This is a genomic window from Leptospira brenneri, from assembly GCF_002812125.1.
Taxonomy (GTDB): Bacteria; Spirochaetota; Leptospiria; order Leptospirales; family Leptospiraceae; genus Leptospira_A; species Leptospira_A brenneri.
Map to the genome: position 1 here is coordinate 230,686 of NZ_NPDQ01000005.1, position 57,671 is coordinate 288,356.

The following is a 57,671-nucleotide window of genomic DNA, read 5'->3' on the forward strand; positions in this document are numbered from 1 at the left end:
GCTCTCGTTCGTTCTTCTCGAAAGTCAAAAATTCAAAAACTTTTGTTTGAGGCTTTGGATTCTCACGAAAGATTTTTTACTTCTTCTGTATCTGTTTATTTATTGTTTCAACTTTTGGGAGACATTGAAGTTTCTAAGAAAAAACAAATCCTTTCTCTCATTGAAGATTTAACGGATTCAATTTTTGATTTGGATACAGAAAGTATCCGAACTCAACTTTTTGTTTCCGAATCTTGTGATCTAGAAATGGCAATTGCACTCAAAGAAGGAATGGATATGGTTTTTGTGGATTCGGAAAGGGAGGTGACCTCCCTTCCTTTACTTAAGGTTCGAAACTTCTTTGGGGAAACTAAATGAAATCGGAGGGGAAAGTTGACTTTTTTGATCCTTTGAGTCCCATTCATTCAGATAACGATTGTAAGCTGAAATTCTAAAGTAATAAGTTAAACCTGGTTGGAAAAGAAGACCTCTTTTTTCTTTTCTTGAGATATCTACTTGGTCGGCAATTGGCCTGAATTCTTCTGTTCCTAACTCTCCTTCTGGAATATAAATATTGTTCACGAGAGTTTCTTCGTTTATACAAAAACGTTTGTTTCTAAAACTACTGTTTTCTTCTGTTCCATCAATTTTTCCGAAACTACCTGCTTTGTCCTTTTTAATAAAAACAGAACCTAACATTCTGCTAGGAGTGAGTCCATAATGGATGATATAACCACCACCATTTTGAACTTCTTTTTCGTGATTGGAATTCCATAAAAAACAAATGGGCCCTTCTTGGGTTGGACTCGTTTCCAAACGAAAACGAGTAGGGACATCGGGTGGAGTTTGTTCTGTATATTCGAAAGATAAGGATTGAATGTTGGGTACGGATTTTCCCAAGGGATCTGGCCGAAACCATAATTTCCATTGGTAATATTTGAATTTGTTTTTAGGAAGTTCTTTGTCTAGTGATTTGATCCTGGTCCAAGGTAGATTCTGGTTGGCATCTACAAACTTCTCGTTTTTCCCTCGGAAGTATAGTTCGAGCATTGTATCTTTTGGTTGTTCTATATTCCAGTGAATACGAGTCAGTGAGGAGTTACTGAAATTTGTTTCTAAAACAGGAGAGAGGGCCGTGCTCCCTTCCATATATCCTATTTTAGTTTCATCATCATAACGAACTGATTCGAACTTAGTGTATTCCACTTCTGGTTCCCCTTTGTGGATATGAAATCCATCTAAGTTTCCATAAAATGATTTTCCGAGTATTAGAGGGGTGGAGTCGTTTTCAGGAAATCCAAATCCGATGGTATCTTCTTTTTGGTTTTCATACTCCGCGGTTTCGATTCCATTTTGGTACATGATGTATTTATGGTTGAGTGTATCAAAATAAAGTGAGATCACTTCCCAGGTTTTTCTTTTGATTTTTACGGATGACTCCAAAACAAAACTTGTGGTGCGGCCTTCTGTTTTTTGAAGAAGGTTGTTTACATATAGCGTTGGTTTACTTTCGTTTAACTCGAGTACGATGCCATATTTTTTTCCTTTCACAAATACGGTTCGGTCCAAAATCACGGAACCCGCCCCTTGTTCTCCTAATCGTACTGGAATGGAGATGGTAAAGGGATCGGGATGGGTTCCGAAAAGAGAATTTCCCGATACAGAAAGATGGATTTGATTTCTACGACCGGAAAAATAGGCGGATCTTTTTCCAAAAAAATAAGTTTGGTCATCAGTTAAATAGGAAGAGGAAACAACAGAGATGGATTTGGATTTGAATGGGAATCCAGCTTCCGTGATTTGGGGTTCTCTCACTTCTCCTTCAAAGTCAAAGAAGAGTTCGCCGTGTTTGGGGGTATTTTCTTTCGGTTTTAAATAGTTCTTTTTACCTGGTTCCGAATTTTGAACCACACCTGTTTTTTTCCAGAGGCTGAGGTTTAGAATTTCCTTTTTTGGGACTTCCCATCCGAGTAAGGGTAGGCCCCAAAAAAAGAGTAAGATTACGACTGTTCTTCGATCAGTCCCAATCGTTTTTGGTGCCGTCCACCTTCGAATTCTGTTTCTATCCATTTTTTTACGATTCTCTGCGCTAAATCTGTTCCGAGAACCCTTCCCCCTAAAACGAGTACATTGGCATTGTTATGGCGTTTGGACATCTCCGCCGTAAACTCATCATGGCAAAGGGCCGCTCGAATGCCTTTGAAACGGTTGGCAGCAATGGAGGCTCCAATGCCTGTTCCGCAAAGGGCGATGAGTCTGGGAACTTCACCGGAAAGGACCTTTCGGCAGGCATCTCCAATGATGGTGGGATAGTCGACGGACTCTTCGCTCTTAGTACCGTAATCGACAATTTCGTAAGTTTCCTCGAGACTTTTCCTGAGGAATTCTTTGAGGGCGAACCCTCCGTGGTCAGAAGCGATTCCAATTTTTTCTTTCATTCTGCATTCTCCTTTCTCTGTTTTAGGGCATCGGTGTATGACTTGTAGGACTCTATGGAGATCGAAAGTAAAAACTTATCTCGTTCTCTCAGTAAACTTCCATAATATCCGGTGAATAAATCCAAATAACGATCATATTTGTTTTTTGGATTTTTTTCTGAAAGGTATTCTATGGAAAGGTTTGTAATTTCTTTTTTGATTTCTGTATATGATTCAAACCATTGTTTGGCGGTATTTATTTCGGCGGGTGTGAGTGGGTACTGTCTTGAATCGGAAAGTAGAATTCTCCATTCGTAAGAGAAAAATGTTTCTTCCCATTGTTTTTCGGAAAGTAGGGAAGGTGTGAAATACTCACCTAAATTTTCTGTTCCTGTATTTTCTAAAGATAAGTTTCCCACTTTATCTCTAAAACAATCAAGGGAGTTTAGGCGGAGCATTGCCGATTCCTTAGCATATTCTCCCATTTTGATCCGATCCAAATTGAGTAAATTCGGACTAATCGCACCCGGAGGAATTTCTTTTTTTAAAGGCAAATAACAGTCTTTAGCTTCCTTCCAACCTAAATTTCCTTCTGGGATCCAAAGTGAATGCGCAGAAAGAGAATAGGAAAAAACAAGAAGGAAAACTAAATAGAGTTTCTGAATTTTACCCATTGGTCCTTTCGAATTCTTTGATAAAGGAAATGAGTGCATCCACACCTTCCTCTGGCATTGCATTGTAGATACTGGCTCTAAATCCACCCATATCACGATATCCTTTTAATCCAGCAAACCCTTGTTCTTCGGCAAGAGTGAGGAATTTGGAATCGATACTTTCGTCATGGCTTCTGAATACAACATTCATGGCAGAACGAAACTCTTCTGGGACTGGTGCATAAAATAGAGAAGAAGCATCTAAGGCGTCATAGAGTTTTTTTGCTTTTCTTTCGTTTATGGTTTCCATCACTTCCAAACCACCGTGTCGTTTTAAGTATTTAAAAACAAGACCGGCAATATAGATGGAATACGTGGGTGGAGTGTTGTACAAAGACCCATTTTTTTCCATTAATGCAAAATTCATTAGATTGGGAATTGGATGGTCAACTGTGGGTAATTTCTCTTTGTCGTAAATGACAAGTGTGAGTCCGGATGGCCCAATGTTTTTTTGAGCACCTGCAAAGATCACAGAGAAGTCTTCTATGGGAAGTTTTCGGCTAAGAAGTTCGCTTGTCATATCTGCGAATAGCGGCGCTTTTTTTAGCTTAGGGAAAGTTTTGTACCGTGTTCCATAGATGGTATTATTAGAAGTGATATAAACATATTTGGCTCCCTCATTTACGATACTATCTGTAATGGTGGGGAGTTCCATATATTTGGAATCTGCTCCATTAAAAATAGATTTCACATTGGGATAAAATTTCTTTGCTTCTTCATAGGCTTTTTTGGCCCAAACACCAGTTTGTGCGAAATCAGCCGATTCTCCCGCTTTTAGATAATTAAAAGGAATGGCAGAAAATTGTAAAGTCGCGCCACCGGGGAAATACACAACCGCATAACGTGAAGGTAAGTCCAAAAGATCACGTAAATCAGAGATGGATTCATCTAAAACGGATTGGAAAATTTTGCCTCTGTGGCTCATTTCCATAATGGACATTCCTGTTCCTTTGTAATTTAGGAACTCTACTTGCGCCTCTTCCATGACTTCCGTAGGCAACATGGCGGGGCCGGCATTAAAATTGAAGACTCTCTGTGTAAACGTTGGCATTCTCCCACAGAATTTTGAAGAACCACCCGCCGGTAAATAGATTTTTATTCTAAAACTTGCTTTGCAGAATCGGAAAGGTTGTTAATCTTGTGGGCATCCCAGAACCCATTTTTCGTGAGGAAACAATGAGAATTTCTCGTTACTTGATCATTTGTCTAACTATCGTCAGTCTTTCGCTGACAGCCCAGTCCAAAGCCCCACTCGGTGAGTCCGAAATCAAGGGATCCAAAAAAATAGAATTCATCAACCGCTCCTTACGTAAGGCATCTGATGACATTATCCAAGAAAATACCGAAATCGGCCGTAAACTTGCCGAAACCTTGGCAAAAGAAAATACAGCCACTGTGGATGGAGTGAAAATTCAAAGAGTGCTTCCTGGTGCTGATGGAAAACTCGGAGCTGACATCCTTTCTCTTTCTGATTCGCAAAGTTTTGATCATATCAATTCGATTGCGAGGATCATTGCCGCTTATGTGGAAAACTCTTTCCAATACAGAGCAGGAAATGCAGAGACCTTGGCGCAGTACATCCTCTATTACAACGCAACCCATAGAAAAGATTCTAAATTTTTTACTAAAAAATATACAGAAGGGGTCATTACTGCTACATCCGGTGACAAATTAGGAATTGATACTGTTTATAGAAATTGGCCAGGCAAAACCCAGATCATCATTCCAATCGAAGGAAATATCTTAAAAGATAATGGCAAAGACCTGACAACAGATGAGTTAGAAAAAGACGTCAACAAAACGGTAAAGGATAAAGAAAAAGATCCTGCTACCAAACAGAAGATGGAAGACGAAGCCAAAAAAATGGATAAACTGCAAACTGACAAACTCAAAGAAGAGAAAAAAGTTCTGCAAGATAAAAAACAAGAAGTGGCTGACGAACAAAAACAAATTCAAGACAAAAAAGACGCACTGAAAAAACAAGAACAGGAAACTGTTGCGAGTCTGAATGAGTTAAAAAAAGATCCTGTTAAAAATAAAGCAGAGATTGAAAAGAAAACCGAAGACATCAAAAAAATCGAACAAGAGAAAAAAGACACTGATAAAAAGTCTGAAGCGGTAGAAGCTAAAAAAGAAGAACTCAGTAAAAAAGAAGAACAGATCGCCAAAAAAGAAGAAGCACGTACTGGTAATACTTCTGGAGATACCGCAAAAAAAGAGGATACTGTTCAAAAAGTAGAAGCTAAGGTCGAAGAGTTAAAAACAGAACTCGCGCAAACCAAAGAAGAACTGAAGAAAAAAGAAGAACAAAGTGACAATGTTGTGAACAACAAAATTCTTTTTATGAAGTTTATCAAATACGATACGGATGGACATTATTCGAACGAACTTTGGGCGATTGATCCTGCAAAAGATGATGCTCTTTTTAAGAGTCCATACAATAATATCTGTTCCAAAGAATTTAAAGAAATCGCAAACCAGGGTGTTCTTGTTCTCGGGTATGACGGCGAAAAAGTAGAAACAAGAAAACACAAACTAGTATTACTTGACCCAGATAAACTTGGTGTGAAAAAAACAAGTGAGTCTGCGGATATTTTCTGGCGAACTCCTATGATCAATCGCGAAGACAAAATCTACGTCATTGAAAAGGTAAAAGACAAATACCATGTATCCAGATTCAAATCAGATCTAACTTTTGAAAAAAGGACAGAAGAACCTGTAGAAGAAAACTCCGAACTTACTTTTTTTGGAGATAAAATCTATGTGACTGGAAAACCAAAAGAAGGTGATAAAACAACCATCAAGGTCTTTAAAAAAGAAGATTTGAGCCTACTCAAAACCATCGCTCCGTAAGGAGGATGGGTTTTTCATAGAAAACAAATGAATGCCAACCTTGGCCTGGGCGGGGGTTGGCATTTTTTTTAATCTTTTAAGTATTCGATTCTTTCTCTGATGGCTTCGTTAGAAGGATTTTTCTTTGCCAAATCTTCTAGTAGTTTGATGGCCTGTGGTTTTTTCCCCATAATGTCCCAAAGATCAGAAAGTTCGAGGGCAGGTCTTGGGTCACTCGGAGACTTAGAAAGAAGACCTAAGTAAATTTCTTCTGCTTTTTCTAAATCACCAATCAGACGTAATGCGGCAGCTTTTCCCAGTAAGGCAAAGTAGTCATCACCACTTGCTAGGATTTTATTAAAACATTCCAGTGCTTTGTCATAATTTCCGAGTCCGCGAAGAGAGTCTGCATACCGGTTGATGATGAGTTTATTCTCAGGATCGGATTCGAGAATTTTTTCCCAATAGGTGATGGCAGTTTTGAAATCTTTTTTACCACGGTAAGATTCAGCAAGGCCGTAGAGGGCAAAGAAGTTTTTAGGATCGAGTTCTTTGGCGCGATCGTAGTAAAGAACGGCTTTATCAAAGTCTTTGATTTTACGGTAACTGTTTCCGATTTCTGTTAATATTTTAATATTGTTGGGTTGGCTAGAAAGTAGTTTTTCCCACCATTGGATGGCATCCACATATCTCTGGCAGGCAAAAAACAAATGACCAAGGCCAACAATGACATATTGGTCACTCGGATTGATTTGAAGTGCTTCCATATAATACACTTCTGATTCTTTGAAATTTTTTAGTTTTCTATGTGCGTCTGCTACTCTCGAGAGGATACTTGCATCTGTGATTGTTATGTGATGGAATTCTTCTGCTACTTCGATAATTCGTTTGAGGCTGTTTAAATCTCTGTAAGCATTCATAAGTCCCATCAGAGAAAATTTATTAGTAGTATCACCTGCGAGGCATTTACGGTAATACTGGATTGCCTGTTCAGGTTGTTTGGTTTTTGCGTAATAATCACCAAGGCCAACGAGTCCGTATGTATTGGACGGGTCTTCCTCAAGTAATATGTCTAATCGTTCTTTGGCTTCTTTAAACCGGCCTTGATCAAGAAAACGATAGGCCTCTTTTGCAAGGGCTTTTATTTTTGTGAATTTTTCATCTTCTTGTGGTTTTTCAATCTCAGCATTTTCCATAATCTCAGTCCAATTTTCAGCATTCCTTTTTAGACAGTAAAAATCGACTCAAAAACGTGAGAACATTGACAGCAGGCTCTTTTTTGCAGAAATGACAAGGAGGGGGGAAACGTATGTCATCTACAACCGAAGCAATCACTGGCGGTCGGCTTATGGTCGAATTATTGGAAGAAGCGGGTGTGGAAATCGTCTTTGGATACCCTGGTGGTGCCATCCTCCCATTCTACGACGAACTCTATCATAGTAAAAAAATTAAACATATCCTTGTGCGTCACGAACAAGGTGCCATCCATATGGCAGAAGGATATGCTCGTTCTACAGGCAAGTTAGGTGTTTGTATTGCGACTTCAGGGCCAGGTGCTACTAATTTAATCACAGGGCTTACTGATGCCAAATTAGATTCCATACCCATTCTAGCCATCACAGGCCAAGTTTCCACAGATGCGATTGGAACGGATGCTTTCCAAGAAGCTGATATTTTTGGAATCACGATTCCTATTACCAAATACAATGCTCTCATCAAAAAGGCAGATGATCTTTCTCGTCACTTTGAAGAAGCAATTAAGATTGCAATGGGCGGAAGGCCAGGTCCTGTATTACTTGATTTTCCGAAAGATGTCCAATTGGAAAAAACTTCCGTCAGAAAAGCCTCTTCCTTAAAAATTGCTCCTCATCATTATGAAAGACCAAAAGTCAAAGGGGACCCGCAAGAATTTGCAGAAGCTTTAAACCAAGCCAAACGCCCGTTACTCTATGTGGGTGGTGGTGCGATCAACTCTTTTGCTTCTGCAGAAATCAAAGCTTTGGCTGAAAAAGCAAATGCCCCTGTAACCACAACCCTTATGGGTCTTGGAGCATTCCCTGGAACACATCCACTTTCTGTGGGAATGCTTGGAATGCATGGAACAGCTTATGCCAACAAAGCGGTATTAGAATGTGATTATATTTTGAATTTAGGTGCTCGGTTTGATGACCGCGTGGCCAAATACCAGGACTTTGCCCCAAATGCAGTTCGTGCTCATGTGGACATTGATGCGGCAGAGTTTAATAAACGGATCAATGTAGATTATATTTTACATGGTGATTTAAAAGATGCCATCCGTGAAATCCTTCCTTTTGTCAAAGGGGGAGACAGGACTTCTTGGATCGAAAACATCCAGTCTTTAAAGAAAAACCATCCTCTTGATTTTGATAACAGCGGTGATAGCATCAAACCACAAGACTTCTTACAGCGAGTGTATGCCAAAACTAAGGGTGAAGCCATTGTTTCAACAGATGTAGGCCAACACCAAATGTGGGCAGCCCAGTATTACCTTTTTGATAAACCAAATACTTGGCTTACTTCTGGTGGGCTTGGAACCATGGGATATGGACTTCCTGCTGCCATTGGTGCAAAATTCGGAAACCCGGACAAAACTGTCATTTGTGTGACAGGAGATGGTTCGTTCCAAATGTGTATTCAGGAACTCGCAACTATCGCACAATCAAAGTTAGGTGTAAAAATTTTACTTTTTAATAATAACTTCCTGGGAATGGTGCGCCAGTGGCAGGAACTATTTTACGAAGAAAGGTTTAGTGAGTCTCAATGGACTTACAATCCTAACTTTGTGAAACTTGCAGAAGCTTATGGAATTCCTGGAATGCGGATTGAACATAAATCTGAAATTGAAAAAGGTGTGGAATTTTTCTTAAAAGATAGTGGATCTGCTCTTATTGAAGTAATGATCCCTGCAGAAGAAAAAGTATTCCCAATGATCCCTGCTGGAAAATCACAACAAGATCTAATTGAATTCAAAGACTTGGGGAAATTAAAAAAATGAAACACACTCTAAGTATTTTAGTAAATAACCATCCAGGTGTGATGAGCCATGTTTCCGGTCTTTTCACTCGTCGCGGTTATAATATTGATTCGATTGCGGTTGGTGTGACTGACAATGTTGATGTTTCGTCTATGACCATTGTTCTGAACGGGGATGATTTTATCGTGGGGCAGGTGAAAAACCAACTCCTCAAATTGCCTGATGTATTAAAAGTCCAAGATATGGCTTATGCAAGTTCTGTCCAAAGAGAACTTGTCCTCATTTCCTTTTCGATTACAGAAACCAATCGAAGTGAAGCTCTCACCATTTGTAATGGATTTGATGTGAAAATTTTAGAAATGACGGAAGATTCTCTCCTCATTGAATTTTCAGGGAATTCTAGACAAGTCACGAATGTAATTTCGGTGATTAAACCTTTTGGAATTCGTGAGATCTCTCGTACGGGCCAAATTGCCATAGCGTATCGGAACCAAAACTCCGTTTAATCCACTTGACAGCAGAAAAATTTTAGGGGAACATTGGGGCCTTAAGTGAGCTTCGTTTGTTCCTATGGTTCGTAAATTTACATTTTTTTGCCTCTTTCTCCTAACTACTGTTATCTATACCGAAACTGAACGGAATACGGTTCCTCTGAAACGAGGTCCAAGTTCTGATGTTTTGTATTTTGATTTTGGAGAAACTGCCCCCACTTCTTTTTTCTCTGTAGAAAGACTTCAGGAACCTAAATTAGAAGATTTAAAATTAGGATTCTTAGAACCAAGTCCAGGTTATTACAATGGGCCAGATGGTGGGGAAGTTTACCAATGGGCTAAAAACCATTACCAATGGAAAAGGGCTGATGGTAGCGTATATACCGAATGGGCAAATGGAACTTTTAAATTAGACTTTCCATCAGGAATTGGTTTTGTTTCTTCGCCGGTCACTTGTAACGGATGTTTGCCGACTGCGGTTTGGAACTATCCTGATTTAACTAAGATCACAAAGTATTGGAATGCCAATCGAAAAGAATACGACTATACCTTCCAAAAACCCTTAAACTTTGAAAACTACCTACTTGTCAAAGAAACCGAATTTGGAAAACCAAAACTAGAAATTGGAAACTATGTACTATATGGTTCTGAGAAATGGTCGGAATACCTTCGCGTATTTAGTGGCAATTTCAAACTCAAACCCTTTCTTCAATACATGAAATCGGAATTTCAATTAGAGAATCGTGGAAAGATTCCTGTTTTGTTATTTGATAAATATGAAGATATCACAGAATATATTGGTGCTGATATCCCCGGTGGATCAGAAGAAGGTGGGTTTGGTGGTCGAGATTCTGTCACTCTCTGTTGTGGGGAAAAGATGCCACAAGCTACGGGAAATCCTGAATTTGATGCGGATGCCTTACGACGTTTTCATTTTGGAGTATTTTATCATGAAGCCGTCCATAATTTAGAACAAATCTCTTGTTTAAAAATTCAAACGGAAACTGGAAAGTTTCCACAAACTGACATTCAGGATCCATGGTTTGACGAAGGTTTAGCAAATTATGTAGAATCAAAATTCTACGAACGAAGACTATTCTATATCTATAATGATGCAGAAAAGTTAATTCGGGAAAATAAAGTTCCAAAAACCTTCAAAGCATTGTTAGATGCCAAGTATAAAGATTTACTTCCTTATTCCATTGGCCCACTTCTCATCAAACATATCCATGAAACCTTTGGAAAAGAAGCTATAATTTCTTACCAAAAGGATACTTGTGTGGGAACGGCATCTGCACTTGCATTACAAAATGCGACTGGTGTCTCTCCTGATCAAATTTTAAAAGACAGTTTACAAAGGTTTGAAAAGGATCGGGATCTAATTCTTCGAGATGGCAAAAAACTTCAGTTAGCTGGTTTTACTGTTATGAATGCAAAGTCTCCAGCAGATTATCAATCCTTTTTAGAAAAAGGATTTTCTCTTCCCGAATCAGCCTTGGAAATTAAGACTTATGCGCAGTTGCCTAGTTTACAAAAAATCTTTCTGGCTTCTGTAGATTCATTTTCTGGAAAAATGGAAGGGGAGTTTTTGGGAGTTGGTTCTAGTTATTTTTACCTTTGGAAAAAAGGAAATTACCGTTGGTCTGGAGATTCCTTTGAAGCCAATGTATTTCCAGGAAACCAAATCCTTTTTAGAGGATCTAATTACACATTGATTGAGTGGGAAGATGGGAAAAAACAATACATATCACCGAAGGGAGATTCGGTGATGTTTTTTAATTTGGAATCAAAATCTTACAAAGACGCAGATGGGAAACCGGTCACTCCTTAGTGACCTTCTAACCAACGTTCTGCTTCGAGTGCTGCCATACAACCACTACCAGCCGCTGTGATGGCTTGGCGGTACACTTTGTCCTGTACATCTCCTGCAGCAAAAACGCCTTCCACATTGGTTTGTGTGGTTCCTGGTTTTGTTAGAATATAACCTGTTTCATCTAAATTCAATTGGCCTTGGAACACTTGTGTGTTAGGGACGTGTCCAATTGCATAAAAAAGTCCACCCACTTCTAAATCTTTTTTTGATTTGTCTTTTGTGCTTTCGAGTACAATGGAACTAAGACCACCAGCTCCACCTTTGGCTTCCACAACCGTTTGGTTCCAAAGGATTTCAATTTTAGGGTGTTCCATTGCACGTTTTTGCATGATTTGGGAAGCACGGAGTTGGTCACGACGCACCACTAAATACACTTTGGACGCAAACTTGGTCAGGTGATTTGCCTCTTCGACAGCAGAGTCACCCCCGCCAACCACAGCCAGGGCCTTGTTGCGATAAATAGGGAGGGCACCGTCACAAACAGCACAGGCGGAGATCCCGCGTTGCCAGAAAGTTTCTTCGCCAGGAACATGCATTCTCTTCGCTGTTGCTCCTGTGGCAATGATGATGGAATCGGCTTTGATTTCCTCGTCGTCAGACCAAATGGTAAAAGGGCGTTTGGAAAAATCCACCTTGGTGATGGTTTGGGTGTGGATGGTCGTTCCGTATTTAGAAGATTGCTCGCGGAAAAGTTGGGTGAGTTTGGTTCCATCAATTCCTTCTGGGAACCCTGGGAAGTTTTCTACTTCTGTGGTGGTGGTGAGCTGTCCACCTGCGGCCACTCCTCCTGCCATAAATCCTTCATACATCACCGGGTTTAGATTGGCTCTTGCGGCGTAAATGGCTGCTGTGTGTCCTGCGGGACCGGATCCGATGATGACAACTTTATGGTTCATAATTTCTCCTATTCTGTATCTTGTTCTTTATTGTTTAGACGGGATTTTCAGGATTCCTGTCTATTTTGTTTCGCAAGCCCGAACCCATGGAGCATAGTAGGGATCCCCTGAAAGAGGGCTTTTTTCTAAGGTCAGTAGGTAATCCTTTTGTTTGAACCCTCTGGTAAGGCAAAGGTACGTAGTTTCGAAAAATTCCAAAGTTTCTTTTTTTCCCTGGAACCGAATTTCTTCTAAAATTTCCAATGCTTCTTTTTCGTACCCTGTGGTAAGATAGAGGCGGAAGAGTTCACGTTGTACTTCTGTGTCGTCTTTTTTTTGTTTGTGATATTTTTCCAAATAAAAAATGGCGGTGGCAATGGATTCGTTACTTTCGGCGAGGAGGAGTCCCATTCGTTTGAGAACAGGATCGTAGTCAGGGTTTTCACGGAGAGAAAGTTCGTAATAATAAAGAGCTTTTGTTTTTTCTCCCGCCATTTCCCATTTTTTTCCATCTTCAAAAAGGGATCTTTCCTTTCGGCCGCAATTAACGACTAACAAGGCAGTAAACGTGAGTAAAAAAATAAGGGAGTTTCTATGAACCACATCTCCTTTTTTCCTGACATAGCCATTTGTGGCAAAAAAAATAATAAGTCTCTTTAAGCTTTTTGTCCGACTCTTTAAGTAACATAAGAGAGTAAAGATGGGTTCCAAATTGCCAGTTTCTCAAAATCAGCTTTTACAAACATTCCAAGAGTACCTGTCCGTAGAAAAAGGACTGAGCGATAATTCGATATATTCCTACGGATACGATCTCAATAAGTTTGCGATCTTCTTGGAAAAGGAACATATTAACTTCCTTGAAGTAAAAGCAAACGATATCATGCGTTTTCTGGAAGAAGAAAGAGAACGAAAAATCTCTGCAAAAACACTCGCGCGTGAAGTGGTTGCCATTCGTCAATTTTACAAATACCTTCGCGATGAGAAAAGGTTGGATTCCAATCCAACTGAAAAAATTGAAACTCCTGAAGTTGCAAGAACCATTCCTGATTATTTAACACAAACTGAGATTGATGAATTATTTCGTAATATCAAAGAGGACAATTTGTACGAACTTCGTGACAAATGTATCTTTGAATTACTTTACTCTTCTGGTCTTCGTATCTCTGAGGCATGTAACTTAAAGATGACAGATATCGACATGGAAAACATGACGATTATGGTCGAAGGGAAAGGGGGACGCCAACGCCTTGTTCCTTTTGGTGAAAAGTCTTTGGAGATTCTAAAAAGATATTTAACAGAAAGTCGCACAGAAATTTTGAAAAAAAGAACTTGTGAGTTTGTTTTTGTTTCTAAAAAAGGATCATATATCAACCGTAAGTCGGTATGGAGACTCCTCAATCATTATATCAAACGTACAAAAATAAAGAAAAAAGTAACACCACACACACTTCGCCATTCATTTGCTACGCATCTACTAGAGAACCATGCAGATCTCAAATCGGTTCAAGAACTTTTGGGTCATATCGATATTTCGACGACTCAAATTTACACTCATATGGCAAATAAAACTCTGAAGGAAGTTCATAAGAAATTCCATCCGAGAGGATAATGTCGAACCAAAAGAAATCTACGGACTACTCCAAAGTAGTCCGTATCCAAATTCCTTCCAACCCCCGTTTCGTTTCCCACACTCGTAATTACTTTTTTAATCTTTGTTTAGAACATGGATTTTCTTTATTTGATTCCATGGATTTAAAACTTGTGATTGGCGAAGCTGTCGTGAATATCATTCGTCATGCGTATTCGGGACAATCAGACAAACCGATCTTTATTGAATTTCAATTTGATAAAGACCGCGTGGAAATTAAACTCAGAGACTACGGAAAAAAAGTAGAGCCGAAAGACCTTCGTAGTTTTGATTTGAGTGACTACCGGGAACATGGGATCGGGCTTTTTATGATCAAAGAACTTACTGACTATTATTTTTTAGACCAATCTTTTGAAGTTGGGAACCAAATGGTTCTAATCAAAAGAAAGTAACCCTCCATTTTTCTCGACAACCTTCCCTGATCTGTAAATTTATCCGTATGGAAACAATTCATGCAACGACCATCCTCTCTGTTCGAAAAAACGGTAAAATTGCCGTCGGGGGAGACGGTCAGGTATCTATGGGAAATACCGTGATGAAACATACGGCAAAAAAAGTCCGAAGACTTTACAATGGTAAGGTGATCGCCGGATTTGCAGGAAGTGCCGCCGATGCCTTTACTCTATTTGAGCTTTTTGAAAAAAAATTAATCGAACATGGTGGGTCTGTATCTCGTGCCGCTGTCGAACTTGCTCGTGAATGGAGAATGGACCGGATGCTTCGTCGCCTGGAAGCTCTCCTAATTGTTTGTGATGTGAATGAATCCTTTTTAATTTCAGGAACGGGAGATGTTATTTCCCCTGACGATGGAGTTCTTGCCATTGGTTCTGGTGGGAACTTTGCATTGTCTGCTGCTCGTGCTTTGGTGCAAAACACCGATATGGATCCAAAAGAAATCATTACAAAATCGATGCAAATTACAGCAGACATTTGTATTTATACGAACCATAATTTGGTGATTGAGGAATTATAATATGACATATCCAACTATTCTTGCTGAAGTTGCTGATACTTCGAATCTAACAGAGGAATTAACTCCACGCCAAATTGTTGAAAAATTAGATGAACATATCATCGGGCAAACCAAGGCAAAACGAGCTGTAGCAGTTGCACTCCGAAATCGTTCGAGGCGCCGTAAACTAGACGAATCACTCCGAGAAGAAATTTACCCCAAAAATATCATTATGATTGGACCAACCGGTGTTGGAAAAACTGAAATTGCGCGCCGTCTGTCAAAGTTATGTGGTGCTCCTTTTTTAAAAGTAGAGGCAACAAAATATACTGAAGTAGGTTATGTGGGTCGTGATGTTGAGTCCATGATTCGAGACCTAGCTATGGGAGCACTTAACTTAGTAAAAGCAGAGTTTCGTGACCGGGTGAAAGACAAGGCCATTGAAAAGGCTGAAGAGATTGTTCTCGATGCTATTTTGCCACCGATCTTTCACAAAAAAGAAGAAGACTTAAATCCAGAAGAAAAAGAAAGATTCGTTAGTTACAAAGAATCCAGAGAGAAGTTTAGAGAAAAACTTCGAAAGGGAATTCTAAACGAACAAGAAATCGAAATTGATATTCCAAAGCCGACTGCCCCAGCAGGTATGCCCATGTTACAAGTATTTGGTGCTGGGAATATGGAAGATATGGATAACCAACTTTCCAGTTTACTCGGTGATTTAATGCCGAAAAAAACTGGCAAACGAAAGGTGAAGGTATCCGATGCTTGGAAACTACTCACTGAATCGGAAGCTGAAAAATTAATCGATTCCGATAAAATTCAATCCGAAGCAGTTCGCCGTGTGGAAGAGATGGGAATTATCTTTTTAGACGAGATTGATAAAATTGCCGGTCGTGAAGGAAGGCAAGGGGCCGATGTTTCTAGGGAAGGGGTACAAAGAGACTTACTTCCGATTGTAGAAGGCTCCACTGTAAACACAAAGATTGGTCCCATCAAAACCGACCATATTCTTTTTATTGCTGCGGGTGCGTTTCACATGACAAAACCATCTGATTTAATTCCTGAATTACAAGGAAGGTTTCCAATCCGTGTGGAGTTAGAAACATTAACAGAATCAGATTTTATCAAAATCCTTACCACTCCGAAGTCTTCTCTTACCAAACAGTACGAGGCTCTTCTGGCAACAGAAGGAGTCAAAATTGAATATACAACAGATGGGATTGCCGAGATTGCAAAGTTAGCATTTCAGATGAACGAAAAAAATGAAAACATTGGGGCAAGAAGGTTAAATACCATTATGGAAAAACTTCTGGAGGATACAAGTTTTGATGCTCCAGATCTTACCCCAGATCAGAAACAAGTCGTGATTAACGAAAGTTATGTGTCATCTAAATTGAAAGGAATTGTAGAAGATAAAGACTTAAGTCGATTTATTTTATAAAAACCATAGGTTTAAATCTTATTCCCAGGTTATCCTTCTTAAGGATTTGGGATGAGATTTGCCCTTTCGAATCCGCGTAAAGAATTTCCAAGAAGGATTTCGTCTGCGGTTTCCAAATCGGATTTGTAAAGTTTTGTTTCTTTGACTCTGTTTCTCTTTAGTAAGGCTTCCCTGAAAACACCAGGAAGGCCCCCTCTTTCAAGAGAGGGAGTGAACCACTCGTTTTTTTTACGAATGAAAAGATTCCGAATGTTAGTTTCTAGGATTTCTCCATTTGTATCAAACAAAATGCAATCCTCAATCCCTTTCTTTTTGTTTTCTTCTTGTTGTTCGTTGTAATAAGTTCTATTTGTTGTTTTGTGGTATAAAAAAAGATCGTCTGAATTTACCGGTTGGTTCGCAAAACTAAGGGTTACTGTTGCTCTGTGTTTTGGTTTTGTGAAAGGAAAAGTTTCTCCACGAAACTCACCCTTTGCATTCAAAAGAAAACGTACCCTAAGGAGCTCAGTGGAGGAGTTCACCAAAGTTTTTAAAGCGGCTTCTGCTTTTTCTCTGGAAAATGGATATCCAAAACGATTGGCGGTTCGTTCCATTCTTTCTAAATGTAGGTTTTTTAAAAAAATACGACTGTGGAAGGAACGTAATGTTTCGAGGATTTCAAACTCTGGAAGATTGGGATTGGTGATGAATTTTAATTTAGATAGGCATTCCTCATATTCGGCATCAACATCCGAAAGGACTGTAATTCCACTCCCCACTCCATAATTTCCTTTCCAAACCTGGTGATTCTTTTTTAATTCCATTGTGCGGATGGTAACACTGGAACGAATCCAAGGTTTTCCGTCTAACATTTCTGATACGAAAAGAGATCCTGTATAAAGCCCTCTATCAAATCCTTCTATGTTTCTTAATAGTTCGAATGACCTTCGTTTGGGGGCACCGACCACTGAGCCAGAAGGGAAGAGGGCTTGTAAGATGGTAAACCATGCAAAGGGTGATTTTAGTTTGGCTTCTACTTTCGAAACCATTTGCCAAACAGTTTCTAGGCCTTTGACTAAAAAAAGATCGGTAACTTGTACGGTTCCTTGTTTGGCAATTCTCCCTAAATCATTCCGATAGAGATCGGTGATCATTACATTTTCGGCTCTTTCTTTTGTCGAGGATTGGAGAGTGATTTTGTTTTCTTCGTCTTGTTTTGAAGTGTTCCCTCGTAGGTTTGTCCCTTTCATCGGTTCTGTTTGGATAAAATCTCCATTCACTTCAAAGAAGAGTTCTGGAGAAAAAGAAAGAATTTTCGAATCTTGGAATGGATAATAAACAGAATACTTAGTTTTTTGTTTTGATTTTAACGACTGGTAGTATAAAAACAAATCACCTTCGATAGAGATCGAAACAGGAAAACAAAGATTGAGTTCATAACTTTCACCGAGGACTAAAGCATCTCTTGTTTTTTCCCATTTTTGGGTGTAGGTTTCCCGGTTCCATTCTACGTTTACTGTTTGTAAGTTTGTTTCTTTGGGGTTGTTAAGAGTTGGATTGGGGTATTGGATTCTTTTTTTTTGTTTATAGATGGAATATTGGAATAGGGGAGTTCCTTCCTTCAGTCCTGATGATTCGAGGTTTAACCCTTCTATAAAAAAGTATCCCAATTCAAAAAATAATGCCCCACAAGGAAAATAACCATTTTCCCGAAATTCATCTAACTTTGATAAGTTGGTTTTTATTTTTTCAGAGATTGGTTCCTGTTTTGAGTAAAGAACCTGAACTTCTTCAATGGAATCAAAATACCAGTCACAAATGGTGTAACCAGGAAGAGAAAGAGAATCTTCGAAGAGAAAACCACCGGTCTTTCGGTAGTCTTCTTCAAAAGATTCCCATGTCATGGAAAGGGTGGGTATCAAAACTCCATCTTTTGGAGAGCTTCTAACGGGTAGTTGAGGTACACAGTAGTTGTTTTTTTACTCGTTTGAATATCGAAACATTCCAATGGATCAAGACCTAAGTTATAAAAACCTTCGTCAATCATCGCAATCCCAAAACCCGCACTTTCTTTTTCATCTAAAAAGTCTGGGCGAAAGAAATCAGCAGAATTTCCTTGTTTAGCAAGTTCTGCATGTCGTTCTCTACTTTTTCGAATTCGACTTAAATCCATCCCCATGATCGGAGAATCATTCCTAATCCTGATATATACAGAGTTAGGCCTGATTTCAATTTTCATTGAAATTTTGAGATCATATTTTTTAACCTTTTCTCTTACAATGACTAAAAAATCTTTTTCGTCGATCGATAGATTATGTTTTTTTGATCTTCTTTTGTCAGACAAAGTTAAAATCTTTTGAACTACTTTTTTAATTTTGTCAGGAACAATGTAGCGCTGCATTGCATCGCGAAGAGGTTCTGTTTCCAAAATAATGTCGAGTAACTCTTCTGCTTCTTCCTCTGGAGTTTGTCCTTGTGAAGTAAGTTTATTTAAGAGTTCGTCTTGAAATATCACAAAACGCGTGTTTGCTTTCACTGCATTTAAAAGAGCCTCCATGAGACCACTAAATAAATGAAAAGAAGTGAGAGGGTTTGCCCCCACTCGATTTAAGATGCCTTGTACGACTTCATTGACAATATCTCTTGTGGACTTGGTGAGCCCTTTTAATTCAAAATGGAAATAATCCTTCTGAATCAACTGATCCAAGTTTTCGATGATTTCGGTGCCTTTGTATTTGATTTTCTCGTTTCCCATTGAGGTTTGCTAAACTTTTATGTTAAAAAAACGGGAAAACAGGGTTTTGTAAACCAGTTTTCATTTCCGTGGCAGAGGATTGTGTCCATGAAAGAATTCCTTTTAAAAACTCCTGATTTGGGTGATACAGAAAAGATCGAATTGGTTCGTTGGCTCCGAAAGGTGGGTGATTCCGTGACAGAAGGGGACGAATTGATCGAACTCGTAACCGATAAAGCGGCTTTCCCCGTGGAATCTCCCTATGCTGGGACCTTAAAAAAAATCATAACTCCGGAAGGATCTGTAGTGAAAAAAGGAGATATCCTCGGAATCATGGATATTAACGAATGAAAATCCTCCATATTTCCGACTTACATTTCCCGAAGAAACTTTCTTTGTTTTCTCTTCGTGGAAAGGCAATTGTCGGTTATCTTAGCTATAGGCTGAGACGTAAATCAAAACACCCACTTGTATTGATTGCGGCAATGGTAAATGCCATTAGCAAATTAGAATATGATGCATTAATTATTTCTGGCGATTTGACAAACGTTTCCCATCCTGGTGAGTTTGAAAATGCCAAAGAAATTCTAAAACCACTACTTACGGACAAAACGTTCTTAATTCCAGGTAACCATGATCGATACCAAAAACGAGCCATTGGTCCTAGTCCCTTATTTGAAAAAACATTTGGTGAGTGGATAGGGACGAGCCTTGATCCAAATTCTTATATACGTTCCAAAAAAATTGGTGGCAAACTTTTTATTGGTTGGGATTCTAATTTCGCCGTCCCACGGATCACTGCCAACGGTTATGTTGCTCCAGAAATCATAGAAAAAACAACGAGTTCTGTAAAAGAACCTTATATTCTTGTTTGTCACCATCCTCTTTGGAATCCAAAAACAGAAATTGAATCCAGAGGGCATCGGATGTTAAACCGATCTGAAGTTGTAAATAAACTAAAAGCCAATCCTCCAGAATTGTATTTACATGGGCATACACATACAAACTGGATCAAACTTCCAGGCCCTAAGGCTCCCTTTGCGATTGTCAATTCCGCATCGAGTACTAGGCTTTCTGATCGGAGCCATGAATGTGGATTTCATATGATTGAAATAGGAAAGTCTACCAGTTACCGTCGTTTTATTTATTCAGAAGACAAATTCATTGAGACGAATCCGATTTTTTATGAAGAATCGGAAGGGGTCATTTAAAGGAAAAAATATGGCTAATGCAAAAGTAGATCTAACAACCATCCAAAGACAACTCATGCAGGTGAAACATCCTGAATTAAAAAAAGATATCGTAAGTTTGGGAATGGTTGGTGCAGTCACTCCTAACGAAGAAGGAATCGAAATTTTAATCAAAACTCCAAACGCAGATCGAAGATTGCAAATTGGTTTGGAAGCACAAACGAGACAGCTCATTTCCAAAATTGATGGTGCCGGTAAGGTCAAAATCAAATTTGAAGTAGACCAAAACTTAAAGATGGAAGATGGAAACCGAATCATCGGTGTTAAAAAAGTCATCGCTGTTGGTTCTGGAAAGGGCGGTGTGGGTAAGTCAACGGTCACTGCTAACTTAGCCTCCACTTTGGCACTTAACGGAAAGAAGGTGGGAATCATGGATGCAGATATCTATGGACCGTCTCTCGGTAAGATGTTTGGAATCAATGGTCGTGTCGCATTAAAATCGGAAGAAGATAAAATTTATCCGATTGAAAAACATGGAATCAAACTCATTTCTTTTTCCTTCCTGGTAACGGAAGACCAACCTGTTGTCTGGCGTGGACCAATGCTTGGAAAAGCGATCGAACAGTTTTTATATGATGTCGTCTGGGGAGAGTTAGACTATCTTTTTATTGATTTACCTCCAGGAACAGGTGATGTCCAACTTTCTCTCGCCCAACTCATTGATTTGGATGGAGCAGTGATTGTGACCACTCCACAAGAAGTGGCGGTTCTTGATGCGGGTCGAGCTGCTGCCATGTTCAAACAGGTAAAAGTACCAATCCTTGGAATTGTGGAAAATATGTCAGGTTTTGCTTGCCCTAAGTGTGGACATGTAACAGATGTTTTTTCGAAAGGGGGAGGAGAAAAACTCTCCAAACAAGTAGGAGTTCCTGAGCTTGGATCGGTCCCACTCACCTTGGATGTGATGAGTTCCGGGGAAACAGGGAAACCGGCCCTACTTGACGCGAAGGACTCTCCTTTAAAAGAAGCTTATTTCCGCATTGCAAAAAATTTGGAAAACCAAATCGCAGAGTGGGAAGATTAAAAATCACTTGTTTCTTCTTAAGGTTTTTCTAGTCTAAAGAATACACTATGAATTTTGAACGCGGTTCCAAACCTAATCCTACCGGTAACTTAATCGCATACTGCCATGTATTCGGTGAAAATCCGATTGCTCCTGGTGGCAAAATCATAGCCTCGAATGTTGTCGTGAGTTTTCTAAAAATTGGGGACAACTACCCAGTGGTTACCTTTCCTCCTGTGGGTTTACCTTCCAAAGAGGAACTGATGAAGATCCTTGCTGACAACATTCATCTTTATGATGTAGTACAACTCCCAGACTTTCAGATGCCTGAGAACAAGGAATTAGCAAACCAGTACATCCAAGAGCGGATGGAACAATTCAATTCCATGGTGATGCGCTATGTCGAGTTTTGTAAGGTTAAAGAAAAGAAAACACAAACCACTAGCCTTACTGAACATTTAGAACAAGTCAGCGAACCTTTGGAAACCCTAGCCAGCCTTTCCTTAGAATTCCGAAATACCTCTGGAATTGCTCGTGAAGCTACTAGGCTTAAGATGGAACGCATCGTTGATTACTTCCATAACAACCATCCAACTCTTGATATTGATAATTTTAAGAAAGCTTTGTCTGTTCCAGGTAAGATGGGAGATGAACTCGTGGGATTGTACATCCAAAAGTTTAACGCCATTCAAATTGAAAACTACGAAACAGCATCCGATCTTAGAAAACGTATATTAGAAATTGAGTCCTCTTCTCCTTAACTCTTAGTAAAAAATTTCTTGACCAAATCTATCTAAGGTCTATTGTAAATGCCCTTAACTTTTCCTGTTTCTGTCGAAAAGAATTTATCACTACAGAAACGGATGGAAGTACTAGGAATTTCTGAAAAAGACCTAAGCGAACGATTCATCAAGTCCGGCGGCAAAGGCGGACAAAACGTAAATAAAGTTTCCACTGCGGTGCATTTGGTTCATAAACCCACCGGGAAACAAATCAAATGTTCCGTCTATCGAACGCAAGGACTCAACCGCTACAAAGCAAGAGACTTGTTGTGTCTTGAATTAGAAAGAGATTTGAATTTTACAGAGTCGAATGCTTTCGTCCAAAAAATTCGGAAGAAAAAACAGGACAAGTATCGCAAGTCTTTGAAGAAGAGATTGGAGAAAGAAAAACCAGAATGGAACGATCCTATGTAAAACTATTTTTTATTTTTATATTCTCATTATTTCATTTTGTATCTTGTTTTGACTCACTCCTTCCTTATAAATCTGTTAAATGGTCTTATGGTTGGGAATTTCGATTTCTCACAGAAGATGAGTTAACGTATTTCCAACCAGCAATTGAAGACCTTTCTTTAGAATACCAACCTTATCATATTCCTTATGTGAATTTAGAAAAACCTATGCACCAATATTTGTCTGCGCGCATTCGTTTTCGGGATCCCATTGGTTATAAGGAACCATCTTTGCTTTTAAGAGGGCTTGTTACTTATTTTGATGCTTATTGTGGTAATGTTAAACTACAATCTCAGTTCTTTTATTCACAAACCTCTGATTCTTCAAAAGAGAATACAAGTATCACTTACAATCGAAATTTTATCCCTATTTTAAACCTACCCAAAGAATGTTTGGGAAACTATGTATATATCGTATTTTTTTCTGATGGTATTTTGCCTCTGGGTTTTTCGGAACCTCCTTTGTATGGGGATCCAACAGATCATTACAAAGCAATTGCAAACAGAACTCAGTCTTTTGCTTCTCTTGGTTTTTTATTTTTGATTTTAGGGCTTTTTTCTTTTTATCTATTTGAGAGAAGGAAGAAAAAACAACTCCTTGCGTTTACTTGGTTTTCTTGTATTTCCGGGATTCATTTTTTATCTCAGTCTGGATTTTTTGGATTATTTTATTACGATTCCATTTTTCCTAGTTTTATCATTTTTATTTTCACATTGTTTTTGATTCCCATTAGTTGTTTGTATTTTTTTGATCAATTGGTCGGAGTGGGTAGGTGGAATGTCATTCGTATGATGTGGCAATTCCATGTATTATTTTCTGTTGTTATTTTAACATTAGCATTTACTGGAACGATTTCAATGTCTGTTGGGATTGTTACATTTATCTGGTTGTGTTTACCAACACTTGTGATTCAAATCATCGTGGCTTGGGGGCAAGTAGTCGCTAAAAAACCTAAAGCCGTTTTACTTGTGATAGGATCTTCTGCACTTTTTATTCTCAATGCTCACGATATTCTTTCTTCTCTTGGAATTTTAGATTCGGTGCCTAGGTCTTCTCATTGGGGATTTTTTGTTTTTGTGATTTGTCTCAGTCTTTATGGTGAAAACCTATTTCGAAATTCTGAAATCAAGTTTGGTACTTTACAAAAAGAAATTGTAACAGCAGCCCGAATTCAAAGTGCCATCCTTCCTCCTTCACCACCTCGTTGGGAACCGATCGACATCCAAGTTTATTACCAGCCCTCGCATGAAGTAGGGGGAGATTTTTACGACTTCCAAGCGTTAGGTGGTAGGAAGTTTGGGATTTTGATTGCCGATGTGGTAGGGCATGGCCTTGGAGCGTCTATCATTGCCTCTCTTTCTAAGTTTGCTTTTTTTCAAGCATACAAACATTGGTCCAACCCATCTTTTTTACTTTCCGCAATGAATGACGATTTAGTAAAAAAATCTTTTGGTCGTTTCACAACAGCTACATACTTTCATATCGATTTGGAATCTAGAAAATTTATGGTTTCTAGTGCTGGGCATCCTTCTTTTTTTCATTGGAAAGCGGAATCCAAAGAACTTGTTGAAATTAAACCCAAAGGAAAACCACTTGGGATTTTACCCGGACTCACTTATGGGGAGGAGGAATATTCATTTAAGATTGGGGATCAATTTTTGTTTTATACGGATGGTTTAACTGAAGAAGAAAATGAAGATAGATTGGAATACGGCGAAAAAAGGCTTGCTCGGTCCTTTCTCGAAACCATCAACAAACAATCATTAGATCCAATGGCAAACTTACTTGAAAATTTTCATTATTTTACAGGGCTCTCTGGTTCTCCGCATGATGACATCACCATCATTCACTTACATGTGAAGGCATAAAAAAAGCCTTGGATTCAAAATCCAAGGCTTTGGGCTCTGCGATAAAATTTGATGATCTTATCGCAAAAGATGAACGAGGATGATTTACATCATACCACCCATTCCTCCCATACCACCCATTCCTCCCATACCGCCTGGCATTCCGCCACCAGCATCTTTCGGTTCTGGTTTGTCAGTAATGGTTACTTCAGTAGTAAGGATCATGGCACCAATGGAAGCTGCGTTTTGAAGAGCAGAACGAACCACTTTTGCAGGGTCAACCACACCAGCTTTGATTAGGTCTTCCCAAACCATAGTGAGTGCGTTAAATCCTTCGTTTCCTTTTTTAGCACGAGCTTGTTCTACGATTACAGATCCTTCGAGACCAGCATTGGAAGTGATCATACGAATCGGTTCTTCTAATGCACGTAAGATGATATTCGCACCAGTTTGTTCGTCACCGGCAAGTTTAAGACCTTTTACTGCGTCTTGTGCACGAAGTAGAGTGAGTCCACCACCAGGAACGATTCCTTCTTCAACAGCAGCTCGAGTTGCAGAAAGAGCATCTTCTACACGAGCTTTTTTCTCTTTCATTTCTACTTCAGTAGCAGCACCTACGTGAACCACAGCCACACCACCAGCAAGTTTCGCAAGGCGTTCTTGGAGTTTTTCACGATCGTAATCAGAAGTTGTGTCTTCGATTTGTTTATTGATTTGGTTTACTCGGCCTTGGATGTCTTTAGATGCACCAGCACCTTCGATGATGGTTGTGTTTTCTTTGTCCACTACCACTTTTTTAGCACGGCCAAGCATCTTCACATCAGCGTTTTCCAACTTCATTCCGAGGTCTTCAGAAATCACTTGGCCACCAGTGAGGATTGCGATGTCTTCAAGCATAGCTTTTCTTCTATCACCAAAACCAGGAGCTTTGACTGCCACACATTGAATGGTTTTACGAAGAGTGTTTACTACGATAGTAGCAAGAGCTTCTCCTTCCACTTCTTCTGCGATGATCATAAGTGGTCTTCCTGCTTGTGCAATTTTTTCTAGCACAGGAAGTAGGTCTTTCATAGAAGCAATTTTTTTGTCGTAAATTAAAATGAATGGATCATTGAAAGTTGCGATCATTGATTCTGGATCAGTTACCATATAAGGTGAAATGTATCCACGATCAAATTGCATACCTTCTACGATATCAAGTGTTGTTTCAATTGATTTTGCTTCATCAACAGTGATCACACCTTCTTTTCCTACTTTGTCAAAAGCTTGAGCAATTAGGTTACCGATTTCTGGATCGTTGTTTGCAGAGATTGTCGCAACGTTTGCGTATTCTGCTTTGCTATTGATTTTAATAGCATGTTTTTTGATTTCTTCCACAGCTGCAGCAACTGCTTTGTCAATCCCGTGTTTGAGTGCCATTGGGTTTGCACCAGCAGTTACGTTTTTCAAACCTTCGTTGATGATGGCTTGTGCAAGGATTGTTGCAGTAGTTGTTCCGTCTCCAGCGATGTCGTTAGTTTTTGTAGAAACTTCCTTCACCATTTGAGCGCCCATGTTTTCGATTGCGTCTTCTAGTTCGATTTCTTTAGCAACAGTTACACCATCTTTTGTGATCGTAGGGGATCCAAATTTTTTATCGATGACTACGTTACGACCTTTTGGCCCAAGAGTTACCTTTACTGCGTTAGCTAGTTTGTTAACGCCGACAAGAAGTTTTCTACGTGCGGTTTCTTCAAATTCAATTGTTTTAGCCATGATTGATTATTTCCTTTTTATGATTAGTTAGTAACAACACCGAGGATGTCGCTTTCACGGATGATGAGTAGGTCACGTCCGCCTTGTTTGATTTCAGTTCCAGAATACTTTCCGTAAAGAACTGTATCACCCACCTTTACTTCTAAAGGAACGAGTTTTCCGTCTTCATAACGGCCTTGTCCTACAGCGATCACTTTCCCTTCTTGTGGTTTTTCTTTTGCTGTGTCAGGGACGATGATGGATCCGATTTTTTCTTCCGACTCATTCTTTGGCTCTACGACCACACGGTCGCCTAAAGGTTTGATTGATGCCATGAGTAACTCCTTGTATGCAATCTAGTAATGATTCCGAGTTTAGCAACATTCCAAAAAGAGTGCTAAACTCAAGTACCATAAAATGATCGGACCAAAGAACGGTCAAGCACTTTGAGCCAAAGAGTGCTAATTTGGGCTTAGAACCCAAAAAGGCCGGTTTTCTTGCGTTTTGACCCACGTTTCGGTGTGACCCCAAGCATTCCGAGTAGTCCCCGAGTGACTTCTTTTGCCACCGTACGGCCAACTTCCCTTGCGAGTGGATTTTTGGACAGGGTTTCTACAAAACTAGGATCTTCCTTTTCTTTGGCTCGTTTGCCCTTGGTTTTTTTCTCACCTGATTCTTCTTCGGCGGCCTCTGTTTCGTCGGCGATGGTTTCCATTTTTTTGGAAAGCATTTCATGGGCGCTTTCTCTATCGAGGGTGGTTTCGTATTTTTTAACTAAGTCCGATTTTTTAATTTTTGCCTCTAGTTCGTCTGGACTCAAAATTCCCATCCGTGAGGAGGGTGGGGCAAGGAGGGTATGGACAAGAGGAGTTGGGGATCCTTTCGGACTAAGTGCTGTAATGAAGGCCTCACCAATGCCGAGAGTGGTGATCACTTCTTTGGTATCGTAAAACTCCGTTTCGGGATAGTTTTCGGATGCAGTTTTGATCGCCTTGCGATCGTTTGCGGTAAAGGCGCGAAGTGCATGTTGGATTTTAAGGCCGAGTTGACCTAAAATTTCTTTTGGTAAGTCTGTCGGAGATTGGGTACAAAAGATAATTCCTACCCCCTTGGAACGAATGAGTCTCACCATGGTTTCTAATTGTTTGAGTAGGTCGTTGGAAGCTTCATCAAACACTAAATGTGCTTCATCAATGAATAAAACCAGTTTTGGTTTTTCCAAATCTCCTTCTTCTGGAAAGGTTGCATAAATTTCCGTTAAGAGAGACAACATAAAAGTAGAAAAAAGGCGAGGTTTGGTTTGGATGTCTGTCAGACGAATGATGGATACGTTTCCTTTTTTGGATTCTGTTTCAAGGAGGTCGTTCACATCAAAAGATGGTTCGCCAAAAAAATCTTCTCCCCCTTGGCCTTCGAGTTCAATGAGTTTTCTTAAGATGATAGAAATACTTTGCGAAGAAACAGTTCCGTATTCTTTTTCCAATTCTGCTTTTCCTGCATCATTGATGTATTGGAGGGCTTTTTTAAAATCTTTGGTATCTAAAATGGGAAGGCCTAAATCGTCGCAGTATTTAAAAACTAAAGAAACCACACTGGCTTGTGTATCATTCAATTCTAAAATCCGAGAGATGAGAACTGGGCCAAATTCAGCAATGGTCGCACGGAGACGAACCCCAGGTTCTTTGGAGAGGGATAAAAATTCCACAGGGTAGGAGGATGGTTTCCAATCGATTCCAAGGGCTTTGGTTCTTTCTTTGATTTTATCGTTTTCTTCTCCTGACTCTGCCAATCCAGAAAGATCTCCTTTGATGTCCATAAGGACTACAGGAACACCTGCCTCCGATAAGGACTCTGTTAATAGTTGTAAGGTTTTTGTTTTACCGGTTCCAGTAGCACCTGCGATGAGGCCGTGGCGGTTGAGAGTGGAGAGGGGGATCGAAACTTTTGCTTCTTTGAATGTTTCTCCATCAAAGACCCCAGAACCGAGATAGAGTGATCCTTTGGATGGGTATCCTTCTTGGATTTTGGAAACAAATGCGTCTGATTTTTTTGCCATACAGCCCTCTTAAATCATCTACTTCTTTTGGTTTTGGATCCTTCGTCAATGTTTTCTGGGGAAGGAAAACAATCGTTATGAATTGATTCCAGGCAGAGAAAGAATAAATTTCTCGTACTCTTACTAATATGGTTTGAGTTTTTGGAAATTCTTTCTAAGTTTTGGCTGTGGCACGTTTCCAGGTTTTGTCCATTTCAAAAATTTTCTTATTTTTCCTCCTAATCTCCGTTTTGGTCCAATGCAACAGGTCCATTCCTACTTTGGCCCCGGCGAAATCCATTAAGGCTGGTGTCCTTGATCTCTCGAAGGAAGATCCTAAAACTTTAGATCCCTTTCCTTTGGCCGGTGAGTGGGAAGCCTTCCCTGGAGAACTTCCCGAAACAGAGGAAGAGTTTAAGGCTTTGGACAAAAAGGAACCAGTCCCACTCGCGGTCCCTGCTTATTGGGTGAACCAGAATTTACCGGCTCATGGATTTGTTACTTATCGTTTGAAACTAAAAGTGACTAGTCCCCTGAATTTGATGTTCTATTTAAGGGAAACTTCTTCCGCATATCGAGCTTATTATCACAATACGGAACGTGGCCTTGTTCTTCTTGGTTCGGCCGGAAAGGTTTCCAAAACGAAAGAAGGGTCTATTGGTTACTATTTGGAAACGGCCCGTTCTTTTCGTGCCACACCAACCACAGTTCTTTATTTACAAATCTCAAATTATCTTTATTCACGTGGTGGTCCGTATTATTCACCTGTGCTTGGTGAAGTGGGCAAAACTCTTTTATACCTTCGCTTCAAAGAACGAAAAAAAGCATTTTTCTTTGCTACCTTTCTTGTCCTAGCACTTTCTCATTTGTTTCTTTATATTCATCGAAAGAAAGATAAGTCTCCTCTTTGGTTTTCCTTACTTTGTATTTCTTGGCTTGTTCGGATTTTGCTTTTTGATCGAGTTTCGAGGGATTGGTTTGTGGCCTCTGATTGGCTCGAAATGCTCCAAATCCGAATTGAATACATTGCCTTTTGTGGGATTCAAGTTTTTAGTCTTTTGTTTTTCTTTCAAAACCAAAAAAACTTTTTTCCAGACAAATATAAAAGATATCTATTGATTCCTATTCTTTTGGAATTTTTGATAATCGCTACCACGCCGTACGAAGTGTACACAAAACTTCTTATTTTTAGTCAGGCGTATATGGCGTTCATTCTTGTCATTGCTTTGGTAGCCGGTGTCCGCTCTTGTTTACAAAAAGAATTTAGATACATTGGTTCTATTATTTTGTTTGGAACTATTGTGATTCTTTCCGCCACCATTTACGATTCCGTTGTCTTTTTTAAACGATGGGATTTACCCATGCTTACGGAACTCGGATTTGCCATTTTTTGTATGTGCCTTGCAATTGTGATATCCAAACAAAATGCACATACTTGGGAAACTGCCGAATACTTAACACTGAATTTACGAAAAGAAGTGGAATGGAAAACCATAGAACTTCGAAAAGAGAAGGAAAAGGCTGAAAAAACAGGGGAACTGAAAGATAAGTTTATTTCCATTGTTTCCCATGATATTCGTTCTCCCCTTTTTGGGATTTCTTCTGTATTTAACTTACTGACAGAGTCTCCACCTTCTCTCTCTCCAGAAAGAGCGAAGCAGGTGTTAGGTGATGCATCTACGGGACTTAAAAATATTTTAAGTATGGTAGAGGAACTAATCAAATATTCAAGGTTCCAAAATGCTTCCGTGTTTCCTGATTACCAACTATTTGATTTTCGCCAAATCACCGACCAACTCATCGAACGAGTTCAGGAAATGGCAAATCCTAAAAATATATCCATCATCACTCATATCGAAGAATCTTCCATAGGGATTGGTGATCCAAACTTAATTGAACATTTGATTTGGAATTTACTCACGAATGCTGTGAAGTTCACAAAAGAAGCAGGAACCGTAGAAATCTCTCTGACAGAAAAGGACAAACATTGGAGCCTTAAGGTTGTGGATACGGGAATTGGAATGCCTCTCTACTGGACCGAAAATATTTTGGAACAAGGTTTTCTTTTTGTGAGAAAGGGAACGGCCGATGAAATGGGGGCAGGAGTTGGGCTTGCTTTTTGTAAAGAAGTTGCCGAACGTCATGGGGCAGAACTCATCGTTCAATCAGAAGAAGAGAAGGGAAGTTCTGTAGAGTTTTTACTTCCTAATTTTGAGAAAATTGTTCTCGTGTTAGATGACAATCCGGGATACAGAAAACAAATCCGCAAAGTTTTAAAAGACCTACCTTGTATTCTTTGGGAAGAAGAGTATCCTGATCACGCACTTCTCTCTGTCGGTAGGTTGAAACCTGATCTGATCATCGTGGACTTTTCTATGCCTGAAAGAACGGGAGTTGATTTCCTTCGCGATTTGTATTCGAACTCTGAAATGGAGGAAATCCGTTCTGTTCTAGTCTCTAGTTCTCACACCGATCCCAACACCGGTTATAAATTAGAAGCCACAGTGATTGAAATTGGAGGAGATGCTTTCCTGACAAAAACATCTCCTGATGCAAAGTTGGTAGAACTAGTGAAACGATTGTTAGACTTAGAAACTTAGATCAACATTTGTTCTTTGGCGCGACCAATGAGTTCTGCAACGGTTTTGGCATTGAACCTGTCTTTCAGTCTACCGACATGGTATTCCACTGTTCTTTTGGATAAACCAATTTCTGTTCCAATTTCTTGGTAGGTTTTTCCGTGGCCAAGAAGGGTGAGGATTTGTTTTTCCTTTTTGTTTGCAACCTTTCCATCTTGCGGTTTGCGGTTGAAACTGAGTTTTAGATTTTTGGAATAAACCGTCTTTCCCGAAGCAATTTCGTTTAAATTTTTGGTGAGGCTGCTTAGGTCGTCACTTTTCAAAAGATACCCATCTACCCCGGCTTCAATGGCTGAATGGACAATGGGTTGTTCATCGAGCATCGTGAGGGTGACCACTTTTAGGCTTGGGTGTTCTTTTTTCCAATCCTTAACCATATTCAGCACGTTCTCCCCCGGAATTCGCAAATCGAGGAGGACAAAGTCGGGTCTTGTTTCGTTAAGGAGGGTTACAATTTGAGAGGAATGTTCTGCTTCTCCCACAACTTCAAAATCGGCCGAAGAATTCACGACGTGTTTGACCCCGACGCGGGTCACAGCATGGTCTTCAACTAGTAATACCTTCTTTTTAGGTGTCATAAATTTCCCTTTTTTCTGGAACCAGGAACCATTTGTCCCTAGCGTTTCTCCCTAGTAGACGAGGAGAATTGAAAATATTAGTACTATTCCGTTCCATTTGTCCATAAAAAATCGTGGGTCTATCTACTTAATTTTCTCTTGCAAATTGACCAATTTCCCCCATTTTCAGAGAAATCCTAGGAGTATGAATGAATACTAAAGTAGAGAGTCTCAAAAAAATATATCTCTTCCAAAAGTTAAACCAAGACGAACTGTTACACATTGCTGAAAAAATCCGGGAAGTCCACCTACCTCCTAGAAATGTTTTGTACGATATGGGAGAAGATGCGGAGTCCATGTACATTGTGAAGTATGGAACTTTACAAATTTCCACCGCCACAAGCCATGGGGACGATGTGAACCTGATCACTCTGGGAGAAGGGGATCACTTTGGGGAATTGCCTTTTTTTGATGAGGAAAAACGCTCTGCAAAGGTAGAGGCAAAGGAGAATTCCGAACTTTATGAACTTCGTTATTCTGATTTGCACGATATGTTTTCTAAAAATAAAGAAATGGAGCTCAAATTCTACAAGGAAGTGACCCATTATTACATCCGCAGACTTCGAAAGCTCACCCACGACCTGGCTTATGCACGGGAACTTCGAAAACGATTTGCTTAAGACCCCAGAAGAGACAAAATGAATTCAAATTAGGATTTTTTATCGACTGCTAACGAAAAAACCTTTTCCATTCCTCAGTTTCTTCCTAATACAGCTAAGGAATGGGTTTCGGAAACCGATACTATTTACGTAGGCAGGGAGAAGGAATGCATGGTGGACCCCGAAATCCTAACCGAGAAGATCGTAACACAAAATAAGACCTTCTTGGTGGATTTGAAGAAGAACCAGGCTGGATTCTACCTGAAAGTATCGGAGTGGTCGAATAGCAAAAAGTCCTCGATCTTTCTACCGGCAGAAGGAATCGATCGAATGATCGAAATCTTGAATCAATTTAAAAGCCGGATATCCGATAATGAGAATACGAAAGACCCGGAGTTAGGAGCCTTTTAGGAGTGAGTTTCATGGGGAAATTAGGAATGACCAAACTGTTGTTAGGCCTCTTCCTTTCAATAGGAATGTTGTACGCACAGGCAGATACTGGCGGACAAAATACAGCTAACACTGCAAATGATGAGGATAGCCCTCTTAGAAAAATCGTTTTAGATGATTTTGAAGAGGCTGAGGATTGGAGAGTAAAAGCTACCACTCCACTCGGAGAAACAAGAACTTTGAAACTCGTTCAACGCGGGCTCATCAAAGATGTATTCGATGAAAAAACCGTTCCAGAAGATGGCGGTGATAAACTCGAAAAAAACCATATTTTAGGAGTCAAAACTCATTTTGCTGCTAAAGGCTTGGATCGTGTGGAACTTTATCCACCACATGAATACATCATCAAAGGGAAAGTGCGACAAATCTCTGTTTGGGTTCTTGGTAGAAAATACAGACATACCTTATTTGCAAAATTTAGAGATTATAAAGACGTAACACATAATATCCGTTTGGGTCGTTTGGATTTCTTCGGATGGAGAAAACTTACGGCTACAATCCCAGGATTTATTCCGCAAAGTACAAGATTTGCACTTTTAGATAAAAACCTGCATTTCGTTTCTCTCTTTGTCACTTCAGATGTTCATGAAGTAGCAGGGGATTTTTACTTTTATGTAGATGACCTCCAAGTGAGAACCGACAGATCCGAAGCTAAATACCCTGGATCTGAAATTAAGGACAATTGGTAGGCGGGAGAAAGGAACAATGGAAAACAATAAAACAAAAATCCTAACATTACTTGCCCTATCGTCCATCGCACTCATTGGTTTTGCACAAGCGCAATACAAAGTATCCAATGGGGTGGCAACACCAGTTGGAAATGATATTGGAGCTCTAGAACTCAAAGCCATTACCATCGAATCTTGGGACTCTCCTGTTTCTTCTGCACCGTTTGGTTGGGAAGTTTTCACCGATAAAGACGGTGTGAACAAAGATGGTACTGGGGACATGAAATATGATGAGAACAATAAGTATTCACCTGTTCTCAATGACCCAGCGAAATCTCCTCTTGTGATGCGAGAAGTGAAATTGGTTCCTGGTAAACCAGGCGACGTAAAAAACGTAGATGCAGGAAATGCAAAAGTTTTAGCAGTGAAGTTTCAATTTACTTTTCCTGGAAACAACGTGGTAACGGTTCGCCCTCCGCGTGCTCCTGAATATGAAGTGACTCGTGCACGGCCTTATATCGATGCAGACAACAAAAAGAAAATTGAAAAAGTTTATGGAATTGAAGCTCCAGGAAACGTAAAAGCCATTTCTGTTTGGGTTCTTGGTCGTGGTAACGAATACGATTTAGAAGGTTGGTTAGAAGACTATAATGGCAATAGCCATATTTTCCCTTTTGGATCCTTGGACTTCGTTGGTTGGAGACCTCTTCACATCGTCATTCCTCCAGGAATCCCGCAAGAGGCAAATGCCTTCCCTGCAACAAGAAACCTAATCTTCAAACAGTTTAAGATTCGTTCTAGACTGAACACAGGTCCAGAAACTGTTTACCTTTTCTTTGATGAACTTCGTGTCCTTGCTGATACTTTTGAAGTTCACTTTGATGGGGCAAACCTTGACTTTGATGAAGAAGATTGCAAAAGCAAAGTTAAGATGGAGCAAATGCTTCAGAAGTCAGGAGCCATCTCTACAGGTGCAAAAATCCGCGATTGTTCTGGAAGTAACGGCTCTTCCCAAAACAAATAGAATCCTCACTCACTCGAAGGATATCCTTTGGGACCCAGGGAAACCCAGCCAATCGGCTGGGTTTTTTGGCTTTACAGAATCGAACGGACCTGAAAAATGAACTCTAGGACTGTTCTTTTCGCGGATTCATCGCTAAATTTACCGTAACAACTTTATAGGAACAATGAACACCCTTGATTGGAAATACGAAGAGGGAGATTCTTTTCATGCCTGATACTATTACCGAAGACAAATCAAACAAAATCGCCGACAACGACAAACTAACACCTCTTTTTAATGAGGAGATTTATGTACGTGCTGATGCTGGAACGGTTCCCGTTTCCAAATTCAAAATCTTTGACGATGTCATTGATGCATACAAGGCAGAAAATCGTTTAGCAGAAGCTAAACAAAAAATCGAAGACCATTTCAAAGAACATCCTGAGTCTATCTCCGCCAAATATATGTTAATGATCATTTCTTTCATGGAAGATTCCATGGGAGATGCAAATTTGGTGAAGAGTATTTTGGATGCTTTCAAAGCGCATGCAAAATGGACTATCATTGAATACATTACTGATTCTATTTTACGATTTGGCGATCATAGACTTGCTCTTCGTGTCAAAGCAGAAGCTTTGGATAAACTCAAGAAAAACAAAGAACTGAAGGTCGTTCTTGAGAAACTTGCGAAACAAGACCGCAAAAATCCAGAGATTGCAAAGAAGTATGGTTTTTCCATCATGGAAGAGGACAAACCGAAAGCAATGTCTTATCTCAAACTTGCCGTTGAGATGTATGCCAAAAATAAAGAATACGTTCCGATGGAGGAAATTTGGCCTACCATCGTTCAAAACAATTATGAAGATGTTTCTTTCTTCGATAAAATTGAGCGTATCCTTCTTGGACAAAGAGAAAAAACTCGTTTAGTAGGACTTTTATACCCAATCGTTGAACCTTTTAAGGCAATGGAAGATTGGGATCATGTGATCTATTTCTTAAAAAAGATTTTAGAACACGAACCTGCTTCTCAAAAAGCAAGAAACGAACTCATTCGTGCTTACAAACAAAAATACACAGCACACTCACTTCTTGAAGACTTCCTCAAGATGAGTGAACTTGGTAACAACCGTAAACCGGTAAAACTTTGTATCACTAACTTCGAAAGAAATATCGTTTTTGATACCGGTAACTATGTAATGCATAGAAACTGGGGTGTGGGTAAAATCACTTCGATCTCACAAACGGGAGATTCTATCTTTGTTGATTTCGAAGAAAAGAAAGACCACAAACTTTCTATCCAAATGGCCATCACTTCTTTGAAACCTTTAAAGAAAGATCATATTTGGGTACAACATTACGAAGACAAACAAGCCATTAATACCATGTTTGCTGAGAACTTGGCTGAGTTCTTAAAACAACTTCTTAAGTCCTACGATAACCGAATGATCATTGCTGATATGAAGAATGAACTCATCGGGACCTTCTTAAAAGCAGACGAATGGTCAAAATGGTGGGCGAAGGTGAAGTCGGTTCTGAAAAAAGAAGCGAACATCGGAATGAATCCGAAGAAAAAGGATGAAGTGGTTTACCATGAAAAACCAATCACTCACTCGGAAACATTAACACAAAAATTCCAAGCCATTACAGATGTGAATAAAAAATTAGAAATTGCTATGGAAGCAGTCCGTGACGCGGATGAAGCGGCCGAAGCAGGTGAATTTTTTATTGCTCATTATAACGAAGAAGAGTCTGCCAAAGATCCGATTCGTAGACTTTCTGCTTATTTGTATTTGGAAGAAGCTGGAAAAGCTTGGCCAGGGGAAGAATTCTCTCACAAAATCCGTGAGCCAGAACTAAAGGCAATCATCCAATCTCTTTCCAAAGAAGATGCTTTAAAGATTTCCAAAGCTTTGGAAAACACGGATATTAAAAAAGGATTTAAAGATCTTATCCGTGCGCACCATCCAGAAGCAATCAATATCCTCATTGGATTATTATTTGAAGTTCCTGTAAAAGTAAACCGTTCAGTTTTCCAAAACTTAGTATCGGATGATAAATTTGCAGAACTCAATCTGTTTGTGGAAACGGTTTCTAACAAATCCAAAGAAAACCCGGAAGTTTTCCTTTGGGTTGCCAAGTCCATTCTCTCTCATACTTGGAAGTTTGATTGGTTGAAGGTAAGTGAAGAAGATTTAGTTCTTCGTGTATTCCGTATCCTCAAACCTCTTGCGAAGATTGAAGACAAGGGAACCAAACTCAAAAACCAAGCGATGGACATTCTTTTTGGAAAGGACAACAGCCTTCTTCGAGACATCCTAACCAATGCAGATGATGAATATGTCCGTAAACTTTTTGCTCTATTCAAAGAAGTTCCTTATGTAACTGATTTAGAAAAAGATCAACTTTATGCTCTCATCAACGAACTCAAACCAAACATTGTTTGGGACGAATACGATTCAGAAGAAGATGCAGACGATGATCCATTGGCAAATCTTCCAAACGATGTGGTTTTAGTCACTCGTCGCGCTTTCAACGGAAAGAAACAAGAGTTTGAACACCTTGTGAATGTTGAGATGGCTGAAAACTCTCGTGATATCGGAGAGGCCCAAGAGAAAGGGGACTTAAGAGAAAACGCAGAATACAAAGCAGCTATGGAAAAACAAGCTCAGTTACAAGCGGCCATCAAACGTTTGGAAGCTGAGTTGAAAAGTGCAAGGATCCTTGACCTTAGTGATGTCAAAACAGAGAAAGTGGGAATCGGAACCACAGTTCGTTTGAAAAACAAACAAACTGGGGAAGTTGTGACTTACTCGATTCTAGGAGCTTGGGACGCGGATACAGAAAAGAATATTATTTCTTATCAGTCACCTCTCGCAAAATCACTTCTTGGAAAACACACTGGAAACGAAGCAACACTCGTATTCGGATCTACAGAAACTGTTTACGAAGTATTGGATATTGCTCGTTACTCCATGACAGGACAAGAGGCTTGAAGTTCATCCAACCAACCGTTAGTAGAAATTAAATCCACAAACGGTTCGGAAACATTGCCGGCAAAGTCGAAGGCCTTAGCTTCCAAAAGAAGATAAGGCCTTTCTTTTTGTAGGCTCTTGGGAATCAGAACTCGGATCGCACGTCTATCAGGATCATATTCATAAGGATAGGATTGTCCATCAATCGTTAGGTCGACACTGGTGCGAAATCCACTCCCTGTATCACCTAACACATAAAACCTTTCTTCAAAACATTGGTTTCTGACTTCAGGAAGTTCAATGTAACGCGCAAGGGAAGTCATCGGAAAAATTGTGGGTGGAGTTTCATCAGACAAAACCATAATAAACCCTAGTTTGGTGAGTTTAAAACTAAATCCGCTTGGTTTTCTTTTGTGGGTGATCGATTGGAATTTCCCAATCGAGGTATCATAAAAATAAAGTGATTCTTTTGTTGATGTTGTATAACTAAGATTCCATTCTCCGATTCCTTCTCCTTTCCAACTCATTTTTTTAGTATCAAGGTGGTAGATTTTTCCTTTGAGAGGAAGGCCTGTGGGAATTTTAAAAGGGATGTCTTTTTCACTTGTTTCCGTGATGAGTAAAACTCCTTCCCCAGAAACTTCTGCTTTGGATAAATCAACACTGACCTTTCCGTCACTTGAGTTAAATTTGTTTCCATTCTTTTGTTTTTTTGTGAATCTTTCTTTGTCCGTATCACTTTGATCGTGGATGACAGTGAAAAATACAGAGGACTTGTTGCCAGTAGCATCACGAAGAGAAACCTCTAAAGATAATTTTTCTTTTGGTTTGTATCCTTCCAAATCTAAAGAAAATCCCTCTTCTTTAAAATTTTTCGATTGTTCATACATATGATAAAAATATACAGGTGGGGCTAGAGAGGATCTATTAATATCGTAAAACTGGTGTTTTTTGGAACCATCTTCATAAGCCAAAAAATCAAAGTTACGACTAAAGATAGAATTTCCGTTCACAGATAAATCCATTCCATATACATTGTTTTTATTTCGTGAACGAATGAAGTCATACCCACTCAAACGAATCCGAACCTTACCTGTAAGAGAAATGGATTCAAAGAGTTCTCCCGAATCAGTAAAGAGCTCATACTTACCTTTGGATTTTTCCTTAGCAGTCAGAAGGATGGGTCTTTCTAAGTTATCTCCTTCCAAATACATGGAAAGGATTGTGGGTGGTGTGGTATCCTTTTGGTGGATTTCGGGAAAGTAGAGGGGATTGATGATTCCTTTTTCGGTCCTAAACTCCAAGTGGAGGTGGGAAATTCCTGATCCAGATTCCCCCGTTTTGCCAAGGGCCGTTCCTTTTTTGGCAGAGAACATTCCCGGAGTGAGTTTCAATTGGAACCCACTTGGGTCACCCATGAGTAAAATGGCTCGGCGGAGGAGTTCTAAATCATACAAACTTCCACCAAAGGAATGTAAGTGGGCATATTTAGATTTTAATTTGTATTTAGGACTATAAAGATTGAGGGAAAGCCCATATCCCGTTTTTGAATAACTGATTTCTTCAATGTATCCATCAAACGTAGCTAAGATGCTATGCCCATTCAGACCATAGGATTTAAAATCAGAACCTAAATGTAAGTTGTGATTACGGATTTCCGCAAAAGTTCCAGAAACCGGAGAATAATAAGGTAGGGGAAACCCAACCTCGTTTGCAGGAATATCGGGGATTTTGGACTGGCCCCATAAAACAGCGGGCAGGAAACAAATTAAGAATAGGAACCTACGAAGAAGAGAAATCTCCATGGGAGAATCAGAATCTGCCCACTTCCTTTGTCATGCCTTTCCCGAAATCCAGAGAATTTCCCTTCGTTTCGATTCCCTTGACAAACTAGACTTGAGACCTAAGATGACAGGGAAGATTTCTGTATGAAACTAGGCATTGTCTCCTTATTCCTTTTTGCAATTTCGGGTTGTGCCTTTTTATTCAAGGAACCGGGTAGACCTCCCAAAATTGATGGAGTTCCCATCCCTGATTCTAAACGTTTGATTTACATCCAAAATGTGAGAAACAATACTTACTCCCCGGGAATGCATACCCGTCTCACACAAATGATTATGGAAGAAATTGATAGGCGGGGAAGGTTTATCACCACAAGGGAAAAAACTCTCGCGAAATACCGGTTGTATGCAGAGATTGTCCACTACCAACAAGTCGGAGATCTAATGGATCTTGCTGACAGACAAATTACTTCGGAACTATTTGTAGTCACTCGAGTCGAAATCGTTGAGGCCGAAACTGGAAATAAAATTCCCATGGAACGCAGTGAAATTCCTGGACGCGTTCATTTTTCTACTCAGATTGGGTTTCGGGAATCAGAATTGGAAGCGCAAAACCGCCTACTTCGGGTGATGGCACTTCGAATTGCAGAAGAATCAGAAAGGGCTTGGTATTATTCCCTTTCTGGTACATTGAACTAAGTTGAATCATAAGGAGATAAACCTTGCAAAACGATCCTATTTCCAGCGAAGACACAAAAAAAGAGATGCTCGCCTTCGAAGAGTATTTAAAAGAAAAGGGACTTAAAATAACCAACCAGCGTCTGTTAGTTGCACAAAAGATTTTTTCTTCACACAATCATTTTACCGCTGAAGGTCTTTTGGATGAATTAAAAGACAATAAGGATCGTATCTCCAAAGCAACTATCTATAGAATCCTTGCCATAATGGTAGAGGCTGGCCTTTTGGAAGAACATGACTTTGGCAAAGATTATAAATACTATGAACATATCATTGGACATGAACACCATGATCATATCATTTGTATGCAATGCGGCCGCATAGTTGAGTTTATCGATGAAAGGATTGAAGAACTCCAAAACAAAGCGGCTTCAGAAAACGGATTTACCATCACAGGACATAGTTTGAATATTTTTGGCAACTGCGTGAACTTTGCCACTTGCGAACATAAAATCAAAAAATAGTGCCTTCTATTTTTAAAGAAAAATCCAAAGACCCCGGTTCTTATGCGAGGACCGGAACCTTAGAGTTAAATGGAATCCAAATCGAAACTCCCATCTTTATGCCGGTGGGAACGAGGGGAAGTATCAAGTCCCTTTCTTCGTCAGACATTGATGAGTTGGGTTACAACTTAATCTTAGCGAATACTTATCATCTATATTTAAAACCGGGGAAAGAAGTTTTAGACCACTTCCATGGTCTCAAAAACTTCATGTCATACAAAAGAGCCTTACTCACCGACTCCGGTGGATTCCAGGTCTTTAGCCTTGCCAGTCTCTTTAAATTTGAAGAAGATGGGGTTCGGTTTCAGTCCCATATTGATGGAAGTTACCATAAATTTACTCCTGCTTCTGTCATCGAAATGCAACGTTCCATTGGGTCCGATATCATGATGGTTCTAGATGACTGTGCTCCTTATGGAAGTGATCTGAAGCGATTGGAACTTGCTTTAGAAAGAACTCACCGCTGGGCTAAAGAATCATATGAATATTGGATGGAAAGGCCCGGTGGCCAGAATGTATTCCCCATTGTTCAGGGAGGAGTCAATGAATCCCTTCGAAAACGAAGTTTAGATACATTACAAAATATAGATTTTCCAGGGATTGCCATTGGGGGACTCAGTGTAGGGGAACCTAGACCTGAATACATTCGTATTTTAGAATGTATGGCACCATTTTTTGACCAGGCACGTCCTCGTTACCTGATGGGAGTGGGTACTGTTGTGGACATATTAGAAGGTGTTAAAAATGGAATCGATATGTTCGACTGTGTTTTGCCTACAAGGAATGCAAGAAACGGCCAAGTGTTCACCTCTCTAGGCAAAATCAACTTGCGGAATGAATCACATCGACTGGCAGAAGGTCCTATAGACCCTGAGTGCGGGTGTAAGGTTTGTACAACATATAGTCTTGGCTATATCCGCCATTTACATAAGGTGAAGGAGCTGACTGCCTTCTCACTCTCAACGTATCATAACTTATATTTTATGCAAAGCTTCATGGAAAAGATGCGAAAGTCCATAGAAATAGGCAATTTTCAGGGCTTTTATGACCATTGGAAAAATTTGTTTGGTAGCTAAAATTATTAGGTTGACGTATCTCTTTTTTTTGAATGCAATTGTACCGTCATTTCTACATTGATTGTAGCTTCATTGAGGAGTCTCTAGACACACATGGAAATCACCAGAAGGGAAAAAGATAAAATCGTAGTCCTCGATATTAACGGGGAAATCGACCTTTATAACGCGCCTGAGATCAAGGATGTAATCGCCAAATTGATCGAAGAACAGAAATATTGCATCGTCATCAATCTCGAGAAGGTTTCCTACATCGACTCTTCCGGAATTGGAGCTTTAATTTCAAGTTTGTCCAACTTGAAGAAATACCAAGGTGGGCTTAAAATCATCAACGTAGCTGGTTCAGTTCGTAAGGTATTTGAATTGACTAAGTTGACTTCATTTTTTGAAATTTTCGACAGCGAAGACGAAGCCGTCACTGCTTTTAAGTAAAAGGAGAGGCGTGTTTTACGCTTCTCTCTTACAAAACCCCCCGAAAAAAATTAAGGAGTTTGTTATGTTAAGAAAGGAAAAGACAACAGTCTTTCTCTCTGGATTGGTATTGTTTTCCATTGGATTCGTTAATTGTGCCCAAGAACTACCATTAAAAGAACTAGCTTTAGCAAAGTCGCAGGTAGAAAGAGCAGAAAGACTTTCTGCAGAAGAATTTGCACCAGAAGAATATTCTGAAGCAAAGAAGAGTCTTGCTTCGGCAAATGAATTTGCTGCTGAAGAGAAGGCATCTGATTCTAAAAAGAGTGCAGATTATGCAATTTCTAAAGCTTACGATGCTTTGGAAAAAACATTGCCTAAGTTAGCTGCAAAATCTCGTGAAGAAGCGGTGACAGCGATTGATGCTGCTGATGAAGCGTATGCTTCTGAATACACACCGGAAGAATTCAAAAAAGCAGTTGCCGCTCGTGATGCTGGTGAAACAAAACTAGCACAGGCAGATGCAAGTCTTGCTTCTTATCTACGTGAAGATAAAGACGAAACAGCAAAAGAATTAAAACGTACTGTTGCCTTACAAGAATATGAAGATGCTCACAATCATTTTGCAGAAGCTTCCAAAATCAGCCAAGATGCAAAAAAAGTGGCACTCGACAGATCCGGTTCCATTCGTCAATCTGCTGATGAAGTGGACGCAGCTTTAGAAAAAGCTTATACATATTCCAAAGGTGGAAACCCTGCTATCGATGAAGAAAAAGCGAGAGTGGCTTCTGCACGCGAAGACATTGAAGCTGGTCGTTTGGCTGCTGCTTCTTTATTACAAGCTTCTGTAAAAGACCACGCAAAAAACCGTAATGGCCAAGCTCGTGAAGTGGTTGAAGATGCAAATGCTCGTTTCGGTGAATTAAACGCAGAAACTTATCTTAAATCCAATGCAAAAGAATCTTATGCAAGTACACAAGAAAACTTAGGTGCTTCTAATGAATCTCTTCAAGCTTCAGGAAACCTTTTAGAGCAAGAAAAATTTGATGATTCTATCGCTCAATCGGAAGAAGCCATTCGTCTGGCAGAAATCTCTATTGACCAAATCGAAACATTGAAAGGCAAAAACAATGTTGCGAAAAAAGATAGAAAAACTGTAGAAACTGAAACAACCACTACTACTTCTACAACAACAACGGAAGAAGGTGACAAAGCTAGCTCTGCACAAGTGGAAGAACTTTCTGGTGGATGGAAAAGATACACTGTGGAAAAATCAAATCCTGCAGATTGCCTCTGGAGAATTGCAGACAGAGAAGATATTTACAGTGATGCAAAACTTTGGCCACGAATTTTTGAAGCCAATCGTAAGTCGATTCGTAACAAAAATTTGATTTATCCAAAACAAAAATTAAATATCCCTCCAAAAACAGGGAAAATTGGAAAAGCTCCTAAGGAATAAACAAGACTTAGGTGAAAGGAAAAAAAGCTGTCGTGAGGACAGCTTTTTTTTTGTCTAAATAGTAGGATTATATGACTCGAGGATACACAACACCTGTCACAGAAATTTCAGAAAAGGACTTCGATGCGCTGGTAACCCTGGCTTTGGAAGAGGACTTACCTGCTGGTGACATCACTACCGATTCCCTATTTGGTTCTGAGGAAATCTGTAAGGCCGACCTCCATGCAAAAGAGGATGGTGTCTTATGTGGGCTTGCTGTTTTACCTTGCCTCATCCGAAAAACAAAAGCCAAAGTAACTTGGAAACCAGTTCTTGTTGATGGAGATTCTCTTTCTAAAGGAACAATTATTGGTTCTTTAGAAGGGTCTCTTGTCAGTGTTCTTAAAATGGAACGAATTCTCCTCAATTTTATCCAATATCTTTCCGGAATTGCAACAAACGCAAATAAGGTGGCAAAAGAGTTTCCCAATCTTCTCATTTTGGATACAAGAAAAACTTTACCTGGCTATAGGAAACTAGCTAAGTATGCAGTGTATACAGGTGGAGGAGCAAATCACAGATTGAATTTGTCAGAGATGGCGATGCTTAAAGATAATCATGTAGCAAAAGCAGGATCTATCCAATCTGCTGTGCAAATTGTTCGAAATGCTAATCCAGAGAAAAAAATAGAACTAGAAATAGATGGCCTATTACAGCTTGATGAAGCTATTGCAGCAAATCCTGATATTATTTTGTTAGATAATTTTTCTGATTCCGATACCGAAAAAGCAATCGAAACCATCAAAAAAAACGCACCTGGTATTCGTATTGAATGTTCCGGTGGGATCACTCCAGAAAAATTAAAATTCCTCTCTAAATTTCAAGATATTGGTGTGAGTATGGGTTACTTAACTCATACGGTAAAGTTTTTAGATATAAGTTTGGATATTAAATAATGGGATTGTATCAGGATATTAAAGACAAACAGGAGTTATTTGAAGCGGTCGGGAAAAGGCTTGGGCCAGAGAAAGCCACATTTATAGAAAAAGCATACAATCTTGCTGATAAAATGCACGAGGGTCAGAAACGTTTGTCTGGGGAACCCTATATCATTCATCCCATGAATGTCGCTTCTGTTTTAGATGAACTAGGGTTGGACGAAAGAGCCATTGCTGCGGGCCTTTTGCATGATGTTGTAGAGGATACAAATTATAGCAAAGAAGAGATGGCTCGTGAATTTGGAGAGGATATTGCCGCACTTGTTGAAGGTGTGACTAAAATTTCTGAAATTAAATCTCAATCAAAAGAAACAGAAGCTGCTGAAAATATTCGTAAGATGTTACTTGCCACTATCAAAGATGTGCGAGTGATGTTAATCAAACTTGCAGATAAAACCCATAATGTTCGAACTTTAAAGTTCCAACCGGAAGAAAAACAGAAACGCATTGCAAAAGAGGTTTTGTCTCTTTATGCTCCGATTGCTGGCCGACTCGGTGTTTATAAAGTAAAGTTTGAATTAGAAGATTTAGCATTTCAGTCTCTCCATCCAGAAGAATACCAAGAAATTAAAAAACGTGTATCTGCAAAAAAATCAGAACGTGATGAATACATTGAAAAAATAAAAATAATCCTTAAACAAAGGTTAGCTGAAATCAGTATAGATGCTCGTATTGATGGTAGGGCGAAACATTTTTATTCGATTTATAGAAAGATGGTCACAAAGGAAAAATCATTTTCTGAGATTTTTGACCTTAGGGCTGTTCGTATCATTACCAATGAAATCAAAGATTGTTATGGGGTACTTGGAATTGTCCATACACTTTGGACACCAATCCCTGGTAGGTTTAAAGATTATATCGCCACTCCCAAAACAAATTTATACCAATCTCTTCATACAACTGTATTTGGGCCAGATGGTCGCCCCATGGAAGTGCAGATTCGTACAAAGGATATGAATGCCATTGCTGAAAATGGAGTGGCAGCGCACTGGGCTTATAAAGAATCTACAAATCTTTCGAAAACATCCGTCATTTTGCAAAATGGTGTAGAAAATGCTTTCCGAATGAAGTGGCTGGAGATTCTGAAATCTTGGCAAGATCCAAGTCTCGATTCCAAAGAGTTTATGGAAGAGTTACAATACGATCTCCATGAAGATGAGGTATTCGTTTTTACCCCCAAAGGTGAAATCATTGAAATGCCAAAGGGAGCCACGGTTCTTGATTATGCTTTCCGGATTCATACCGATGTAGGTTTACATGCTCGCGGTGGGAAAGTTAACGGAAGGATGGTTACACTTCGTACGGAATTAAAGTCGGGAGATCAGGTAGAGATCATCACAGAAAAAAGTTCCAAACCGTCTCCCATTTGGTTACGAATTGTTAAAACATCTGGTGCAAGGCAAAAGTTACGCGCTTATTTTCGAAAACTCCAAGAAGACTCACAACGAGAGACCATTGGTTCTGTTTTAGAAACGCAAGCCCCTCCCATTGATGAAAACACAATCAAAGAGATTAAGAAAGTTAAAATCAAAAAACCTCACAAAGCACATCCGCACCAAGAGGAATCCAAAGAGTTTGGAATCTCGGTTGCCGGTTGGAACGATGTGCCCGTGAGAGTTGCCTCTTGTTGTACACCTATCCCGGGGGATGAAATCATCGGTTTTATTACGAGAGGAAGGGGAGTGAGTGTTCATAAAAAAGATTGTACTACCGCTACCAAACAACTTGAGTGGATGAAAACCATTCCTGTGCGTTGGGAGGGACCAGGAGAACCCATCCCAATTCAAATTGAAGTTCGTGCAAAAGATGTACAAGGAATCTATTTGTCTATGGTGGAATCAATTTCCAGCACAGAAACAAATATTTTGGAAGCAGGAGCCTCTTCTCATCCCAATGGGACTCTTACCGCCAAATTTATGTTAGAAGTTGACCATTTGGACCAATTAAAGGAAATTTTAGAAAACTTACGAATGATCCAAGGTGTGGTTTTTGCAGAAAGGGTCAAAAAATAAACCACTGCACTTGGCTTGGGACTAGTTTGAAATAAATACCTTCATCAGATTTGGTTTGAGGATAGTCCAATCCTGTTACTAGATCAGTTAATGTTTCCCTGGGTTGGATTCCTTCTTGAAAAGGGATCCATCCGGATACTTCAGTATTTGTTTCGTTCCATAGGATTAGTTCTGTTTGATTCTCTGTTTGGATTGATTTCACAAAAACGGGATTCCCTCCAAACTCATTGTATCTTGGCCAAAAATAGCCAGTATCTTTATTTCTTTTCCTAGTGGCAATTAAGGCACGTTTGTAAAACTCTTCTGTCTTTGTATCTGGCATTTCTGAATCAACGCGAATCATTTGGACTGGATATTTTTTAGTTAACCCCTGGTCTTGGCCTTCGTGTAATAATATGGTACATTCTGTACACAAGAGTAGGCTTAAATAGGAATGGGAATTTTCACCAAATTGATGTTTTGCCCTTTCTTCGTCATGGTTTTCTAAAAATCGAATTTTATTTGGATGAGTATTTTCTTTTAATGAATGAGATATGTGGGCAGTATTGTTTTCTTTGAATGCATCATAGATGGATTTATCATAAGTTGCATCAAACCCTAGTTCTAATAAACGGTTTTCCATTCCCCAGTAGGCTTCGGCGTAAAATTTAAAATTAGGGAAACTAGTCTTAATTTTGGTTATGACTCTTTTCCAATCATACGCAGATTTTTTACCGTGAGTTTTTTCAAATACATCAGGAAGAAGTAACATCGCCATATCGCAGCGAACACCATCACATTGACTTGCGATGGTATTTAGGATTTCTATATGTTTTTTTTCTACATCGGGGTTGGAAAAATCCCATTGGATGGTATCTGTCCAGCCATCAAAATAAGGATCACGTCCATGGACATATCTGTTTCCATTGGAATGTAAAAAAGCGTTTTTAAGTGCAACTGATTCATTTGCTAACAGAAACAAATTGGGATCGGAATCGATGATCGGAGAATCGGTAGCCATATGATTGGGTACAAAGTCTAGTATCAGTTTTTTATTTAAATGATGAATGAGTTCGTAAACTTTTGTTAGGTTTGATTCATTGGATACAATTGGGTCTGGGGTATAAGAAGAAATGGAATAAGGAGATCCATAAATATCCTCGGAACTTAAAGATTGTTTTGCCGAACGGAATCCAGATTGCAGTTCTGGCATGGAGCGTGCAATGGACCTAGATTTTGGGCTATTTTTCCAGACCCCCATGAGCCAAATTTCATGAGCCCAAAGAAAAGGTAGTGAATTGACAAGAGAACTAAGGCTCACTTCCAAAGGTTCTTTCATTTTTGTACAAAAAAGCCTTGAGCCTATCTCGTACAAATGGATTTGATGGAAGGGATGTTTCATAACAAAGTTCAAATATTTAAGTATAGTTCCTCCTTACGCAAGATAGTTTTGGTTGGTTTGACAGGACTTTTGTCAATGACCTTCTTCCAAAATTGTTCAGAAGAAGATACAAAAGAATCACTCTCCAAGGTAAATGATCTTCCTTGGCAAGGGGATTTGGCTTCCATTCCGACGGCCCTTCGTGTCAAAAATCCCGTGGCAGACCCTAAGGCAAAAAAAGGGGGAAGGATCCGAATTTATTCACATCAATTTCCAAAATCCTTAAATTATTATTTAGATCAGTTCACAACTACGGCGAGAATCTTTACGAGCCTCTATGAACCACTGACAGGATACCATCCTCTGACTTTAGAAACCATCCCCCATCTGGCTAGGGATTGGAAGATCTCTCCTGACAAAAAGAAATTTACGTTTTACTTAGATCCAAATGCACTTTGGTCCGATGGCAAACCCGTGACTGCTGATGACGTAATCTTTACCTATGATACGATCATGAATCCTAAAAATGCGACTGCCGTATTTCGTGTTTCCCTTTCTCGATTTTTAAAACCAGTAAAGTTAGATGACCTTACTGTCGTTTTTGAAGCCAAAGAAGTTCATTGGAATAATTTTAATGATGTTGCTTCTTCCATCTTCATTCTACCAAAACATCATTTTGAAGGGAAAGATTTTAACAAAGAAAATATGGAATTCCCTGTTGTTTCAGGGCCATACAAAATCACTGAAGTTAAAAAGAATCGTTACATAAAATTAGAAAGAAGGGGAGACTGGTGGCAAAGAGCCTATCCTTTCAATGAAGGGCGAAACAACTTCGACCAAATTGTTTATAAGGTCTATAACGAAGAAGCGGTTGCCCTTCAAGCCTTTAAAAAAGGAGATATCGATATTTATCCAGTATACTCTGCATTTGTTTGGGTAGAGGAAGCAAAAGGAGACGCCTTTGACAAAAATTGGATCGCAAAACAACGTATCTTCAATTTAAAACCCATCGGATTTCAAGGTTGGGCCATGAACTCAAGGAGATCCATTTTCTCTGACAAACGTGTGAGAGAAGCTATGAATCTACTTGTAGATCGTAAGTTAATGATCGACAAACTTGCGTATGGCGAATATGATCCAACAAATAGTTATTATCCGGATTTTTATTTAGGTGGCGAAAAAAATCCTAATCAACCCACAGAATTTAATATAGAAAAAGCAAGAAAACTTCTTGCGGATGCTGGTTGGAAACCAAATGCAGAAGGAGTTTTGGAAAAAGATGGGAAACCATTCCAATTTTCCATTTTAGATCGCGATAAAAAAACAGAAAAATATTTCACCGTGTTTTTAGAAAAAGCAAAAGAAGTCGGAATCAGGGCATCTATTGACACTTTAGATTTAGCTGCTTGGAGTGAACGAGTTGATAAATATGATTTTGATATGACTTGGGCGGCTTGGGGATCTGGGGTATTTAAAGATCCTGAATCACAATGGCTTTCTAAGTATGCAAATGAAGAAGGACAACCAAACTTACCAGGGTTCAAAAATAGTGAGGTAGACAAACTCATCGAAAAACAAAAAACAGAATTTTCTGTTTCTAAACGAAATGAAATTTTGAAACAAATCGATCGTATTGTTTATCAAGAATATCCTTATGTTTTATTATGGCATTTACCAAGCACTCGTCTATTGTATTGGCAAAAGTATGGAGTCCCCAACCTTCCTCTAGGTAAATACGGAGATGAAAGTTTTTCATCTGACTACTGGTGGTATGATGAAGAAAAAGATAAAAAGTTATCAGACGCTTTATCAAAGAAAGAAAAATTCACAGACTACGAAGCGATTGTTCGTTGGAAGTAGAATTTAGAAGTGTCTGAGAAAAAAGGCCCAATTAAGGGGATCCGGGATCGGATCACCCAACTCTGGAACCAATATCCAAACTGGGGAAAAATTCCCCAGTTTCTCGAGTTATTGGAAAAGGGTCTCGACAAAGAACTGTTTGTTGATCCAGATAAAAAAGAAATCCCCATTCCGCTTGAGGATCTTCCTGTTGATGAAGTTCTACGAAAGTCTGGTTTCTTTCGTAACTTGTATGAAAAACTATTTCCCGTTTCACATGTATTTCGAATCACATATCGCTATGATCGTGAATTTTTAGATAACTTTATGCCTTTGTCTAAGGATGGATACATTGGCCGTGGTTCCTATAAGTTTGTTTATAAACTTCCTTGGAACCAAGTGGTTAAAATTGGAAAATCCAAATTACCTTCCGATGCGATTTTTGGCTCTTTATTCAAAGAAGTGGGCCGAGATCTTTCCCGGTTTTTAAAACCAGAAGAGATGGAGTTAAGAGATTTTTTAAAAGCGCGAACTTCTAGAGATTCGAAACGAGATGAAATCGATTTTAAGTTCAAACGATTGGGTTTAGAAAGATTACATTATTGGAAGCTAAAGTCTTTAATTCCTGATTTAGTGGTTCCAACCCGTTTTTTTATGGGGATGCGAGTGAGGAATAATCCCTTCGGAATTCCCAATGTCACTCTCACTCCTTGCGACCAACAGCCGTTACTTGCAGGAAAACATCTCAAAGAATTTACCATACGAAATGAAAAATTAGACCAAAATCCAATTATGGATAAATTTTTTCCCAAGTGGAAATTGAATTTTGACTCTCATAGATTTGGTGTGATTTCGAAATCTAAGTTAAAGAAAATTGCAGTGGATTTCAATCGTGTGATTGAAGTGACAAAATTTTTAGCAGAAGAAGAAAAGTTAATTTTTGATATCCATGCAGAAAACATCATCATCACCTTACCTGATTTCGAACTAAAGATTTTTGACTTCCATGTATTTGATGACTATTTGTATGAGCCTTCCGAAGAAAATCCAACACCGGAAATGGATCATATTCAAATCATTGAAGAATTCATTAAGTCATTTGAATTGGATTAATTTATGTTTTTTTTTAAACGCAATTTTCTTTCTTTCTATATTCTCTCTATTCTATTTTTTGTTTTTGCCTTTTACCAAGCATACCATTGGAAATGGATTTGTGATGATGCTTATATTAGTTTTGTTTATGCCAGAAATTTATTCGAGGGTTCGGGACTTGTTTTTAATTTAGAAGAAAGAGTCGAAGGATATACTAACTTTCTTTGGACTATATTTTTATCCTTAGGGATTCGTCTGGGAATCAAACCACAAATCCTATCGATTGGCCTTGGGATTTTCTTTTATTTGGCTACTCTATTTGTCTTTTTTAAAGAAGAGAACAGGCTTTCCCTAGGAAAACTATATCCAGTTCTTTTGGTTCACTTAGCCGTTTTTTACCACCTTTATATTTTTGCCACCTCGGGATTAGAAACTTCTCTTTTTACATTTTTAATCTGTTTCGGTTTACTTTTGTGGGAAAAGGAAAGTGACTTTCTTTTTCCTATTTTTTTCTTATCTGCCCTAACACGTCCAGAAGGGGCTCTTTTTTTATTTCTCTCCTCTCTCGATTGGCTCTTTCGTAAAAAACTTTGGAAACCTGTTCTTTTTGGATTTTTATTTCTTCTATTTTTAGGATTTCGGTATTTTTACTACGAAGACATTTTCCCGAATACCTTTTATGCCAAAGGAAGTAAAGGGGCTTACTTTTTGCAAGGCCTCTATTATCTTTTCTATTTTATTTGGTCGTATCCGCTTTATTTGTTTGTTTTCATCTTAACGGGAATACAAATTTACAAATCCATTCGTGATCATAAGAAATTACGATTCTTATTCACTTCGGTGATTTTGTACATTCTTTATGTTTTGTATGTTGGTGGGGATTTTATGGGAAATCGCTTTTGGATTCCTATTTTACCTTATCTTTCTTATTTGGCATTTTTACAAATCAATGAATGGGATTCGAACTCTCAAATCGAATCTAACCAATCTGGATTTTGGTCCAAATTTTATGTAAAGAACAGGCTCATAATTTGTTTTCTATTTATATTGTCTGCTGCCGTATATACAGATCCTCTAAAAAGCAACGGAGTTCGCCTTCCTGACTGGAAAGGAATTGTCGAAGAACGAGTGTTTTATGAAGACCATCTGATTCGAACAGATGGATATGATTCGAATTCTCTTTCTGATTTTCGTGTGGCTTTTTTTGGAGCCCAGGCACATTTTATTTATTATTTGAGGCCTTCTTTTGCTTTTGAAGCCGAGTCCGGGCTTACCGATAGAGAATTTGCAAAAAAGAAAATCCGAACAAGGGGAAGGATTGGCCATGAAAGTGAACTTGAGACCAAGGACTTAAATCAAAGGAAAATTGAGATCCTTCTCGACAATCGCCTTCCTGGGCTGAACTTACCGTACATCGAATACATTTGGAGAACCAGCCATCTTCGTTTTTATCTTTGGTCTTATGATCCAAAAAAAATTGAAACTCTATGCCTTCGATCTGATTGGAATTGTGTGGACTTGTTCCAAACTTTTGAAAGAAATCATTGGGACAAGAGCCAACCTAGAGATTTGGGGAATTAAGTTGTGGAATTTTTAAAAGAATTATCTCTTCCTTACGGGAAAATAAAGTTTGGAGTTGCCGGCAAACAAACATTAGATTCTTTGAAGGAGAAATATCCCTCCTATCCTAAAACCTCTAGTTTATGGAAAGAGTATACCAAGGAATGGATCGGAAAAGACTTTGACAGTTCTAAAATTCAAGGATTTACTCTCAACCAAGTCCATGGAGATTCCATTCATTCTGTCACTTACAGTGAAACGAATCAAAATTCAGAGAAAATTTTGGAAGGTGATGCTTTGTACACAAACTCTTCCGATCTGATGCTTGTGGTTCGCACAGCCGATTGTGTCCCTGTTTTTTTATATTCCAACAAACGACCGTTTATTGCTATCATCCATTCTGGTTGGAAGGGGACAGCACTTGGAATCACCGAACAGGTATTGGAAAAAACATTGGAACTGGGTTTTGATTTAGAGGAACTCCAATTGGAGATTGGTCCTTATATCCAGAAATCTGATTATGAAGTGGGGGATGATGTTGCCAAATATTTCCTTTCTTTAGGAGAAGATGTCTGCCAAGGCAAAGAAGATGGTAAGTTTTTGTTGGATGTAGGGAAAGCAATTGAGGTTCGTGTCGGGAAACGATTTGGAAATCTTTTAAAGATAAAAAACGACCACACGAATGTATTTCGAAGCCCTCTTTACTTTAGCCACCGGGCTAAAGAAGAAGGCCGGAACTTAAACTTTATACTTTGGGAATCTTAAGTAAGGTTTCTTTGATTTTTTCTAAGATTTTTTCACGTTTGATCGGTTTGACAATGTATTCCATTGCTCCATTTTCCAAAAGTGCTTTGATCACCGAAGGAGTATTCTCTTCGGAAATAAAAAGAATTCTTGGAAGCACTCCCATCTCCTTCATATCCCAGAAAGCAGCATAACCATCAACCTCAGGTAAAAAGATCTCAATGGTCACAAGATCAATCTGTTGGCGATGTTCTTTGTACATTTGTAAAAGTTCTTTCCCTGTTTCAGCAACACCAATGATTTTGAAACCTTCTGATTCCAAAATCTGTTGGAGTTGTTTGGATTGGAATTTTGAATTCTCGGCTATGAGAATTTGGTAGGGTCTGCCTGTCGGTCCGATGCCTGCTTGCATAATGTTCTCCGTAGTTTATCCAAGTGCCTTTTCGATTTCAACACCAATTTCTTTCGTGCCGAGGACAGATGTGCCTTCTTCCGCAATATCTCTCGTGCGAAATCCCTTCTTTAGAACGGTTCGAATGGCATTTTCAATGGCAACTGCTTCCGATTCCAACCCAAAAGAGTATCTTAACATCAGGGCACCGGACAGGATCTGGGCGATTGGGTTTGCAATCCCTTTCCCTGCAATGTCGGGAGCCGAGCCACCCGATGGTTCATAGAGTCCAAAACCCGATTCGGAAAGCGAGGCGGACGGCAACATCCCAATAGAACCTGTGATGATGGAGGCTTCGTCAGAAAGGATATCTCCAAACATATTTTCGCAAAGCATGACATCGAATTGTTTTGGTTTTACGATGAGTTGCATCGCCGCATTGTCTACGTAAAGGTGTTCCAAAATACAATCAGAGTATTCTGCTTTGTGAAGGGCTACTACCACTTCTCTCCAGAGAACAGATGTTGTTAATACGTTTGCCTTATCAATGCTAGTTACTTTTTTATCTCGTTTTCTTGCTGCATCAAAAGCTGTGCGTGCAATTCGTTCGATTTCACGACGAGAATATCTCATAGTGTCATAAGCGAATTCTTCTGGGCCAGAACCTTCTCTACCTTTTGGTTTTCCAAAGTAGATTCCAGAAGTCAATTCCCGAAGGATTAAAATATCGAGTCCATCTCCAATGATATCTCCGCGAATGGGACTTGCTTTTTTTAATTCGGGATAAATGATCGCGGGCCGAAGGTTCGCAAATAAATCAAAGTGTTTGCGGAGTGGTAGTAGGGCACCGCGTTCTGGTTGTCTATCCGGAGGTAAGGTTTCCCATTTAGGTCCACCTACTGATCCAAAAAATATAGCACTTGCAGATTCACAGAGTTTTAAAGTTTCATCGGGAAGGGGAAACCCAGTGGCGTCAATAGCGGCACCACCAACTAATGCATGTTCAAAGGTAAATTCGGAAGATTTTTTTCCTAATGCTTTTTTGACCACTTGTAAGGCCACGTCCATCACTTCTGGACCAATTCCGTCTCCGGCGAGTACTGCTACTTTTTTCATTTCATATCCTTTAATACTGATTCTAAAATATCCAATCCTTCTGTTGCTTTTTCTATGCTTAAGATGAGAGGGGGTATAATTCTAATAACATTCCCTGCTGTGCTATTCACAACAAGCCCACGTTTCAAACATTCTTCGACCACGGGCCTTGATTCGGAATACAATTCCACACCAATATGAAGCCCGCGACCCCTCACTTGTTTGATTTTGCCTGTGGATTCCATCATTGTTTTTAACCTTGCAAACATTTGTTCTGAAATCGTTGAAACATGGTCGAGTAAGTTTCGTGATAAAATGATTTTGAATGTCTCGTAAGCGGCTACGCAAGCCAAATGGTTGCCACCAAATGTGGAACCATGCATCCCTCGTTCTAAAACGGACTCGTATTCTTTTGCAACCACAAGGGCACCAATCGGAAATCCTGAACCAAGTGCTTTGGCAAGGGTGAAGGCATCTGGATACATTCCATAATGTTCAAAACAAAACATCTTTCCTGTGCGTCCCATTCCTGTTTGGATTTCATCGAAAACAAGGAGAGAATCTGTTTCTTCTGTTAACTTACGAGCTAAATTGACGAAGGATTGGGTGAGTGGAACCACTCCACCTTCTCCGATGATCAGCTCCATAATGATCCCAGCGATGGACTCGCCGTATTGGTCAAAAGCTTGGATGAGTGAATCTTCGTTATTGGCCTCAACAAAATAAACATCAGAGGCTAGTTCTCCAAATCCAGAACGAACAGATTCATTTCCCGTCATGGTCATTGCAGAAAGAGTCCTACCATGAAAGCTGGAATGGAGAGCAAGGATGACTGGTTTATCGATGTTTTTTTTCACCCCATGTCTACGCATGAGTTTGAAAGCAGCTTCATTGGCCTCTGTTCCAGAATTACATAAAAATACTTTTCCAGGAATACTATTTTCGATAATGACTTCGGCAAGTTTTGCTTGTTCTTCCGAGTAATAGAGATTTGAGGAATGGAGGATTTTGTCCATTTGGTTTCGCATGGCTTCAATTAGGTCGGCTTCCCCGTGTCCCAAATTGGATACAGCAATCCCCGCAAGAAAATCAATATAACCTTTGTTATCTTGATCAAAAATCATTTCGCCGACACCGTATCCAAAAGCGACCGGATAACGATTGTATGTATTTAGTAAGTATTTATCTGAGAGATTTTTGATTTCTTCGAATTTAGTTTTTGTTTCGTTACTCATTTTAGCCCTGCAAGTTGTAGAAATTCTGATTCTGCCTGCGTAATTTCTTTTCCAAGAGATTCCCAAAGGCTTGGGATTTCTGATGATTTTTTAAGTTTTTTCAAAGAGGCAAAGGAAGAATAAACCTTTACCTTCGGTTCTGTTCCAGAAGGACGAATGGTGAGTTTGGCGTTTCCTTCTAGTTCCACCTGGATGACATTGGATTTAGGCATTCCTTTAAAAACAGTGGATTTTGATTTCCCGTCTGCTTTTTGAGTTTCATAGTCAAGAACTCCGACAACCTTTCTTCCTCCAATGGTTTTACCGACTAAAGATTCTGTACGAAGAGATTCGATAGACTTTTTAATCTTTTCTTGTCCAGAACTTCCTTCTAAGGTCAAAGAATACAAACTTTCACGATACAATCCATATTTTAAATAGATGGATTCTAAATAAGAAAGTAGATCACCCTTTTCTGCTAAGATTTCTACAAATAACAATGCACTGGAGAGAGAATCTTTATCACGGACAAAAGGTACGGGTAAGTATCCATAAGATTCTTCACCACCAAAGAGAAATACATTATTTTTCTTCACCTCAATCTGCTTCATTTCTTCTGCGATGTATTTAAATCCGGTAAGAACGTTTTTAATTTTAATTCCGTTTTTTTTCGCAATCGCTTCTTGTAAGTCAGTGGTTACGATAGTTTTGACTAAATGATAGGTTTTGGTTTTTGATTTTTTTCTTTCAGCGAGATAAGCCGCCATTATCGAACCAATTTGGTTTCCATTTAGGTATTCATACTCACCGTCTGCACGTCGTACTCCTACGCCGAGCCTATCAGCATCGGGATCGGTTGCAATAAAGACGGAAGCTTTTTTCTTTTTGGCATGGAACTCAGATAAGGCGAGGGCTTCTTTTTCCTCAGGGTTCGGATACTTAACCGTTGGAAATTCACCGTCTGGTTTTTTTTGTTCTGGAACGAGAAATACAGATTTATATCCAAAGAAGTTTAACATTTCTTTCATATAATCTCCACCGGTTCCATGGAGTGGTGAGTACACAATTCCTAGATCATTTCTTGTTTTGGATTTTACAGAAGAAAGAATCCCTGCTTGTTTTAAATCTTTTAAATAGGTTTTAAAAACCACAGGCCCCACTGGTTTTACGAATTTTTTATATTCCGCGGCTGTCTTTTTTACAAATGGGATGGTTGACCAATCATTGATTTCACTAATTCTTTTTATGATCAGAGAATCATCAGGGGGAACCAGTTGTCCTCCGTCAGCCAGATAGGCTTTGAATCCATTGTATTCGGGAGGATTGTGAGAAGCAGTGATGACAATTCCACCACTGGCTTTGTAATGACGAATGGCATAAGATAAAAGTGGAGTTGGTGTTACCTTGGGAAAAATATATACTTTAACTCCCAGTTTGGCGGCGATCCCTGCAGAGAGTTCTGCAAATTCTTTGGAGAGCCTTCTCGAATCGTAAGCGATGACAATGGAGGCATCTTTTTTAGTGTCTCTTAGATAACTAATAAAACCAAGTGCAGCACGACCTACTGTATAGAGGTTCATTTTGCCGATTCCATTTCCAATCTTGCCCCGAATCCCACCGGTCCCAAAACTTAAAGGTACGGCATAAGCATCTACGAGTTCGGAACTCATGCCAGCCTTCCAATCTTCGTAAGCCTTTTTGGCTTCAATCTGGATTTCCGATGAAAAAGGTGATTTCGTCCAAGATAGGATATTGTCTTCTGGTTTCAACATAGCTTACATACTAATCTTTTGAAGTAGAGCAGTCTGGAAATCAATTTTGGAACCTAGAGAATTTTTCATAGAAGACCGGTTGGAACGATTCCGTCTAAAGGCGTTTTGTAACTTAGGCGAGAGTGGACTTGGTCATTTCCGTTTGGATGAGGTGCTGGCCATGGCAAACTTGAGTGGGGCAGATCTCGATAAAATTCCTATGAATGACGCGCCGAACCAGGGTTCCCTGGAACTTCGTTCGGCCATTGCTCAACTTTATCCGGGAGTTTCCCCTGATCAGGTTCTTGTCACCACAGGAACGGGGGAGGCACTTTACTTAGCGTTTCATATTGCGTTAAAAGCCCAATCAAAGCTGGCCCTGATTTGGCCTGCTTTCCAAGCCCTCTATGAAATTCCGAAAATGCTTGGGGCAGAAATGATCAAACTTCCTTATGAATCAGCTTTCCTTGCCTCGACTTGGAAGGAAGTGGAGGCCGACCTTTACGTTTTGAACCATCCCCATAATCCAACGGGAAAAACTTTTTCTGAATCTGAATGGAAGGCACTCACCACTCATTTCAAAGCGGAAAAGAAAAAAGTTCTTTTTGATGAACATTACCGGTTTTTACCAGGGGAAGGTTTTATGGGAAGGACCGGTGTGGATACAAAACATTCTTTTTATGGAACAGG

General features: G+C 39.4%; 52 protein-coding genes (2 of these 52 only partly in view). 33 read left to right on the forward strand and 19 right to left on the reverse strand.

Annotated features, from left to right (window positions below; genetic code table 11):
• A protein-coding gene (locus CH361_RS12535; protein ID WP_100791150.1) for a hypothetical protein crosses the window boundary here: on the forward strand, positions 1 to 357 show its 3' portion. Its footprint begins 33 nt before the window's first position; 357 of the gene's 390 nt are visible here — the last part of the coding sequence; its start codon lies off the left edge, out of view; it ends in the stop codon at positions 355 to 357.
• Here the strand turns inward: CH361_RS12535 and CH361_RS12540 are convergent.
• The 4 genes from CH361_RS12540 to serC all read right to left on the reverse strand — a co-directional run bounded on the left by CH361_RS12540 (position 319) and on the right by serC (position 4,160).
• Positions 319 to 1,890: a concanavalin A-like lectin/glucanase gene (locus tag CH361_RS12540; protein WP_100791271.1), complete on the reverse strand. Its 1,572-nt coding sequence runs from the start codon at positions 1,888 to 1,890 to the stop codon at positions 319 to 321. The two genes, CH361_RS12535 and CH361_RS12540, sit on opposite strands and share 39 nt — an antisense overlap.
• Before the next feature lie 89 nt (positions 1,891 to 1,979).
• Positions 1,980 to 2,417: a ribose 5-phosphate isomerase B gene (rpiB, locus tag CH361_RS12545; protein ID WP_002975248.1), complete on the reverse strand. Its 438-nt coding sequence runs from the start codon at positions 2,415 to 2,417 to the stop codon at positions 1,980 to 1,982.
• Positions 2,414 to 3,070: a hypothetical protein gene (locus CH361_RS12550; protein WP_100791151.1), complete on the reverse strand. Its 657-nt coding sequence runs from the start codon at positions 3,068 to 3,070 to the stop codon at positions 2,414 to 2,416. The genes rpiB and CH361_RS12550 overlap by 4 nt, the downstream gene beginning before the upstream one ends.
• Complete coding sequence (gene serC / locus CH361_RS12555) at positions 3,063 to 4,160, reverse strand: 3-phosphoserine/phosphohydroxythreonine transaminase (RefSeq protein ID WP_100791152.1); 1,098 nt, start codon at positions 4,158 to 4,160, stop codon at positions 3,063 to 3,065. The genes CH361_RS12550 and serC overlap by 8 nt, the downstream gene beginning before the upstream one ends.
• A gap of 125 nt (positions 4,161 to 4,285) precedes the next feature.
• Between serC and CH361_RS12560 the strand changes: the two genes are divergently transcribed.
• A complete protein-coding gene (locus tag CH361_RS12560; RefSeq protein ID WP_100791272.1) occupies positions 4,286 to 5,962 on the forward strand; it encodes a P83/100 family protein in 1,677 nt (558 codons plus the stop codon).
• Between the two features lie 68 nt (positions 5,963 to 6,030).
• Here CH361_RS12560 and CH361_RS12565 read toward each other — a convergent pair whose 3' ends face one another.
• A complete protein-coding gene (locus CH361_RS12565; RefSeq protein ID WP_100791153.1) occupies positions 6,031 to 7,137 on the reverse strand; it encodes a tetratricopeptide repeat protein in 1,107 nt (368 codons plus the stop codon).
• A 113-nt stretch (positions 7,138 to 7,250) separates the two neighbouring features.
• On the opposite strand from CH361_RS12565, the gene ilvB reads away from it, so the two are divergent.
• The 3 genes from ilvB to CH361_RS12580 all read left to right on the forward strand — a co-directional run bounded on the left by ilvB (position 7,251) and on the right by CH361_RS12580 (position 11,258).
• Positions 7,251 to 8,957, forward strand: coding sequence for a biosynthetic-type acetolactate synthase large subunit (ilvB, locus tag CH361_RS12570; RefSeq protein WP_100791154.1), 1,707 nt, complete (start codon positions 7,251 to 7,253; stop codon positions 8,955 to 8,957).
• Entirely contained in the window at positions 8,954 to 9,442 is a 489-nt protein-coding gene (gene ilvN, locus CH361_RS12575) for an acetolactate synthase small subunit (protein WP_100791155.1), read from the forward strand. The genes ilvB and ilvN overlap by 4 nt, the downstream gene beginning before the upstream one ends.
• A 64-nt stretch (positions 9,443 to 9,506) precedes the next feature.
• A complete protein-coding gene (locus tag CH361_RS12580; protein ID WP_100791156.1) occupies positions 9,507 to 11,258 on the forward strand; it encodes a peptidase MA family protein in 1,752 nt (583 codons plus the stop codon).
• Here CH361_RS12580 and trxB read toward each other — a convergent pair.
• Together trxB and CH361_RS12590 are read right to left on the reverse strand one after the other, a co-directional pair.
• Positions 11,255 to 12,196 (reverse strand): thioredoxin-disulfide reductase, encoded by a 942-nt coding sequence (gene trxB, locus CH361_RS12585; protein WP_100791157.1) that lies wholly within the window; start codon positions 12,194 to 12,196, stop codon positions 11,255 to 11,257. The genes CH361_RS12580 and trxB overlap by 4 nt on opposite strands.
• Positions 12,197 to 12,256: 60 nt before the next feature.
• Complete coding sequence (locus tag CH361_RS12590) at positions 12,257 to 12,778, reverse strand: tetratricopeptide repeat protein (protein ID WP_100791273.1); 522 nt, start codon at positions 12,776 to 12,778, stop codon at positions 12,257 to 12,259.
• A 97-nt stretch (positions 12,779 to 12,875) separates the two neighbouring features.
• Here CH361_RS12590 and xerD point away from each other — a divergent pair, with 97 nt between their 5' ends.
• Genes xerD through hslU form a run of 4 tightly spaced genes read left to right on the forward strand, consistent with a single transcriptional unit; the run spans position 12,876 to position 16,216 of the window.
• Positions 12,876 to 13,784 carry a site-specific tyrosine recombinase XerD gene (gene xerD / locus CH361_RS12595; protein WP_100791158.1) on the forward strand — a complete coding sequence of 303 codons (909 nt, stop codon included), beginning with the start codon at positions 12,876 to 12,878 and terminating at the stop codon, positions 13,782 to 13,784.
• Positions 13,784 to 14,215, forward strand: coding sequence for an ATP-binding protein (locus tag CH361_RS12600; RefSeq protein ID WP_100791159.1), 432 nt, complete (start codon positions 13,784 to 13,786; stop codon positions 14,213 to 14,215). Before xerD ends, CH361_RS12600 begins: the two co-directional genes overlap by 1 nt.
• 47 nt (positions 14,216 to 14,262) lie before the next feature.
• Positions 14,263 to 14,796 carry an ATP-dependent protease subunit HslV gene (gene hslV, locus CH361_RS12605; RefSeq protein WP_100791160.1) on the forward strand — a complete coding sequence of 178 codons (534 nt, stop codon included), beginning with the start codon at positions 14,263 to 14,265 and terminating at the stop codon, positions 14,794 to 14,796.
• 1 nt (position 14,797) lies between these two features.
• Complete coding sequence (gene hslU, locus CH361_RS12610) at positions 14,798 to 16,216, forward strand: ATP-dependent protease ATPase subunit HslU (RefSeq protein WP_100791161.1); 1,419 nt, start codon at positions 14,798 to 14,800, stop codon at positions 16,214 to 16,216.
• Between the two features lie 38 nt (positions 16,217 to 16,254).
• Here hslU and CH361_RS12615 read toward each other — a convergent pair whose 3' ends face one another.
• A complete protein-coding gene (locus tag CH361_RS12615; RefSeq protein WP_100791274.1) occupies positions 16,255 to 18,099 on the reverse strand; it encodes a chorismate-binding protein in 1,845 nt (614 codons plus the stop codon).
• Positions 18,100 to 18,113: 14 nt separating this feature from the next.
• Entirely contained in the window at positions 18,114 to 18,950 is an 837-nt protein-coding gene (locus CH361_RS12620) for a hypothetical protein (protein WP_100791162.1), read from the reverse strand.
• An 87-nt stretch (positions 18,951 to 19,037) separates the two neighbouring features.
• On the opposite strand from CH361_RS12620, the gene CH361_RS12625 reads away from it, so the two are divergent.
• The 6 genes from CH361_RS12625 to CH361_RS12650 are packed head-to-tail and all read left to right on the forward strand — an operon-like array spanning position 19,038 to position 24,285.
• Complete coding sequence (locus CH361_RS12625; RefSeq protein WP_100791275.1) at positions 19,038 to 19,280, forward strand: biotin/lipoyl-containing protein; 243 nt, start codon at positions 19,038 to 19,040, stop codon at positions 19,278 to 19,280.
• Positions 19,277 to 20,140, forward strand: coding sequence for a metallophosphoesterase family protein (locus CH361_RS12630; RefSeq protein WP_100791163.1), 864 nt, complete (start codon positions 19,277 to 19,279; stop codon positions 20,138 to 20,140). Before CH361_RS12625 ends, CH361_RS12630 begins: the two co-directional genes overlap by 4 nt.
• Positions 20,141 to 20,150: 10 nt before the next feature.
• A complete protein-coding gene (locus CH361_RS12635; protein WP_100791164.1) occupies positions 20,151 to 21,203 on the forward strand; it encodes an Mrp/NBP35 family ATP-binding protein in 1,053 nt (350 codons plus the stop codon).
• Between the two features lie 47 nt (positions 21,204 to 21,250).
• Complete coding sequence (locus CH361_RS12640) at positions 21,251 to 21,943, forward strand: hypothetical protein (protein WP_100791165.1); 693 nt, start codon at positions 21,251 to 21,253, stop codon at positions 21,941 to 21,943.
• 48 nt (positions 21,944 to 21,991) lie between these two features.
• Positions 21,992 to 22,378, forward strand: a complete 387-nt coding sequence (locus CH361_RS12645) for a peptide chain release factor family protein (protein WP_100791166.1) — start codon at positions 21,992 to 21,994, stop codon at positions 22,376 to 22,378.
• On the forward strand, positions 22,360 to 24,285 hold the full coding sequence (locus CH361_RS12650; protein ID WP_100791167.1) for a PP2C family protein-serine/threonine phosphatase: 1,926 nt from the start codon (positions 22,360 to 22,362) through the stop codon (positions 24,283 to 24,285). The genes CH361_RS12645 and CH361_RS12650 overlap by 19 nt, the downstream gene beginning before the upstream one ends.
• 84 nt (positions 24,286 to 24,369) lie before the next feature.
• On the opposite strand, the gene groL is transcribed toward CH361_RS12650, so the two are convergent.
• From groL to CH361_RS12665, 3 genes are all read right to left on the reverse strand, one after another.
• Positions 24,370 to 26,019: a chaperonin GroEL gene (gene groL, locus CH361_RS12655; protein WP_100791168.1), complete on the reverse strand. Its 1,650-nt coding sequence runs from the start codon at positions 26,017 to 26,019 to the stop codon at positions 24,370 to 24,372.
• Between the two features lie 23 nt (positions 26,020 to 26,042).
• Positions 26,043 to 26,333, reverse strand: coding sequence for a co-chaperone GroES (gene groES / locus CH361_RS12660; protein ID WP_004784852.1), 291 nt, complete (start codon positions 26,331 to 26,333; stop codon positions 26,043 to 26,045).
• A 137-nt stretch (positions 26,334 to 26,470) separates the two neighbouring features.
• Entirely contained in the window at positions 26,471 to 28,054 is a 1,584-nt protein-coding gene (locus CH361_RS12665; RefSeq protein WP_100791169.1) for a helicase HerA-like domain-containing protein, read from the reverse strand.
• Between the two features lie 167 nt (positions 28,055 to 28,221).
• On the opposite strand from CH361_RS12665, the gene CH361_RS12670 reads away from it, so the two are divergent.
• A complete protein-coding gene (locus CH361_RS12670) occupies positions 28,222 to 30,633 on the forward strand; it encodes a hybrid sensor histidine kinase/response regulator (RefSeq protein ID WP_244279845.1) in 2,412 nt (803 codons plus the stop codon).
• Here the strand turns inward: CH361_RS12670 and CH361_RS12675 are convergent.
• Complete coding sequence (locus CH361_RS12675) at positions 30,630 to 31,250, reverse strand: response regulator transcription factor (RefSeq protein WP_100791171.1); 621 nt, start codon at positions 31,248 to 31,250, stop codon at positions 30,630 to 30,632. The two genes, CH361_RS12670 and CH361_RS12675, sit on opposite strands and share 4 nt — an antisense overlap.
• Positions 31,251 to 31,438: 188 nt before the next feature.
• Between CH361_RS12675 and CH361_RS12680 the strand changes: the two genes are divergently transcribed.
• The 5 genes from CH361_RS12680 to greA all read left to right on the forward strand — a co-directional run bounded on the left by CH361_RS12680 (position 31,439) and on the right by greA (position 37,002).
• A complete protein-coding gene (locus tag CH361_RS12680; RefSeq protein ID WP_100791172.1) occupies positions 31,439 to 31,909 on the forward strand; it encodes a cyclic nucleotide-binding domain-containing protein in 471 nt (156 codons plus the stop codon).
• A 153-nt stretch (positions 31,910 to 32,062) separates the two neighbouring features.
• On the forward strand, positions 32,063 to 32,299 hold the full coding sequence (locus tag CH361_RS12685) for a DNA-binding protein (RefSeq protein ID WP_002975368.1): 237 nt from the start codon (positions 32,063 to 32,065) through the stop codon (positions 32,297 to 32,299).
• An 11-nt stretch (positions 32,300 to 32,310) separates the two neighbouring features.
• Complete coding sequence (flaA2, locus tag CH361_RS12690; protein ID WP_100791173.1) at positions 32,311 to 33,027, forward strand: flagellar filament outer layer protein FlaA2; 717 nt, start codon at positions 32,311 to 32,313, stop codon at positions 33,025 to 33,027.
• A gap of 16 nt (positions 33,028 to 33,043) precedes the next feature.
• Positions 33,044 to 34,030 carry a flagellar filament outer layer protein FlaA1 gene (flaA1, locus tag CH361_RS12695; RefSeq protein WP_100791174.1) on the forward strand — a complete coding sequence of 329 codons (987 nt, stop codon included), beginning with the start codon at positions 33,044 to 33,046 and terminating at the stop codon, positions 34,028 to 34,030.
• 206 nt (positions 34,031 to 34,236) lie between these two features.
• A complete protein-coding gene (gene greA / locus CH361_RS12700) occupies positions 34,237 to 37,002 on the forward strand; it encodes a transcription elongation factor GreA (RefSeq protein WP_100791175.1) in 2,766 nt (921 codons plus the stop codon).
• Here greA and CH361_RS12705 read toward each other — a convergent pair.
• Positions 36,975 to 38,786 carry a peptidase M23 gene (locus tag CH361_RS12705; protein ID WP_100791176.1) on the reverse strand — a complete coding sequence of 604 codons (1,812 nt, stop codon included), beginning with the start codon at positions 38,784 to 38,786 and terminating at the stop codon, positions 36,975 to 36,977. The genes greA and CH361_RS12705 overlap by 28 nt on opposite strands.
• A 123-nt stretch (positions 38,787 to 38,909) precedes the next feature.
• On the opposite strand from CH361_RS12705, the gene CH361_RS12710 reads away from it, so the two are divergent.
• The 7 genes from CH361_RS12710 to CH361_RS12740 all read left to right on the forward strand — a co-directional run bounded on the left by CH361_RS12710 (position 38,910) and on the right by CH361_RS12740 (position 45,935).
• Positions 38,910 to 39,461 (forward strand): LPS assembly lipoprotein LptE, encoded by a 552-nt coding sequence (locus CH361_RS12710; RefSeq protein ID WP_100791177.1) that lies wholly within the window; start codon positions 38,910 to 38,912, stop codon positions 39,459 to 39,461.
• A gap of 65 nt (positions 39,462 to 39,526) precedes the next feature.
• Positions 39,527 to 39,964, forward strand: a complete 438-nt coding sequence (locus CH361_RS12715; protein WP_244279872.1) for a Fur family transcriptional regulator — start codon at positions 39,527 to 39,529, stop codon at positions 39,962 to 39,964.
• Positions 39,964 to 41,079, forward strand: coding sequence for a tRNA guanosine(34) transglycosylase Tgt (gene tgt, locus CH361_RS12720; RefSeq protein WP_100791179.1), 1,116 nt, complete (start codon positions 39,964 to 39,966; stop codon positions 41,077 to 41,079). Before CH361_RS12715 ends, tgt begins: the two co-directional genes overlap by 1 nt.
• 93 nt (positions 41,080 to 41,172) lie before the next feature.
• Positions 41,173 to 41,508: an STAS domain-containing protein gene (locus CH361_RS12725; RefSeq protein ID WP_002975418.1), complete on the forward strand. Its 336-nt coding sequence runs from the start codon at positions 41,173 to 41,175 to the stop codon at positions 41,506 to 41,508.
• 64 nt (positions 41,509 to 41,572) lie between these two features.
• The gene (locus tag CH361_RS12730; RefSeq protein ID WP_100791276.1) at positions 41,573 to 42,946 is read left to right on the forward strand and encodes a lipoprotein LipL71; all 1,374 of its coding nucleotides are present in this window, start codon (positions 41,573 to 41,575) and stop codon (positions 42,944 to 42,946) included.
• 71 nt (positions 42,947 to 43,017) lie between these two features.
• Complete coding sequence (nadC, locus tag CH361_RS12735) at positions 43,018 to 43,881, forward strand: carboxylating nicotinate-nucleotide diphosphorylase (RefSeq protein ID WP_100791180.1); 864 nt, start codon at positions 43,018 to 43,020, stop codon at positions 43,879 to 43,881.
• On the forward strand, positions 43,881 to 45,935 hold the full coding sequence (locus CH361_RS12740) for a RelA/SpoT family protein (RefSeq protein WP_100791181.1): 2,055 nt from the start codon (positions 43,881 to 43,883) through the stop codon (positions 45,933 to 45,935). The genes nadC and CH361_RS12740 overlap by 1 nt, the downstream gene beginning before the upstream one ends.
• On the opposite strand, the gene CH361_RS12745 is transcribed toward CH361_RS12740, so the two are convergent.
• Positions 45,925 to 47,253, reverse strand: a complete 1,329-nt coding sequence (locus CH361_RS12745; protein WP_100791182.1) for an alpha-amylase family protein — start codon at positions 47,251 to 47,253, stop codon at positions 45,925 to 45,927. The two genes, CH361_RS12740 and CH361_RS12745, sit on opposite strands and share 11 nt — an antisense overlap.
• 54 nt (positions 47,254 to 47,307) lie before the next feature.
• Here CH361_RS12745 and CH361_RS12750 point away from each other — a divergent pair, with 54 nt between their 5' ends.
• The 4 genes from CH361_RS12750 to CH361_RS12765 are packed head-to-tail and all read left to right on the forward strand — an operon-like array spanning position 47,308 to position 52,551.
• Positions 47,308 to 49,155, forward strand: coding sequence for an extracellular solute-binding protein (locus tag CH361_RS12750; RefSeq protein WP_425268686.1), 1,848 nt, complete (start codon positions 47,308 to 47,310; stop codon positions 49,153 to 49,155).
• Between the two features lie 30 nt (positions 49,156 to 49,185).
• Positions 49,186 to 50,247: a hypothetical protein gene (locus CH361_RS12755; protein WP_244279874.1), complete on the forward strand. Its 1,062-nt coding sequence runs from the start codon at positions 49,186 to 49,188 to the stop codon at positions 50,245 to 50,247.
• 3 nt (positions 50,248 to 50,250) lie between these two features.
• On the forward strand, positions 50,251 to 51,807 hold the full coding sequence (locus CH361_RS12760; protein ID WP_100791184.1) for a hypothetical protein: 1,557 nt from the start codon (positions 50,251 to 50,253) through the stop codon (positions 51,805 to 51,807).
• A gap of 3 nt (positions 51,808 to 51,810) precedes the next feature.
• Positions 51,811 to 52,551: a purine nucleoside phosphorylase YfiH/LACC1 family protein gene (locus tag CH361_RS12765; RefSeq protein ID WP_100791185.1), complete on the forward strand. Its 741-nt coding sequence runs from the start codon at positions 51,811 to 51,813 to the stop codon at positions 52,549 to 52,551.
• On the opposite strand, the gene CH361_RS12770 is transcribed toward CH361_RS12765, so the two are convergent.
• The 4 genes from CH361_RS12770 to CH361_RS12785 are packed head-to-tail and all read right to left on the reverse strand — an operon-like array spanning position 52,532 to position 57,002.
• Positions 52,532 to 52,942, reverse strand: a complete 411-nt coding sequence (locus CH361_RS12770; protein WP_100791186.1) for a response regulator — start codon at positions 52,940 to 52,942, stop codon at positions 52,532 to 52,534. The two genes, CH361_RS12765 and CH361_RS12770, sit on opposite strands and share 20 nt — an antisense overlap.
• 15 nt (positions 52,943 to 52,957) lie before the next feature.
• Complete coding sequence (gene leuB / locus CH361_RS12775) at positions 52,958 to 54,037, reverse strand: 3-isopropylmalate dehydrogenase (RefSeq protein ID WP_100791187.1); 1,080 nt, start codon at positions 54,035 to 54,037, stop codon at positions 52,958 to 52,960.
• On the reverse strand, positions 54,034 to 55,251 hold the full coding sequence (locus CH361_RS12780) for an aspartate aminotransferase family protein (RefSeq protein WP_100791188.1): 1,218 nt from the start codon (positions 55,249 to 55,251) through the stop codon (positions 54,034 to 54,036). Before CH361_RS12780 ends, leuB begins: the two co-directional genes overlap by 4 nt.
• Positions 55,248 to 57,002 carry a phospho-sugar mutase gene (locus tag CH361_RS12785; RefSeq protein WP_100791189.1) on the reverse strand — a complete coding sequence of 585 codons (1,755 nt, stop codon included), beginning with the start codon at positions 57,000 to 57,002 and terminating at the stop codon, positions 55,248 to 55,250. Before CH361_RS12785 ends, CH361_RS12780 begins: the two co-directional genes overlap by 4 nt.
• Positions 57,003 to 57,048: 46 nt before the next feature.
• Here CH361_RS12785 and CH361_RS12790 point away from each other — a divergent pair, with 46 nt between their 5' ends.
• A protein-coding gene (locus CH361_RS12790) for a pyridoxal phosphate-dependent aminotransferase (protein ID WP_100791190.1) crosses the window boundary here: on the forward strand, positions 57,049 to 57,671 show its 5' portion. It continues 466 nt past the right edge of the window; the window shows 623 of its 1,089 coding nt (coding positions 1–623); its start codon is at positions 57,049 to 57,051; the stop codon falls past the right edge of the window.

What these genes read in the sequence shown, in the direction of transcription:
- rpiB (WP_002975248.1), bottom strand. Translation starts at nt 2,417, where the DNA reads ATGAAAGAAAAAATTGGAATCGCTTCTGACCACGGAGGGTTCGCCCTC.
- CH361_RS12550 (WP_100791151.1), bottom strand. Translation starts at nt 3,070, where the DNA reads ATGGGTAAAATTCAGAAACTCTATTTAGTTTTCCTTCTTGTTTTTTCC.
- serC (WP_100791152.1), bottom strand. Translation starts at nt 4,160, where the DNA reads ATGCCAACGTTTACACAGAGAGTCTTCAATTTTAATGCCGGCCCCGCC.
- CH361_RS12560 (WP_100791272.1), top strand. Translation starts at nt 4,286, where the DNA reads ATGAGAATTTCTCGTTACTTGATCATTTGTCTAACTATCGTCAGTCTT.
- CH361_RS12565 (WP_100791153.1), bottom strand. Translation starts at nt 7,137, where the DNA reads ATGGAAAATGCTGAGATTGAAAAACCACAAGAAGATGAAAAATTCACA.
- ilvB (WP_100791154.1), top strand. Translation starts at nt 7,251, where the DNA reads ATGTCATCTACAACCGAAGCAATCACTGGCGGTCGGCTTATGGTCGAA.
- ilvN (WP_100791155.1), top strand. Translation starts at nt 8,954, where the DNA reads ATGAAACACACTCTAAGTATTTTAGTAAATAACCATCCAGGTGTGATG.
- CH361_RS12580 (WP_100791156.1), top strand. Translation starts at nt 9,507, where the DNA reads ATGGTTCGTAAATTTACATTTTTTTGCCTCTTTCTCCTAACTACTGTT.
- trxB (WP_100791157.1), bottom strand. Translation starts at nt 12,196, where the DNA reads ATGAACCATAAAGTTGTCATCATCGGATCCGGTCCCGCAGGACACACA.
- xerD (WP_100791158.1), top strand. Translation starts at nt 12,876, where the DNA reads ATGGGTTCCAAATTGCCAGTTTCTCAAAATCAGCTTTTACAAACATTC.
- CH361_RS12600 (WP_100791159.1), top strand. Translation starts at nt 13,784, where the DNA reads ATGTCGAACCAAAAGAAATCTACGGACTACTCCAAAGTAGTCCGTATC.
- hslV (WP_100791160.1), top strand. Translation starts at nt 14,263, where the DNA reads ATGGAAACAATTCATGCAACGACCATCCTCTCTGTTCGAAAAAACGGT.
- hslU (WP_100791161.1), top strand. Translation starts at nt 14,798, where the DNA reads ATGACATATCCAACTATTCTTGCTGAAGTTGCTGATACTTCGAATCTA.
- CH361_RS12615 (WP_100791274.1), bottom strand. Translation starts at nt 18,099, where the DNA reads ATGACATGGGAATCTTTTGAAGAAGACTACCGAAAGACCGGTGGTTTT.
- CH361_RS12620 (WP_100791162.1), bottom strand. Translation starts at nt 18,950, where the DNA reads ATGGGAAACGAGAAAATCAAATACAAAGGCACCGAAATCATCGAAAAC.
- CH361_RS12625 (WP_100791275.1), top strand. Translation starts at nt 19,038, where the DNA reads ATGAAAGAATTCCTTTTAAAAACTCCTGATTTGGGTGATACAGAAAAG.
- CH361_RS12630 (WP_100791163.1), top strand. Translation starts at nt 19,277, where the DNA reads ATGAAAATCCTCCATATTTCCGACTTACATTTCCCGAAGAAACTTTCT.
- CH361_RS12635 (WP_100791164.1), top strand. Translation starts at nt 20,151, where the DNA reads ATGGCTAATGCAAAAGTAGATCTAACAACCATCCAAAGACAACTCATG.
- CH361_RS12640 (WP_100791165.1), top strand. Translation starts at nt 21,251, where the DNA reads ATGAATTTTGAACGCGGTTCCAAACCTAATCCTACCGGTAACTTAATC.
- CH361_RS12645 (WP_100791166.1), top strand. Translation starts at nt 21,992, where the DNA reads ATGCCCTTAACTTTTCCTGTTTCTGTCGAAAAGAATTTATCACTACAG.
- CH361_RS12650 (WP_100791167.1), top strand. Translation starts at nt 22,360, where the DNA reads ATGGAACGATCCTATGTAAAACTATTTTTTATTTTTATATTCTCATTA.
- groL (WP_100791168.1), bottom strand. Translation starts at nt 26,019, where the DNA reads ATGGCTAAAACAATTGAATTTGAAGAAACCGCACGTAGAAAACTTCTT.
- groES (WP_004784852.1), bottom strand. Translation starts at nt 26,333, where the DNA reads ATGGCATCAATCAAACCTTTAGGCGACCGTGTGGTCGTAGAGCCAAAG.
- CH361_RS12665 (WP_100791169.1), bottom strand. Translation starts at nt 28,054, where the DNA reads ATGGCAAAAAAATCAGACGCATTTGTTTCCAAAATCCAAGAAGGATAC.
- CH361_RS12675 (WP_100791171.1), bottom strand. Translation starts at nt 31,250, where the DNA reads ATGACACCTAAAAAGAAGGTATTACTAGTTGAAGACCATGCTGTGACC.
- CH361_RS12680 (WP_100791172.1), top strand. Translation starts at nt 31,439, where the DNA reads ATGAATACTAAAGTAGAGAGTCTCAAAAAAATATATCTCTTCCAAAAG.
- flaA2 (WP_100791173.1), top strand. Translation starts at nt 32,311, where the DNA reads ATGGGGAAATTAGGAATGACCAAACTGTTGTTAGGCCTCTTCCTTTCA.
- flaA1 (WP_100791174.1), top strand. Translation starts at nt 33,044, where the DNA reads ATGGAAAACAATAAAACAAAAATCCTAACATTACTTGCCCTATCGTCC.
- greA (WP_100791175.1), top strand. Translation starts at nt 34,237, where the DNA reads ATGCCTGATACTATTACCGAAGACAAATCAAACAAAATCGCCGACAAC.
- CH361_RS12705 (WP_100791176.1), bottom strand. Translation starts at nt 38,786, where the DNA reads ATGGAGATTTCTCTTCTTCGTAGGTTCCTATTCTTAATTTGTTTCCTG.
- CH361_RS12710 (WP_100791177.1), top strand. Translation starts at nt 38,910, where the DNA reads ATGAAACTAGGCATTGTCTCCTTATTCCTTTTTGCAATTTCGGGTTGT.
- CH361_RS12715 (WP_244279872.1), top strand. Translation starts at nt 39,527, where the DNA reads ATGCTCGCCTTCGAAGAGTATTTAAAAGAAAAGGGACTTAAAATAACC.
- CH361_RS12725 (WP_002975418.1), top strand. Translation starts at nt 41,173, where the DNA reads ATGGAAATCACCAGAAGGGAAAAAGATAAAATCGTAGTCCTCGATATT.
- CH361_RS12730 (WP_100791276.1), top strand. Translation starts at nt 41,573, where the DNA reads ATGTTAAGAAAGGAAAAGACAACAGTCTTTCTCTCTGGATTGGTATTG.
- nadC (WP_100791180.1), top strand. Translation starts at nt 43,018, where the DNA reads ATGACTCGAGGATACACAACACCTGTCACAGAAATTTCAGAAAAGGAC.
- CH361_RS12740 (WP_100791181.1), top strand. Translation starts at nt 43,881, where the DNA reads ATGGGATTGTATCAGGATATTAAAGACAAACAGGAGTTATTTGAAGCG.
- CH361_RS12745 (WP_100791182.1), bottom strand. Translation starts at nt 47,253, where the DNA reads ATGAAAGAACCTTTGGAAGTGAGCCTTAGTTCTCTTGTCAATTCACTA.
- CH361_RS12750 (WP_425268686.1), top strand. Translation starts at nt 47,308, where the DNA reads ATGTTTCATAACAAAGTTCAAATATTTAAGTATAGTTCCTCCTTACGC.
- CH361_RS12760 (WP_100791184.1), top strand. Translation starts at nt 50,251, where the DNA reads ATGTTTTTTTTTAAACGCAATTTTCTTTCTTTCTATATTCTCTCTATT.
- CH361_RS12770 (WP_100791186.1), bottom strand. Translation starts at nt 52,942, where the DNA reads ATGCAAGCAGGCATCGGACCGACAGGCAGACCCTACCAAATTCTCATA.
- leuB (WP_100791187.1), bottom strand. Translation starts at nt 54,037, where the DNA reads ATGAAAAAAGTAGCAGTACTCGCCGGAGACGGAATTGGTCCAGAAGTG.
- CH361_RS12780 (WP_100791188.1), bottom strand. Translation starts at nt 55,251, where the DNA reads ATGAGTAACGAAACAAAAACTAAATTCGAAGAAATCAAAAATCTCTCA.
- CH361_RS12785 (WP_100791189.1), bottom strand. Translation starts at nt 57,002, where the DNA reads ATGTTGAAACCAGAAGACAATATCCTATCTTGGACGAAATCACCTTTT.